Here is a 57671-nt window from a genome sequence, read left to right on the forward strand (position 1 = left end):
AAGATCCGGACGCAGCGCCCGGGATCCGCGAGGACCGCGAGGTTGGGCCGGAACGCCGGCCCGTCGGTCTGTCGGAAGAGTTCGACTGCGGCGGCGAGTTCGCGGGCGATGGCTCCCTTGCCGGTCCAGCCGTCGACGAACATTATGTCGTCCGGGCGGTGCCGGGACGCGAGATAGCCGAGGGCGGTCTGGTCGATGCCGAGTCCGCGCACGATGCTGATGGCATAGTGCGGCAGCTTTAGACCGTGGACTTCCCAGGCCCAACGCTTCATCAGGATGCCCACGGGAGTTCCGGCTCGGGCGAGAGAAACCAGCACGGGGGCGTTGCCGCGCAGCTTCAGGACCTGCTCGGTGAGCGTTCCGACGGCGTGCGCGATCCGGACTGCCGTGCTCTCCAGCGCGGCCTGGAACAAGGCGTCGTACTCGGGCGACGGTTTGAACTCCTGCGGCAGCGATTCGGCGTAACTGGCCTTGCCGGATTGGATGGCGGCCTCACGCTCTTCCCTCGGCGCTTCCAGCTGCGCGGAACTCAGGTCCTTCAGTAGCCATTCGACGTCCTCGGGCAGATAGGAGCCGAAGTCGGGGCCGAGCAGCGGCGTTGGGAACGGTGGCTGGGCCGGCAACATGACCAGCCGGACATCGTCGGCGCTGCCGGAGACGGCCTCGGCGATCTTGCCGGGGCCCAGGAGCCCGGACTCCGCTGTACCAGGTTCCGCCATGATGAGCACCGTATCGAAACACCCTTCAGGGTGCATGAAGTTGTAGGCAAACCGCGGCCCGGGCCCGTCCGGGGCGTCGTCGTCGCTGCCAAAGGCGATGGCGGATCTGATCGCGTAATCTGGTTCGTCCAGCGCGGCGATCGGGGAGCGGGTACTGGTGGAATAGCGGATGTCGGTGTCAGGGCGCAGGTCCTGCAGCCGGGCGGCGACCGCGAGGGGAAGCGCCATGAATTCCTCCGTGGCGAGGACCAGCACCCGGCCCCCCGCCTCGCCGCGGCTGCCAAGGGCCGCGGCCAGGGCGCCCGCAATGCGCGCCGCCTGGTCCGAATCGGGACGCCCGGAAACGCCAAAGCGGGCGCTGCGGATTGGTGGCTCGATTCCGTGGAGGTCCAGCAGCTGGATCAGGCCCGGCCTGGGGGCCGCTGCAGGCGGGAGCGGGATGGCGCTAATCAGCTCCGTCGCGTCCGAAGCAAGCGTTTCCGGCAGTTGGATGCTTCCCTGCGCCAGTGCCACCCCGCTGATCCTGGCGTCGAGTTCGTGTGCCAGCGCGTCAAGGCGGTCCCGGTCTACGGGGGAGCGCAGGTCCACCAGGGAGGCGACGACGTAATGGCGGTGCGGTGCGGTGCGGTGCAGTTCGCGGATGGTGTTGATGATCGTGGCGCCGGTGCTCAGCTCGTCATCGACCAGGACCACGGTCTCGGCCTGGTTGAGGGCGGCGCGGCTGGTCGGCAGCAACTGGTGGGAGGTTGCGTGCGAATGCATTTCCTCGAACGCGCCGTAGGGTTCCACCCCGCTGCTGCTCTGTCGGGTGGAGTGGATGTAGTAGGTCCCCAGTTGCCCGGCCACCAGCTGGCCCAGCCCGGTGGCTGTTTCCGCGTAACCGATGGTCGCGACGCCGGGAAGTTCTGTTTGCCATCGGGCGAGCAGTTCGCCCAGGCTGGCCATGTCGGCAATTCTGCTGCGTCGCCTGTCCTCGTTCGGTGCCGTGCCGCCGTCCGGAGCGGTGTCGCCCTCCAGCAGGCGAGCCAGCCTGCCTGCGGCCTCGTCAATGACGGCGGTCAGCGATCCGGCGGTGCGTGAATCGGTGCCCGCATCCGGACCGGCAGCGGCATTGGCGGGGAACTGGAGTTCCCTGCGGACCATGAGCCCCAGAAGCTGCCCCGCCGACGTCGCGATCCCGGGTTCGGTAGGGACGTGCTTGGCAAGCACCCGCGAGACGAGCAGATGGGATCTTTTGGGATTGCGCCGCAGCGCCAGCCCGACCAGGGCGCTTACCGGCAGCAGGCTGCGACTCTGGTCCGAGGCCACGTCGACGCCGAGGGCATCGCGCACGTAACCGCCGCTCCAGGGAGCATCCGTAGAGAGTTGCTTCACCGCATGCTCGCTTCCAGTAGTTCGACAAAACTGACGCCGGGCCTGGCGACCCCGAAGGCCCTGGCACGCAACAGGGTGCGCTCCGCCCATGCACGGTGTGGTTTCAACTCATTCATCTTGTTTCCATAGGACGATGCCTTTACGCCTCCGCCGGCGTTCCCCGCTATGTCCAGGGCATCGAGGTATTCCTCGTGGCTCACGACGCACATGGCGTGCACCACTGGAACGTGGCTGGGGTGGATGACGGTCTTGCCCAGCAGGCCGTTCGCGAGATCCAGTTCGATCTCGCGAATCAGGCCATCCAGATTGTCCATCAGGATGCGCTGTCGGAGTTCGCCCTCGTTGACGGCTTCAAAGGGCGTGGACCGCAACTGCGGCCTCAGGACCCGTTCTGTGTTGACGAAGTGTTCCCACACGGGGCCGGAGATGACCCAGCCGTCATTTGGGCGGCCAAAGATGTTCACGACGTCGCCAATGATGTTCGCGACGACCTTGACGTTGTAGATAGTCAGGTCGCGGGAACGCCGCAGGCCAAAGGCACTGGACATGTCCGTGGCACCGATCCGGACGCACAGGACCAGTTCGCGGAACTCTTCCACCAGGGCCAGGTTGTCTGTCAGCACCCGGACGCGTGACTCCAGATGAGTTGTCGAAAGGTCCTCTATGATCGGCATCGCCCTCAGGGCCTGTCCCTTTGAGTCTCCCGTGCGTCCGGCTTCTTTGTTCAACAGCTCCAGTGCCGCCAGGAAGGCACGCCCGCGCCCTGTCTCGTTCTCGAACTTGGGTAGTACGAAGCCGTAGACGACTCCGAGATCCGCACCTGCCCTGCGTCCGACGTCGAGCAACTGTTCGGGCGTACGGCACCGGATGAAGATCAGCGGGAGTTCGCCCGGATCGTCTTGGGACAGTTCAGCCAGTGCAGCGAGCAGGTTCTCCTCCGCGGCGGGCACCTCCTCGTCAGGAACGGCATCTTCGAGGCAGACGACGATGCTGAGGCACCCCGCTCCGGCTTGTTTCCGGATTCCATATGCCAGCGAGCTTCTCGTGGCGGGCGAGTACAGGGTGGCACCCAGCGCGACGGCCAGCAGGCCGGGGTCCGAGGTGCGGTGAAGGAGTTCGGGGCGCAGGTGGAAAAGCCGATCCTTGACGGATTCGGCCAAGGCTTTGAAGTGCTGCATTGTCCCCTAGTTGTTGCAGTAGTGCGCTGCCGGATCAGCGCAGGAGGACCCGTTGGTCCAGTGGAATGGTCATCGTGAAACCGAAAATAGCCCAGATCGCTGCGTCGGAGGCGTCTGCCGGGACGAATTCTGCGCGAAGCTCCAGAACCGCGCCGATCCGCGCGACGTACAGAACGCTCCGCAACCCGGCATCGTTCCGGGCAGCCACCGCTGCGGCCGCGCCGTCGAAGACTCCGACTGTCAGCGGGGTTTCCCCGGCGATGAAGAGGGCCCGGCGCAGGAGCCGGACATGGCGCAGGGACACGATGCCGGCCCCGTCCTGCACGCCTGCCAGGGGTCGGTTTCCCTGGGTAACGACGGGGGTGCCGGCCTTGTGCCCGTCCGTGTGGTGGGCACCTGTGGTGAACTGCTGGTCTTCCCATGCCACCGAGCGAACCCCGGCCACCAGGAGCGAGCCAATCGCGGATTGCCTGGCGTTCAAGCGCACCACCGGGTTGGCTTCCCCCAACTCGCGGACGCTGCCAAAATCCGGGGCCGGGAACAGCCGCTCCGACAGGGACGGAGCGTGCCGGGGCCCCGGCTTGGAAGCCACTGAGGCCTTCGTGGACGGTATGCGCACCGGGCTGGCATTGAGCGTGAGGCCACCGGAACCCGCCCTGCTTGCGTCGAGGTGCGAGGACGTTGCTGCACTTTGCGCAGTGGGTCGAAGAGGCTCCGGCTGATCCACAGGCTTCCGGCGTCGGCTGAGGTATCCGATGTCGGTCCGCAGCAAGGTTCGGTTCAACGCCATTTTCAGAGCCTCAACTTGAAGTCGGCGGCAACGGCTGCGAGCCCGGCCTCATAGCCCTGGCCGAGGGCACGGAATTTCCAGCCCCCGGCGTGCCGGTAGAGCTCCCCGAGAATCATGGCGTTGATCTTGTCGAGGTTCCCCCGCGGCACCGTGAAACGAAGGAGCTCGCGGTTTTGGTCGGTGGCGACCCGCAGGTAGGCGTTTTTGACGGCACCGAAGGTACCGGGGCCCCGCACGTCCGGATCCACGTAGAGGAGCACTGCGATCTTGTGGACCGACTCGGGCACCCGGTTGAGGTCGACGTCGATCTGTTCCTGGTCTTCCGCTCCCGCGAAGGAAATGCTGCCTTCGGGGCTGGTGATCTGGTTGAAGAAAACCAGATGGTCATCCGAGATGGCGCGGCCATCGGTCCCGCACATGATCACCATGGGCACCAGCTCGGCCTGCGGGCCGCGGCTAGGGACTATGTCCCAGCCGAGTCCCAGCAGCACTTTCTCCAGCCCGGGGTTCTCAGCAGTGAGGGCGGCGTTGCTGCCCGCGACCATTGAAGCCACTAGCGTCCTTCCAGATGAAGACCATCAATATCAAACTTGTCCCTGAGGAACTGGCCGTGGACGGCCAGTTCCGTTATGGCACCCGTGCGGACCTGATTGTCCAGGTTTTGGACGGTGGAGTAGAGCGTGTCGAGCTGTTCCAGCAACACCGCCGTGTCGGCGGATTCGTCTCGCCGCGACGCAGGGGCCAGCATCAGATATGCCCGCAGCGGGGACGGAAGGTAGTCGGTGATGACGGCGTTCAGCAGGACGCCCTGCTCCGTCGATGCACCTGACCGGCCGATGTAGCCGATGAGGGCACGCAGAATGTCGGCCAACTGCAGCACCTGTGACACGACGAGGGGAGGCAGTTCGGCGCCATTGGCGAGCACCGTCCGTCGCAGCTCCTCGAGTGCGTCCCGGGTGACTGTCAGCTCGTCTGCAGCCAAGTCCGCCGGGGCAGGAGATTCGTCACCGGAGAAGGCGGCGGAGCGAGGTACCGCTCCGCCGCCAAACAGCGAGCCTAAGAATTTTGCGACCATAGCCCGTAAGCCTATTGCTCAGGGCTGACGACCACTAATTCCCTTCCTGTTTCCGCACCCTGTCCAGGTAGGGGCGGGCCCGTTCCAGCCCAGTTTCGAGCGCGTGAACGGTGCCTTCCATGCTCTTGTTGGCCTGGGAGCGGAAGGTGTCGATCGCATCCATGGTCTGGAAGACATTGTCGAACGCCTTCTGCAGCGTTTCCACGCTGACGCCGGAACTGGCCGCCTGCTGGTGGATCCGAGCGGTCTGATCCTTGAGCATCTCGCTGGTCTTCAGAATCATGTTGTTCGTCGTCGTGTTGATGGCATCGATCTGGTCGAGCACCATCTTCTGGTTGGCCAGTGCCTGAGCAACGATGACGGCCGTGCGAAGTGCGGAGATCGTGGTCGTGCGGGCCCGTTCAACGCCCTTGATCAGCTCGGTATTGTTCTTGCGGATCAAGTCGATAGCCAGATAGCCCTGCACCGAGACAGCCAGCTGGGTCAGAATGTCCTGGTGGCGCTGGCGGATCGGATACAGCACGTCAGAGTCGAGTTTGCCCGCCTCTTCGATCTGGCCCTGCATCTTCATCTCATCGATCCGGTTGGCTGTCGCCGTGTCCAGGGCCTTGGCGAATACCGCGTATTCGCTCAGCCCCTGCATCGTCTCCCACAGCTGGGTCTTTTCCTGCGCCAGGGAGGCGTTGTCCTTGAGCAGCGCGTCCTGGCCCGCCATCAGGGACTTGATGATCTTGTCGAGCTGGGTCTGGGCACTCTCATATCTCTGGAAATACTTAGCTAGCTTGTTGCCGCCCGGAATGATTCCAAGGATCTTCCGGCCGACGCCCAGGTCAGCGTTGTTGGGCGTGAGGTCCTCCACGGTGGAACGAAGCTCACCGAGCGTTGAGGCGACCTGCACTTGGGCGCTGCTGCCAGACTTCTTCGCGCCGGCCAGCGACGTGGACGACCGCTCCAGGAGCCGGCTCGAGGTGTTGGCGGATGCCACGAGCTGCTGGCCGCCAAGCCGGTTGATGCCATCGATCTTGCTGGAGTATTCGGGGCTGAACGGACTCATGGCCGACACTTCGGTGATGAAGGCACGCGCCTGGGCGTTGATCTCCTGCTGGCGTTCCGCCGGAACCGGGACCATGCCCGGGGCGTCGTCTTCCTTGACGATGCCCGGAGCCTCCGGAGCGTTCAGGACGAGGGGAATCGATGATGACGTCTCTGGCGGAGTGAGTTGCATGCTCATAATTGCGTCTCTCTTTCTGTGGTCTCGGGGCTTAGCTGAGCTGGACGCCGAAGTCCGCGGCGATGCCAGCGAGGCCCGTCGCGTACCCTTGGCCGACGGCCTTGAACTTCCACTCGCCGTTATGCCGGTAGAGCTCCGAGAAAATCATGCAGGTTTCCGGCGCCGCATCCTCGCTCAGGTCGTAGCGGACCACTTCCGCGTCGCTATCCTGGTTGACGACGCGGCAGTATGCGGAGCGTACCTGGCCAAAGTTCTGCCGGCGGGTGTCCGCCTGGTCAATCGAGACCACGAAGACGATTCGCTCAACATCTGCGCCCACGGCCGAGAGTTCGACCGCGACCACTTCGTCGTCGCCGTCACCCTCACCGGATCGGTTGTCGCCTTTGTGGACTACCGAGCCGTCGGCTGCGGCCGGCTGGTTGTAGAAGATGAAGTCCGCAGAACTGCGGACCTTGCCGTCGGCGCCGAGAAGCAACGCCGAGGCGTCCAGATCGAAGGCGTCACCGGTGGTCGTGCGAGGATCCCAGCCCAGCCCGACGAGAACCTTGTTCAGCCCCGGATCGGTCTTGGTGAGCGAGAGGTTACTGCCTTTGGTAAGCGTCAAGCCAGCCATGGTTGTTCTCCTTGTTCAGTCTGTCGGGTGTTGGAGGGATGGCCCGAGTTGCCCGGGCCATCCGGCTTTTAGTCCAGCGCTATGCCGAAGTCCGTGGCTACGCCACGGAGGCCCGAGGCATAGCCTTGGCCCACGGCACGGAACTTCCACTCGCCGCCATTTCGATAGATCTCGGCAAAGATCATGCACGTTTCCGCTGCGGCATCTTCTGTCAGGTCGTAGCGGACAACCTCGTTGTCTGTGTCCTGGTTCACAACTCTGCAGAATGCATCGCGGACCTGGCCGAAGTTCTGACGGCGCGCCTCTGCTTGGTCAATCGACACGACAATGACGATCTTTGCGATGTCTGCTGCGACCGAGTCGAGATCGATCAGGATCTGCTCGTCGTCGCCTTCGCCCTCACCCGTGCGGTTATCGCCCTGATGCACAATAGAGCCGTCCGGCGAGGACAGTTGGTTGTAGAAGATGAAGTCATCGTTAGAGCGGACCTTGCCGTCGGCGCGGACCAGGAGAGCCGAGGCGTCGAGGTCGAACTGTTCGCCGGCGGTGGTCCGCGGATCCCAGCCGAGGCCGATCATGGCCTTGCGGAGCCCGGGGTCGGCTTTGGTCAGTGACAGGTTGCTGCCCTTGCTCAGAGTCAGGCTAGACAAGAGGTACTCCTTCAGTTTGGTGATGTACGTTCGAGAGAGCTAACGACCTAGAGGGCGGATGCCGCGGCGCCGCGGACATCGCCGGGCGTGCGTCCGTTAGCCGGCGCGCCGATGGCCTGGAAGTTCCAGACGTTGCCGTTCCGCGAAAGCTTGGACATGACCATCGCCGTGTATGGTCCCGATTCGGTGAGGTCGTAGCGGGCGACTTCGGGGCTGCCTGGAGCCGCGTCGTCGATGACGCGGCAGAACGCGTTCTGGACCATGTCGAAGGTCTGCTGGCTGTAGCTGGTGATAACAAACACGATGTGCGCGACGGCCGGGGACACATTCGGCAGATTCACCATGAGGGTCTCGTCGTCGCCGTCCCCTTCGCCCGTCAGGTTGTCCCCTGTGTGGCGGATGGAACCGTCTTTGCTGGTCAGCTGGTTGAAGAAGACAGTGTCGAGGTGCTGGCCCTGCGCGTCAAACAGGATGGCCGACGCGTCCAGGTCGATTTCCACCGTTTTAGTTCCGCCGAAGAATCCTTTTTTTGCGGGGACAGCAGAGTCCCAGCCGAGGCCCAGACGGACGTTCGTCATCGAATCGCCGTTCTGCTTCGTCAGTGACAGCGTCTGGCCTTTTTGCAAACTCAAACCCATTTAACTGCTCGCTTTCTTAGTGGTGGCTGTTGCCTTGATAAGTGATGTAGAGCTAGCTGTTTGCGTCCGCCGACTCGCGCGTTTGAGGCTGCTCAGCGACACGATTCCTCTTATTGCGTTGCACCGATCCGATAAATGCCGCACCGATAAACACGACGCCGATGAGGCCGGTAACGATCTCGTTGACGGGAACCACGATCGTAACCAGCAGGATTACTGCCAAGGCGCCGATGGCCCAGTGTGCGCCGTGGTCCAGGTACTCGAATTCGTCCAGCGTCCCCTGCCGGACCAGGAACACGGTCAGGGAGCGGACGAACATGGCTCCGATGAAGCCCAGTCCGAGCGCGATGATGATCGGGTCCGCGGTAATGGCGAAGGCTCCGATGACGCCGTCGAAGGAGAAGGATGCATCAATGACTTCCAGGTACAGGAACAGCATGAGGGCGGCCTTGCCGGCGAGTTGAGCCGTACCGGAAGGGCCTGAGTGCACGACGAGGTCCGCATCCGCGGCATCAACGTCGCCGTCTTCATCGACGTCGAAGAGATTTCCGAGGCCGTTCACGAGGAAATAGGTGATCATGCCAAGCAGGCCCGCGAGAAGGACGATGCCCTGTTTCTCGCCGGATACAGCCCCGGCGATGGCCAGAGCGGCCAGGCCGATGATCAACGATGCGCCTTCGAGTTTGCCCAGCCGGGCGAGCGGGATCTCCAGGAACTTGATCCATCTAATATCCCGGTGGGCCAGAATGAAGTCCAGGAACAGCATCAGAAGGAACATTCCACCGAAGGCCGCGATCTGCGGGTGGGCCTCGTGCAGCAGGTATCCGTAACTGCCCGGGGTGTGCGGGTCACCCTTTTCCATTGCGAGGCTGACAGCTTCCACCGGGTTCAGGCCAGCGGTGACTCCCACGATCAGCAGGGGGAAGAGGATGCGCATACCGAACACGGCGATAATAATGCCCACACTGAGGAACATTTTCTGCCAGAACGGGTTCATCCGCTCAAGGATTCGCGCGTTGACCACAGCATTATCGAAGCTCAGGCTGATTTCAAGAATGCCCAAGATGAGGCAGAGAATCAGTGCCTGAGGGCCGCCATAAAGAAAAGCGACCACCAATGCGATGAGGGTGACCGCGAACGACCAACCGAAAGTCTTGAGAAACACGCTGGAACAACTCCTGGAAACGACAGGTCCTGTCCAGTCAACGACGGCAGGACGGCGAAAATCGTCCCGGAAGTTATCCCCCAAGACTTCGTGCCAACATCATATGCGGCGGGTGCGACGCTTTGTCCTGCGACGCCCCAGTGTTTCTGGATTGTGATCGTACTCGTCCCGCCATAGCCCTGGTCCGGCTGCGAGGGAGGCTTTCCCGCGCACTAGCCGGACCAAGAGCGGGCGATAATTGTTACTCGCAGGCGACGCCGTCGCCATCACGGTCGAGCTTGCTGCTGTACCCGGGCTGGCCTGCATAGATCGGCGCGGCCCCTGCTTGTCTCGCCGCGGTGCAGTTGGCGTAATACGCTGCCGCCGGTGCCGGTGCCGGTGCCGGTGCCGGTGCGGGCGCCGGCGGTACATAGGGTGCGGGCGCCGGTGCCGGTGGAACATACGGCGCCGGAGCGGGCGCGACGTAAGCGGGCGCCGGAACGTACGGATCGGGCGCGGGTGCCACCGGTGCCGGAACAACCACAGCCACGTTTGCCGAGGGTTCCGGCTCCGTTGTAGCTTCGGCGGAGGCTACCACTGTCACTTCCTTCTCACTGGTCGGAACCAACTGGTCGATGCAGTCTGCTAGTACGCGGGCCATCGCGTCGTGCTCGGCCTGCGTCACCCACAGCTCGTACGTCGCCTTAACGGAAATCTGCCGTGCAACGTACGCGCACTGGAAACTCTTGTTCGGCGGTAGCCACGCCGCAGCATCACCATCCCCCTTCTGAACGTCGGTCGGCCCGTCTGTGGCCTGAAGGTTCAGGGGATCGTTGGCAAACGCCATGCGCTGCGCTCCCGTTAACTGCTGGGCGCCCGTAAGCCATGCGTCACCCAAGGCAACCACATGGTCAATCTGTACAGCACTGCTGGTGCCAGGGCCGCGTTGGAAGTGGATCGTTGTTGCCGTGTAGGGGTCCGCGAGGGTCCCGCTTTCTACTCTGCAATGCCCATCATCTGCGAACGTGACTTCCGAAAGATCCCGCTTGAGAATATCGTTCCGGGTGTCGCAACCGTTCCTGTCAGTGTCGGCCCATGCTTGGCCGAACATGGCGCGGTCATCGTAGCCGGGCGTCGGCGCCGTTGCCTTGACGGGGAGACTAGCGAGGAGGTCGAGCGCCTTCGTTGCGTACGCCGGCTGGGATTTAGGAGCTGTATAGCTGACGCCCCTGGCGAGTTCGGTGACGTTCTCAGGGTCCATCGGCTCCCCGGTATCCGTCGGGGACGGGGAAGGGGAGGGTGAGGAAGCCTGTGACGAAGCGGCGGAAGCGCGGGCCGCTTCTTCTGCTGCTCGCTTTTCGTTCGCGGAAGCCGCCTCGGCAGCGATGCTTTCTGCAGACCGAGGCGGGACGGTCAGCCCACCGACGACGAAGAGCACCAGAGAGGCTGCAAGGACGACACCCCCGGCTTTTCGGCTGCCGGGCAGCCGTGCCCACGAGCGGCGGCCCGTGATCACAACGTAGAGGCCGGTAAGTGCGGCAAATATGGCGAGGAAAATCAGTGCCCCACCGAGCCCGCTGGTTGCAGCCCCCATCGCCATGAATGCCAGCGTGATCGCTCCGACCACGAATGTTGAAACTTTCGGCTTCCGCGGCGGTTTCGGCGTACTAACGGATGGCTCACGCGCTCCCAAGAGCGATTCGTAGTTATTCAATTTCTAATCCCCATGTTTTCGGCACCTCAGGATTTCGCTGGGTGTCAGGCCTCGGCGCTATCGTGCGTCAAATGGGATTGTATGGCCTTGCAAACAGATATTAGGATTCCCGTCACATTGTTTCGAGGATCCACGCGTGGCTGTTCCTCCACATGGTCCAGGTCAAAATCGACGCGCCGCCAAATGAACTCGGGACACGTCAGCTATATGGTTGGCATAACCCAACGAAAAGGAACCGATATGGCACTTTCCCTCGAAAAGATCAGTGAACAGGCCCCAGGCCTCCTCTCGCTGGCCAAAACCGCATCGCACGCAGTCGATCTCTCAGGGCTCAACGGCCAGAAAGCCAAGGTCGCCGTCGCCCTGGACTTCTCCGGCTCCATGAGTCGGGCCTACAAGTCAGGGTCTATGCAGCGCCTTGTCGAAAAAGCGCTGGCCCTGGCAACTCAGTTCGACGACGACGGAAACATCGACTTCTTCATCTTCGACTCCAAAGCCGCGTACTTGGGCGAAATCAGTATCGATGACTTCGCCGGCTCCGTGGACCGCCTGACCAACGGCCGGCGAATGGGCAGCACAAACTACGCCGATGCCTTCCTGACCATCCGTGACCACTTTGGGTTCGCCCCGCCCGCACCGCAGGCCCCGCCCGCCCCGCCGAAAAGGGGGTTCTTCGGACTTGGCAAGGCACAGCCAGCGCCGATCGCTCCGGCCACACCGGCGCCGACCACCCCCGCAGACATTCCTGTGTACGTACTGTTCTTGACCGACGGCGCCCCGGACAACCAGTCCAAGGCCGTCCAGGCTCTGACTGAGGTGTCGACGGCGCCGATCTTCTGGAAATTCCTCTCCATCGGCAAACAATCGATGGTATTCCTTGAAAAGCTGGATACGCTCACAGAACGGTTCGTGGACAACGCCAATTACGAGCCGATCGGCGATGTGGACGCGATCAGCGACGCCGTCCTGTTCGAGAAGATGCTGAGGGAGTTCCCCGACTGGCTCAAGGAAGCCCGCACCAAGGACCTCATCCAGTAATACCTCCATTGGGGGCACAGTAGGTTCAAGCTCGCGAGCGGACACGCAAGGGGCCGTCGACGCTCCCTCGGGAACGTCGACGGCGCCGGGGAGTCCGAGCAATGCCACGAGGGCTGCCCGGGCCCGGAGGCGGCCTAGTTCGCTGCCGCCGAAGCGCGAGACGGAGCGGACGATGTCGCGGTTTTCAAGCGCCCACGTCGGGGCGGCGTAGGTCGTGGACGACTAATGCATGTGGGGCGACGTGGGGATCCGAAGCCACTGGAAAGTATCTGAGATAAGGGAAGCCGAGCCGACGTCGGAGTGGTGACGAGTCGATATTCAAATCTTCTCAACTTCCCTCGCTGTCATGTTTCTGGGCGTTGCCTGAGTGGCGGGTGGGAGAGATGTATGCTTCCGATGTTGGGGGACGCTTCTGCTGCGCCACCAACATCACTCGCGTACAGAAGGAACGACCTCAATGAAGAAGAACTTTGCGCTTATTGCGCTTATCGCAGTGCCCCTGCTCGCCGGTTGCGGCGCCTCCTCCGGCGCCAGCGCCCCGGCGTCATCGGGCGCCGCTGCAGCAGCTCCGGTCGCTGAAGCACCGAAGGCCGCCGAGCCGACCGTCGGCACCCCGTTCACCGCCGACATGGGCAGCGGCAACGTCGCCAAGATCACCATCGTCTCCGCCAAGTTCGTCGACGCAATCAGCACCCAGTCGTTCGCCCCGAAGCCGAAGACCGGCAAGTTCCTCCAGATGGACGTCCTGTGGGAGACCGAGAAGGGTACGACCAGCGCCAACTTCATGTACTTCAACGCCAAGGACGCCGACGGCCGCAAAGCCGACATGGCACTCTTCGGCGAAGGCCCCCTGGGATCCGGTGAAGTCGTTGCCGGCGACAAGATGCGCGGCTTCGTGAGCTTCGACGTGGCCCCCGGACCGATCACGGTCACCGTAACCAACCCGGGCCTGCAAACGGTAGCGACCATCAAGATCGCCCCGTAAACCACCCGCGCCATCGGCAGTCCCGGACCTCCGCAGGTCCGGGACTGTTTTGCGTCTGACCTGCGCGCCCGGAAAGATGACCTCCGTGACCGTGACCGTGACCGTGACCGTGACCGTGACCGTGACCGTGACCGTGACCCCGGCCGCGGACAGAACAGCTAGGTCGCCGGAACCCGGCCCAAGGACGGCACGGTGCAGTTCAGCGAAGGCTCTTCGTATTCACTGTTTCCACGCCGGAATCAGTTTGGGGTTCGGCGGCACTCTCGCTTCGAAGGCGCCCAGGTCAATGGTGAGCCACAGGAGTTGCTGTCATGGGCGCCGCGTGCGCGGCCTAGGGCATCCGGATCCCCGACACATATAAGGAGGTCGGCGGTAGAAGCCTGCTAAAGGCCAGCCATGCAGGGTATGTTCTTGCCGGGGACGATCGACGGCCGACAAGTGCGGTATGTGCGGGAAGCCCCGCCCGTATCCGGCACCCAGAAAGGTCATCCATGTCCTACCCGCAAGGCCCCGACCCGCAGCAGCCCTATCAGTACCCGAATTACCCGAACGTGCAGCAGAACAACTCCCTAGAGTTCTTTCACGGCTCCAAGTTCAAGGAAAAGTCGGTCATCTTCGGCGTCATCGGCTTCTTCTTCCTTGGCATCGTCTTCGGCCCGCTCGCAATCTCCAACGCCAACAAGGCAGAGGCGCTGCACCACTCGGCCACCATCGGCAAGGTCCTCGGATGGATCGACACGATCGCAGGTATCTTCTGGATACTGATCTTCATGCTGATATTCATCGGCGCCGCGAACTCGGGCACTCGCTAGAATCACGCGAAGGGGCCGGTCCGCATCGGCCCTTTTGTTCTACCGGTCGGCCGGTCGCTCCCGGTCCATATGCCTCAGGTGCCGGAATCGGGTCAGCTGTGGAGTGCGTGCATGGCTTTGGCCGCGATCTGAATGCTCGTCCACCCGCGCCGGCCTGCGGCGGCGGTCCGCGCGTCGAGTCCGGCGCCGTTGTTTTGCAAGATCGCGACCAGGGTGGCATCGACGATGTCATTGCGGATCTCGGTCAGCCAAGCTGCCCGGATATTCGGCATGACCGGCACCCTCGCGTGGACGGTGATGGGGTGCCCACCCATCAACGCCAGCGCAATGCAGCCGATGCCGACGAGGATGAGTTTGAGCAGGTCCTCGCGACTGGTCGCGACGATGTAGGTAGGCAGGGCGATGAGGCCGCTCATGAGGATGGCACGAAGCGCAGAGACCTCACGGGCAGTTCCGGAGGACCGACGCCTGTGCATTGTCGTTGCCAGGCGCTTGTTTCGCACGGCCTCTGCCTTCAGCAGCCATTGCCGCTGGGTGCCCAGGTGCAGTTTCACGAGGGCGCGGGCGGCCGTCAGCTCTTCCGGGTGGGTCTTGCGCATTGCCACGACGAGGTAGTTGTCTGTGTCGGCCCAGGAGCTGGTCAGCCGGCGGTCGATGGCCGCTGCCATCTCATCGAGTCCGAGGCGGGCAGCTACTTCGGCGGCTTCCTCCGCGCGCACTGCCGCGGCCGGCGTCGCCTCGTGAGGTGTGTAGCTGTTGGAGCGGGATCCGTAGCGTTGCGTCCCGTCGTCGAGCCGGTATTCGTTGCTCATGTTTCGTCCCCCAAATGATGGTCGGGCCGCGGGTCGTTCGGTAAGCGCGCCGGGCCGGGCCGGCAGCCTCGGGCTGCCCGAAAACTATTGTGCGCTGCACGGGCTCGCATGACGTTTTCGGCCCCGTTTATTTCGGCAGTCAGGCGGCTTATTTCGGTACTCGCCGGCGCAGGCTCGGTCGGGGCGTCCGTCGCTCTTTCGTCTGGCAGATCGCTCAGTTGCGAGCGCCCGGGCGGCGTTGTTCGGCTGTAGTCGGTCGTCCTCCGCCAACACGGCCGCCAGTTGCGCGGTCACGGCAGACAACTGCGCCTCCCTTCAGCAGTACAGCACTGCCGTTGCCGGATACCAAATAGGCCGCTCCCATCCGGGGGCGGCCTATTTGCTGGTCCGGGTTATCGTTTGGCTTTGTCCATCACGATTACAAGGATGGCGAGTATCAGCGTGGCAATAGCCACCAGGACGGTGATTAAGATGAAGCCTGGAAAGCTGGCTCGTGGGGAAGCCAACATGCCGAGGCAGGCGATTACGACCAGCAGAGCGAACGAGCCAACGAGCCACGGAGTCGCCCCGCCGCGCCTGCGCTGTTTGGCAATGATGACGATGCCCGTGACGACGCATCCGATGGAGCCGACTATGAGGAAGAAGTTCATCCATCCGTTGAACGGCGAGCCGGGGCCCAATCCCTTGCTGAAGAGCAGAGCGGCTGCGAAAGGGAGTCCCACGACAGGGAGCACCAATGCCACGACTCCAGTGGCAATACGCAACGGCGACGCCGGTACGACAGCCTGCCGGTTCGCGGGGCCCCGGTGCGGAGCGGTGGGGTAGTCAACGGTCTCCGTGGTGGTCGGCTGGCCGATGGGTCGTTCGACGTTCAATTGTTCTCCTCTGATACGTGGATGGTCGACGGGCATGCCGCCGCCATCAGACCAGACAGAAGTACCCCCCGTTGCAGTCAGCTTACGTGGGTCCGCGAGTTTGCCCGGAAGCCGTCTACGCATGTCCATACCAATGAGAAATATGACATAACGAACAGGCAACTCATCGCCCGCATCAACATGCAGGGCAACCGGCAATGGGCATCCGCCTCAATGAAATCCTTCGGCTCAAGGAACGGTCCTACTCGTTCATCGACGATGACGAGAGGAACGAATGGGATCAGCCGGCGAGCCCGGGTGGAGGCCGGTCAGTCCTAAAGGGAAATAAGGAAGGCACCTGCCGCTTTCAGCCTCAGTCGCGCAGCACCCAGGCCGCGTTGTTCGGCTGTAGCCAGCCGTCCTCTGCCAACGGTGCGGCGCTGAACAGTACGGTGCCGGCGGGAAGTTTGACCGGTTCGGTTCCCATCGCCACGGCAACGAGGAAGTCCTCGCTCCGTTCGCAGATCAGGAGGTTGCCCGCTTCAACCCGCCACTTGCCGCCGTCGTCCGCGGTGAAGACCTCGTTCTTCCACAACTGCCGGCGCAGTTCCAAAGCGGCCTTAGTGAGGTTTAGTGCAGAGTCGGCGTCCTGTTCCTGAAGCTCGACGGCGTGGGTGCCCCAGTCCGCAGGGACCGGGAGCCACGGCTCGCCCGCGGGCTCAGCGAGCGAGAAGCCATGGTTCAGTCCCGCGGCGTCGGTCCAGGGCAGCGGGACGCGGGCGCCGTCGCGGCAGACGCCGCGGGCCCACATCGGATCCACCCGCGCCTCCACCGGGACGTCGACCTCGGGCAGGCCGAGCTCCTGGCCCTGGTAGAGGTACGCGGCGCCGGGCAGTCCGAGCAAAGCCACCAAGGCCGCCCGCGCGCGAAGAGCACCGAGCTCGCCGCCGCCGAACCGCGTGACGGTGCGGACGATATCGTGGTTTTCCAGCGCCCAGGTGGGGGCGGCTCCGTGGAGCTGCCGGGCGGCTTCGAGCTCGTTGCCGACGGCGGCCCACGCCTCCGGATCCCAGCCGAGTTTCACGAAGGCGAACGCGAAGGCCTGCTGCATTTCGTCCGCCCGGGTGTAGCGGGCGGCGCGGGCCGGTTCCAGGTTGACCTCGCCCACCAGCAGCCGGTGCGGCTCATAGTTTTCGGCGAGCGTGCGCCAGCGGCGGTAGACCTCGTGGACGTCCTCCTGGTCCGAGACCTTCGGGTTGGACCGCAGCCCGTCCACCACGCCGCCCGTGGAGGGCGAATCGGGCAGGCCGTCGGCCTTGAACAGCGCATGCGCGACGTCGATGCGCAGCCCGTCCACGCCCTTGTCGAACCAGAACCGCAGCACGCCGTCAAAGTAGTCGCCGACGGCGGGATTGCGCCAGTTCCAGTCCGGCTGCCCGGCCGAGAACAGGTGCAGGTACCAGTCCGTGTCCGTGTCGGAGCCCGGGTTGGCGCGGCTCCAGGCCCGGCCGCCGAACACGCTCTGCCAGTTGTTCGGCGGCACCTCGCTGTTTGAAGCGCCGGCGGCTGACCCGCCCAAGGCGGCGTCAGACGCAGAGGCGGCGCCGCCGTCGTCGGACATGTCCACCGGTCCCTGCACAAAGTGGAACATGTCCCGCTCCGGCGAGCCCGGCCCGGCCGCGAGGGCTTCCTGGAACAGCGGGTGCTCCGAGGAGCAGTGGTTGGGGACCACGTCGAGCAGGATCCGCAGGCCACGCGCGTGGGCCTTCGCCAGGAGCGATTCGAACTGTTCCATGGTGCCGAACAGCGGGTCCACGCCGCAGTAGTCGGTGACGTCGTAGCCCTGGTCCACCTGCGGGGAGGGCTGGAACGGGGTCATCCAGATGCCGTCGACGCCGAGGGCGGCGATGTACGGCAGCCGGGCGATGAGCCCGGCGAGGTCGCCCACGCCGTCGCCGTCGCCGTCGGCGAAGGACCGCGGGTAGACCTCGTAGATGACGGCGGACTGCCACCAGTCAGGGGCCGGCGTGAGGGCAGTTTCCTCGACGGGGCCCACAGGGCTCACATCAGAGACAGCACTCATTTGCTCGCGCCCGCGGTGAGGCCTTCGACGATCCGCCGCTGGAAGATCAGCACCATAATGACCAACGGTACGGTGACGATCACGCCGGCGGCCATCTGCTCGCCGAAGGGCGCCTGGAATTCGGTGGCGCCGGTGAACTTGGAGTCCACTCTTCCCCCTGAGGTCGTCGGCTTCATCCCCGACCGAGTTACAAGAATTTCTAAGACCCTAAGACTCTTTGTAAGTCTCCAGGGTCCTCCCGTCTGTCTGTCGGCGGGCCTACAGTGCATCCATAACTCCCGACGAGATGCCTCCGGCCCCCACATCGACGACAAGCCGCGCGGCCACGCGGCGCTGCCCGGTCTGCGACCACGAGGCATGGCCGACTGCCTACGGGATGATCACGCCGTCAATGCGCGAATCCATGCCGAAGTCTGAGTTCGCCGGCTGCGTCATCGACATGGCGGTTCGTGACAACCCCGCCACCGGCAGGGAGGAGATCGGCACACCCAAGTGGGCTTGCCAGAACCCGGAATGCCGGCATCGGTGGTGGTGAATCACGCCGTTTGACGTCCCCTCACCGAGCGGCCGCAGCTGTTGGCATCCAAGCCTCCGCCCGGGCGAGTGCTGCTTTGAGTTCCCGCCAGCCAGCCTCTTCCAATAAAGCAGAGTCGCCAACCACCACCAGCAGGCTCCGGGCGCGGGACAGCCCAACATAGAGCTGCTCCGCAGCGCGGCTGAGGTCCTTGAAGCCGTTGACGCAAAGCACCACCGCGGATCGTTCGAGGCCCTTGAACCCCAGGACATGGCCGTAGAAGACGTCGTTGTTCGCATGGAAATCGAGCCAATACTCGGCAATGGAATCGTTGTCGAAACGCTCCTGATGCACCGGGTGCCGTGACTTGGTGGTCAGGAGAGCTATCTGGTTATTGGACCAGCCTTCGTCCATGAGCGCTTCGACACATTCGTCGGCGGCGTCGAGGGCGTCATCCGTCAGGCATTCGACCCGTCGCACGGGCAGCCCGGTGCCCCCACGGGGAGTGAAGTGCTCGCCCGCGAAGGACCTAAACGTCTCGGCGATCTTCCTCGTATTGCGGAGGTTCTCGTCGATATGGATGGGCACGAGGTCCGCCGTCGGATGCTTGCCGCCGGCGAGAGCCCCGCCCCACCTTCGGTAAACGTCCTGCCGGTCATCCATGAACGCGTAAACCTCACCGGCGTCGGCGTCAGTGGTGCAGGCGAGCAGCGATTCCCACCACAGCGGGGCAAAGTCCTGGGCTTCGTCGACGACGACGGCGTCCAGACGCTCGTGGGGTTCCATGCGGCCTGCCAGTTCCATGAGAAGGTGGGGCATTTCCTCCTCGAAATAGTCCTGCCCGGAACCGTCGGGGACACCGAGCGCCCGAACGTACTCATGAAATTCGCCCGTAAATATGGGTTTGGCCTGCCGCCAGCCGGACACCTGCTGCTGCAGGTACTGACTCAGCCCCTTGTTGTAGCAGAAGAAGCCCACGCGTTTGCCTTCCCTGCACAGCAGCCGGGCCTTTTCCACGGCCAGCCAGGTCTTGCCGCTGCCGGCCCCTCCGGTGAACCTGATCCGGGGGAGCGACCGGGTTGCCCGCAACAACACGGATTGACGTTCCGTTAGGTGATCCTGGGCGTCCTCGGCTTCTCTAGGATCCTGAATCCGCGATTCGTCTTCTCCCAGCTTTCCACTGAGTATGCGGACGATTCGATCCATGAACGCCGGTGCCATTGGGGTTGAGCCGCCGCCTTCCTGTTCGATGGCCGCGCGGACCAGGTCGGCGGCGGATTCAGTGTCTGCCTGGTCCAAGACCAGTTCCCTGGGGCAGCCAGCCATCTCCCAATCGTGCCGGACGTTCGTGTAGGGGAAGCTCACCATGTAAGCGAAACGGCTGGTCAGGCGACTGCCGAGCTGAGCCTCGATCCAGTTCTTGAAGGCGTGAGCGGATCCTTGGGACTGCACCACTGGGCTTTTGAGAGGGCGTTTCCCGGAGCGGTCTGACTGGTACCACTGTCCGTCCGCGACGCTGACTTTGCCGCCTTTGACCTCGACGGCGGCCATACCGACGCCGGGCCACAGGACGAGAATATCGATTTCGTGTTCTGCACGCCCGTCCCGGACTTGGACTGAGTGGGCCAGTACGACGTCGTCCGGAAGGCTTTTCTTCAACGCATCCCAAACGACTTTCTCGGCCAATTGGCCATCGCCGAAGTCTGGTTCGTCCGGAATGCATTTCACCGCTGCCCCCTGCAATTCTGATCTGAATCAGTGGAATCCATTTCGCCTAGCCTAGGGTGCCGTTTGAACATTCTTTAGCAACCCCAGAAACAATCGGTTCGGATTCGCCCCAGGCAGCACCCGGCACACATCCTCGAGCGCCTCCAACGGCGAAACCCCAGCAACCCGCGCTCCATAGAGCGCTGCCACCGTGGGAGTCCTGGACTCGGCCCGGACGCAGTGCACCAGCACGGTTTTCCCCTCCGCCCGGAAACGTTCAACGGCGGATGCCGCGTCCCGCAGCACAAACGCGGCGTCGGCGTTGTCATCCTCGTCAGGGGAGTCGACGAGCCAGAACGTGGCATGGTCTTCCGGAGCAACGGACGGCACATCCAACGTCCCCAGCCGGCACAGCGAGACCACGGCGTCGATCCCTAGCTCTGCCACGCGCCCCAGCGAACCGACGCCGCCCAGCCAGACGCCGTCGTCGTGCGGGTGCTGGACCAGCGCGTCGGTGCGGCTCCACATGCTGTAGTCCTGGTGCCCGGCGCGGGGCCAAGAACCCAAACGGCGGCCCTCGCCGCGGCCCAGCTCCATGCCGAGCATCATGAGGTCGCGGGCGCGGAGTCCGGGCCAGCCGTGCAGGCGGCGCCGCCATTCGAACGGCACCGCCGTGTAGCCGTAGGCGGCACCGAGCAGCCCGCCGGCGATGGCGGCGACGGTGTCGGTGTCCCGGCCGCCGCGGACCGCTTCCTCCAGCGCGGCCCGCAGATGCGCCGGGTCGGAGGCGGTCAGGCCGGCGAAGTGGATGGCGCTCCAGGCGCCCTGGAAGGCCTCGACCACCCAGCCGTTGCGGTTGAATTCCCGCGGCCGGGACCGCTCGGCAACCTCGATCCGCTGCAGCCACAAGGCCGCCCGCTCGGCGGACAGCAGGGGCAGCCCTGCCCGGACGTCGAGCCGCCCGGTCAGGACCGCCTCCCGGATGGCCACGCACCAGAGGCCGCAGGCTTCCTGCGCGTCCGGGTCGGCGTGGGTCAGGGCGCTGAGCACCCCGGCCTGGACCATGAGCTCGGCCGGGTCCCGGTCCAAGTAGGCAAGCGCCATCGGTGCGGTGCGCATCAGCGAGCCGTTGCCGGCGCTGCGGCCGGTGCGGGCGTGGAAGTCTGCAGCCGCGGCGCTGAAGTCGGCGGCGTGGACTTTGCTCCGGCCGGCAGCCGCGGCGAGCCGGCGAGCGGCCGCGATGACAGCGCTGGTTTGGGCGCCCACGTCCTTGGCCTCGGCGGCCCACGCCGCCCAGGCCCGGACGATCATGGTGAGCGCCGCGGGGGAGGAAGATTCGGCGTCGGATGCTGACTCCAGCAACGCCTGGGCGATCGGGATGGCCATGGACGTGTCGTCGGTCCACTCGGCCGGCGCGAACCCGAACGGTCCGCCGCCCTTCATGGTCACCTCGGCGCCGTCCGGCAGCGGGGCGCCGAACTCGTAGCCGGCTCCGAGGGCGTCGCCGGCGGCCAGTGCGACGAGGACTCCGGCCGCGCGGTCATTCTGCAAGGGGGTCAGTTTCATGCCATCTCCATCAGGGGGTGTTTGGTGTTCCAGCCGGTCAGGTGGGCCAGCTGGGGGCGGCGCTTGGGGAGCTCGACGGCGATGCCGGCGGCGGAAACGGTTCCGGCGGCGCGGGAGACGTTGCGGCTCCGGAGGGCGCCGTGGTTCCGGACCTCGACAGCCGCGGCGCCGTCGTCGAACGTTCCGAAGTCCATCGCCTGGACGTGGGCGGCGAAGTCGCGTGCCCGCTGGCCCGGCATGGGGCCGGACGCCAGTGCCTGGGGTGAGAGGAGTTCCAGATCCAGCAGCGCGGAATCGATCAGCTGGCGGTAGTGGCGGCGGAAGAGCGTGTTGGTGCCGAAGACCTCCAGGAGCAGCGGCTGCTGGCCGAGTCCGATCACGACGCCGCGCTGGCCTTCCAGCGCGGCCGGTGCGTCCGCAGCGTCGAAGCGGTTGCGCGCGTCCTCCTTGAACCGGTCCATGTGGTCGAGCAGGGAACTGGTCACCGAGGCTCCCCGCGCGGACTCGAAGCGGCTGACCCGCTCCCAGATCCGCCCCTGCCGGTCGCCGCCGCGGCGGCCGTCGAGGCTGTTGGCCAGTTCGGACCAGACGTTCAGTGGTGCGCGCCGTGCCTGCCGGCGGTGGCTGGACTGGCCGGCTTCCCAGCGGCCGGCCTCGACGCAGAAGGTGTCGATGTCGCGGGTTTCGCCGGGGCCCAGGACGACGTCGCGGGCGCAGGTCCGGTGCTGCTGGCCGCCTTCGAGCAGCTCGCCTTCCAGCAGCAGCGCCGGGTGCGGGCCGTTGTTGGTGACGGTGAGCCGGGCGACCTGGGCGCCGCTGGCGAGTTCGGTCACGGCGACATCGGCGTGGGCGCCGGTGCTGAGGCCCAGGTTGCCGGAGCCGGAGGTCCAGACGGGGAAGATGCTGAGTGGGCCGAGCCTGCTGCCGGCGCCGACGTGGAGCTGTGGAATCTTCATTGTGGACCTCCAGTTGATTTAATGCATTTTTGCGCTAATTGATTTCAGTATGCACTGCTTGCATCTTTAGCGCAAGACTGCGTTAAATATTCGTGTGAAGGATTCCAAGAACAGCCCTGGTGCGTCCCTGCTCGACTATCCGCGTCCCTCGGTGGCGGTGGATACGGCGGTGCTGACGGTGGCGGACGGCAGCGTGTGCGTCCTGCTGGTGCGGCGCGAAGAGGATCATCAGCACGGAAAGTGGGCGCTGCCTGGTACGTTCCTGCGCGAACGCGAGACCCTCGCGGATGCGGTGCTGCGCTGCCTGCGGGACAAGGCGGGCATCTCCGGGCGGGTGCCGCGCCAGCTACAGGTCTTCGACGAGCCCGGGCGCGATGACCGCGGCTGGGTGCTGTCGGTGGCGCACGTGGATATGGTGCCGCTGACGGATCTTGAGGAGGCGTTGAAGTCCAACGGCGTACGGCTGGCTTCGACGACGGGGGAGCCGGAGCTGATCGTGGGACTGCCCTATGGGCACGCGGACATTGTGGCGAAGGCGGTGGAGTGGCTGCGGGCCGCCTATGCGGAGGCGCCGGATCCTGGTGCGCTGCTGGATGAGCCGTTCACGCTGAGGGACCTGCGGGAACTGCACGAAGCTGTGGCGGGCGCGCCTTTGATGCGTGACACGTTCCGGCGGTTCATGGAGCCGAAACTGGCGGGAACGGGCCAGATGTCCGACGGAACGCGGGGGAGGCCTTCGCGGTTGTGGGTGCGGGGTTAGGGGTACGCGGCGGCGGCGCCAGGGCTTTTCTGGCCGGCTCTGCGAATTGCCGAGGGCCGACTAGGTCCTGTTGTCCCAGCCAAGCCCCGAGGGGGCCAGGTAGATGTCTTAATATTGGACGACCGCTCTAGGGAATCCAAAGCAGAAATGAGCCTAGAAGCGGGAATCAGACAGTCTCAGTTGAAGCAACATCGAGATCGGAATCTGGTTCGCCAAAAGCGCGCTGCGTCGCCTTGACGAGGGCTTGTCCGATTACAAAGTTCAGTCCGCCTCCTATGATGGCGCCGACGTGCTTTCGTGCAAGAGAATCCAGACGAGTGCAGCTACAGTAGGGCAATCTGCGCTGGTCCCCGCCGGTCGCGTTCATTGGCAAGTTTTGCGAAGTCGGCCAAACTCATCAGCCACTGTTGCTGCTGGGGCTTGAAAGGTTGGTGCAGCGGGCGGGGTATTACGAGTTGGATCCGGTGATCGCGCATTTCGTCAGTTTGAGCCACGCTGATCGGACTCTCCAATGTCAGTAGGTGCTTGTCGGGGACACGACTGGCCTCACTGAGGACTTGCCGCCACCGATCTTTACAGCTCGTCTTGACGCCCAACATCGTCAGATCGCCATCCGGAAATGTCGGGTTGCGGTACTCGTCAATGCTGGGGAATATGAAGTCCGGACGTATGCGTTGCTCCGTCACCGGGTTGAACGTGTGGCGCAGGTGTAACGCGGCGAAGAGAGCTATGAGATGGTTTTCCAAGCCTCGGCCCGCTCTACTCTTGCGGCGGTTGTGCAGGGAGAGGGAGACCTCGATGAAACGGTCCAAGTCCACTCGCCCCTCGCTGTAGAGGCTTTCCAAGGTGTCGGCGGCGAGGTGGCGTTCCAGCGTCCGGAATAGGAGTTCTTCACGTTCCATCCAAGCCATGAGCACCGAATCTGGGTCATCGGCCGGGTGCAATCCGGGGAGCGTGGAACGAGCAAAGGCTCCGAACTCGGCCGATGTTGGGAACCTCGGACCGAACCGTTCCAGTACGCGATCCAGCCAGTCGTCGTTGGACGGTTCTACGGAAATGCCGAGCGTGTCGAGCAGGTACATGGCCGTCAGGGGAAGGCTGTCGTTCTCCAATGCGGACCGAACGGAGAAACCTGAGTGCTCCAGGACGGCTGTCCCGAAGAGCCAGTCGAGCTGGGCGGCAACGGTAGAACCCGCTGGCGCAACGATGAAGAGCGCGCCGCCGTCTTTGCGCTTGGCTATAAAGACGATGTCGCCGGCTTCGGCTGTCCTCATTACATCAACTGACGCCGGGTAGTAGAGCCGATACTCGGAACGATTCGGAGTATTGATTCTGGCGTCGTAATAAGTCAGAGTGCCGTCTTCTGACGTGGGCTCGTCGGTCTCGTCGCTGACACGGAGGAATCGGGTGGGGATTGTCAGCTTCGCTGACGGTCTTCCAAAAAGTGCCTGAAGCACCTTCACGCCGTCAAGCTCGTGCTGGTTGGAACTTCTGCCGACAGTTTCCACCGTACTGAGAACCTTGGCAGCGACACCGTCAAAGTGATCAGCCAGATTTCCGAAATCCACGCACTTGCCCCCAAAAAAGAGTCGATGTTCGCATGCCGCAGACAACAATGTAGCGTGGCGCCGACGGAAGCCGCCGCCACGACACAGTGTGATCGCGTTAGGCAGACATGCTCTGGTCTGCCTTCGAAGCCCCTAGGATTTGGTGCACGTGCGGTGCCATGATTCGGGCGACCTCGCGCATGACTGGTGTCACGACGCTGTTTCCGAACTGCTTGTATGCCTGGGTATCACTGACCGGAATTCGGAAAGTATCTTCGTAGCCCATGAGGCGGGCGCATTCTCGAGGGGTCAGTCGGCGCGGCCGGTTTCCCTCCTGTGACACGAGAATTTCGGATCCATCTTTGTAGTACCTGGCTGACAGAGTTCGAGTTGTGCCTGAGGGGTGGACGAGCCCGTAGCCGAATCCGTTTCCAGCGGCTTTGTGCTTCGCCGCATAGGCCTGCAGGTAGGCCCAGAGTTTTGGAGTGAGTGTGAACTTCGGTTGAACCTCGCGGTTGTCATGATCGAAGTATCGGTCGCCGTCCCACTCGAGAAGCGGCTCCGAACCGTCCGTCCGGTGCAAAATCGTGTGCAATTTCGGGCCCACCGGAGGCAGTTCCAGATCATCCCAGCTGAAATCAGTGGGCTCGCGGAAGCCCACAATTATGATGCGTTCCCGGTGCTGTGGCGTGAAACCTATACCGTCAATAACCTTGAAGTGGATCTCGTATCCGAGTTCCTCCTGCAGTGTCTCCATGATGACGGCAAAGGTTCGTCCCTTGTCATGCGACCGAAGATTCTTGACATTCTCCAGCATGAACGCGGCGGGACGCTTTTCGTTGATGATCCTAGCGACGTCGAAGAAGAGGGTTCCTTGCGTTGCGTCTTCGAATCCATGGAGCCTGCCCAGCGAGTTCTTCTTGCTGACGCCAGCGATGGAGAACGGCTGGCAAGGAAAACCGCCAAGAAGGACGTCGTGGTCGGGTATTTCGCTTGCAGGAAATGGCTGGATGTCACCAACAAAGGTGTGGACATCCTCCTGGTCATCCGGGAAGTTAGCCAGATAGGTCTTCTGGGCGTAGCTGTTCCATTCGCTGGTGAGGACACAGCGCCCGCCGTGGGCCTCGAATCCCTTGCGTATCCCACCAATACCCGCGAAGAGATCAATAAACGTGAAGTCTTGATTGGCAGCGGCCGTCCTGATCCCGAGCAGCTCCTTCAGGGCAGGCGCCAGCATTGTGGGACAAGGCGTTTCACCATTCTCCCAGCGGGCCACAGTCCGCTGGGAAACGTTCAGTTGCTCCGCGAGCTGTCGCTGGGTGTAGCGAGCGCGGGCTTGGGAGAGGAGGGTCGTTGCGGTGTCCATAATGTCCTAACTGGGTTGTTCACCCGACATTCTGTCGTATAAATGACCCGGCAGAAGACTCGCCACGCCGATACCGGCTAATTCGGCGATCTGGCGACTTGCGCGGTTCGTTGGGTCTGAGCTGGACCTAGATTGCCATGCACCTCCGACAAGCAAGTCACTCCCAACGCTATGCGCGACCACGAGTCTGATCGCCACAAGTAGGTGTGAAGACCGACTTCCCTGGGTATGGCGTAAGCAAGCTGCGACGTTGCCGCGATTCCGGCTGCGTCAGGACGGGCGAAGCGCTCGAAGCGTGGCCGCCGCGGCTCAGGTCGGTCCTTGCCTAGCCTCACGACGGGCAGGTTCGTCGGGCTCGAAGGGACTCCCGTGCTAGATTCAGCCTCGAATCAATCGATAGACAGGGCAAAGGTTATGGGGTTTCTAGCACGGCGCGTGGTCCCGCGGAGTGTGCGACGGGCAGCCCACCCGATCCGGGATGCCCAGAATAGGATAACGCCGCGTTCCGTGAAAAAGGTTATCCGGATCACCCGGACGGGCGCCAACCCAGGCCGCCCTGCCGGTATTGCGGCCGAAAGGGGGGTCTTCGAGTCACAAAGGAACCACCGGACGCTGACCGCGTCTGACAAGTTCCCGGGACTCCACTACGCCTCGTGCAATATCCAACACCGCAGCCCCGCAAAAGCAGCGAAATGCCAGCACTGCCGTGGAGGCCGCCCCGCCCCGAACTCTGGGAACAGGGTTGACGGCATCAGCCAGGAGTTCGGTTCCGTCCTGCTTGGAATTCTGATCGCTGTCTGCACCGTATGGATCCCCAACGTCGGATGGGTCGTCGCCCTCGCCTGGCTATTCATCGGTATCGCATTTGCTGTCGATACTGAAAAGGCGAACGGGATGGCTGTATTGATATTTCTCGGTCTGCTGTTGTGGTTCATCCCCGTCATAGGGGGCTTCCTGGCGCTGGCGCTGGTACTTCTCGGAGCATGCGCAATATGCTCGCCGACGAAACCCGCTACTGCGCAGCACCCAGTAAATCAAGCAACGTTCACGGGATTACCTCGCGAGAAGGCAGTCGACCGGAGGGACCAGACCACTCCACGCGCCCCGAGCCGCTCAGCGGCTGGACCACGCAACCTCACTTTTACGGCAGCCCCAGAGGATTCGGCTACAGTGCGGTCCGCACGCGGCTACGTTGAGTGTCGGGTTCAGCACAGCACCGAGGCCAGCGTGGTGGCCTGCGTTTTTCACAACCGCCCCGAGAATACGCCGCAGTGGCTAAGGGAACAGCGTTTCGCAGCAGCAACATGGAACCGGCGCCCCGCCGTCACCGGCTCATCAGCCGACAAACCGCGATTGTCCCTTACGAAGCCTCCGCCAGGCTCGGACTAGGACAGACGGACAAATGGCGCCGTCACCACAAGGATCAGGATCCGCGAATCACGGACAACCGGGCTTGCTGGACACTCAGGCTTTGCGCAGCCCGCCGCCGACTTCAGCGAGAGAGCCGAGCCGCTTACCGGCGTCGAACGCGGATTTTCAACAGGTACTTGGCAGTCGAACCAGTGAACCCAGCGCTCACAGTCATTGAAGCTGGGCCCGGAGGTAGTGATGTGGGTTGGGCCCATGGAAGCAATCATCTCCATGGGCCCAACTTGGCTAGTCGAGGACGATGCCGAAATCGGAGGCGATACCGCGAAGTCCGGTTGCGTAGCCCTGGCCTACGGCACGGAACTTCCACTCGCCGTTGTGGCGGTAAATTTCAGCGAAAATCATGCAAGTTTCGGCTGCCGCATCTTCGGTCAAGTCGTAGCGGACAATTTCGCTATCCGTGTCTTCGTTGACAACTCTGCAGAACGCGTCCCTGACCTGGCCGAAGTTCTGACGACGAGCTTCTGCCTGATCGATGGAAACGACAATGACGATCTTTTCGATTTCCGCGGAGACAGCTGAGAGATCGATAAGGATCTGCTCGTCGTCTCCTTCACCTTCACCAGTCCTGTTGTCGCCCTGGTGAACGATCGAGCCATCGGTCGACGCCAGCTGGTTGTAGAAGATGAAGTCGTCATTTGATCGCACTTTGCCTGCTGCCGTCAGCAACAACGCTGATGCGTCAAGGTCGAACTGTTCCCCGGCCGTCGTCCGCGGATCCCATCCGAGGCCGATCATCGCCTTGCGAAGTTGCGGGTCGGCCTTGCTCAGGGACAGGTTGCTTCCCTTGCTGAGGGTCAAGCTTGCCAAAGTTGTCTCCTTTTAGTTGTTGTCGTTTGGTGTTAGAGGGCGGCCGCTGCGGCGTGCACGACGTCGTGCGGAGTCTTACCGTGGGCCGGTATGCCGAGCGCTTGGAAGCTCCACGCGCTGCCGACGCGGAAGAGCTTGGCCATGACCATCGCCGTGTACGGTCCCGACTCGGTCAGTTGATAATTCGCCACTTCTGGACTGGTTGAGACAGAATCATCGATTACTCGACAAAATGCGTTCTCGACTGAGTCGAACGACTGCTGACTGTAGCTGGTGATGACGAAGACGATGTGCGCGACTGCCGGTGAGACCGAAGCGAGGTTGACCTCAATGGTCTCGTCGTCACCGTCACCATCACCAGTGAGGTTGTCACCAGTGTGCCGGATGGACGCGTCTTTGCTCTTTAACTGGTTGTAAAAGACGATTTCCAAGGGCTGCCGATTGACATCGAAAAGTATCGCCGATGCGTCGAGATCAATGTCGATCGCCGTAGTCTTCGTCTTGCCAAAAAAGCCCCGTGTGGTGGGGACTACAGCGTCCCAGCCCAGACCCAGACGGATCTGGGTCAGCGACTTACCGTCCTGTTTGACGAGGGACAGCGCCTGTCCCTTTTTTAGGCTCAAGCCCATTGGTGTGCTCCTGTCTTGATTGTTAGTTATTGACCGCTGAAATCGGTTGACGCTCTTCCGGCTGCGCGGCAGCGGCGGCTTTCCTGTTCCGGGCCACCGATCCGGCGAATGCAGCGCCGATGAAGACGACCCCGATCAGTCCCGTTACGACTTCATTGACGGGCACAGTGATGGTGACCAGCAAAATTACCGCGAGGGAGCCGATTGCCCAGTGGGCGCCATGGTCGAGGTATTCAAATTCGTCGAGTGTGCCCTGACGTACGAGGTACACCGTCAACGAGCGGACGAACATCGCCCCGATGAGCCCAAGGCCCAGGGCGATGATGATCGGATCCGAAGTGATGGCGAACGCACCGATTACACCGTCGAAGGAGAAGGACGCGTCGATGACTTCGAGATAGAGGAAGAGCATGAACGCAGCTTTGCCCGCGAGCTTGGCAGCGCCGCTGGGTCCAGTGTGAAGAGCCGTAGAGGCATCGTCATAGTCGACGTCGCCGTCCTGATCCACGTCGAACAGGTTGCCGAGTCCATTGACCAAAAGATAAGTCACCATACCCATGAGGCCAGACAACAGAACAATGCCCTGCTTTTCCCCTGAGAGGAACCCTGCGGCTGCCAGAGCGGCCAAACCCGTCACCATCGAAGCACCCTCAAGTTTGCCCATCCTTGCGAGAGGAACTTCGAGAGCCTTGATCCACTTAATGTCCCGATCTTCGAAAATGAAGTCCAGGAAGAGCATTAGAAGGAAGATGCCGCCGAAGGCTGCAATTTGAGGGTGGGCTTCGTGGAGCAGGTATCCATAGGTTCCCGGAGTGTCCGGGTCTCCCTTCTGGAGCGCCAGATTGACGGCTTCGACGGGGTTCAGCTTGGCAGTAACGCCCACAATCAAGAGCGGGAAGAGGACGCGCATTCCGAACACAGCAATTATCACGCCGACTGAGAGGAACATCTTCTGCCAGAAAGGGTTCATTCGCTCCAGGATGCGTGCGTTGACCACTGCGTTGTCGAAGCTGAGACTGATTTCAAGAATGCCTAGGATGAGGCAGAGGATCAGCGCCTGAGGGCCGCCGTAGACAAGGGCGAGCGCCAACGCGATCGCGGTGACCCCGAAAGACCACCCGAATGTTTTGAGGAACACTGTTTTTCGAACTCCTGATGAATCGTGTCCCCCAGGTCGGGCAGACAACGGGTTTCTACCGGGAGTACGTCTCCCCCCCGACTTGATTTGATGATCTTAGCCACAGCCCTACCCGGCGCTGCGGTAGTGAGCGCGTGTCTTATTGGTCTTCTGCGGTCGAACGCCCGCGGGCGTTATGTATATTGTCGGTGGGCAACGTCAGAATCGGGGCTGCCCGTGCACGCAGGACCGACGATGGGGAATGAACGATGGAGTGGACCGAGAAGCATGAAGCGTGCTTGAAGCAGCTAACGATGATCGTCGCAGCGGGCAGCTCGGTCCATGACGCGAAGGACACCTTGGCAGTGATGGGGCTAGACGCACTGTTGCTGGATCAGGTGGAAAACCGGTACTTCGAAATTCTTCGTGATGTCCTCAAGACGGATCAAGAACTGGTTCTCGAGCCGACGAACCTTGCCCCTTGGTATTTTGGACCTCAGGCTCAGGACAAGTTCTGGCCGAAGCTTAGGGATGAGCTGCTGGGCCAAGCAAAATGGAAAGATGCAGTGCCGTCCTTGGATGAGACGTCCACGGCGGTTGTGGCAAGGCTCGGCAACCCCGCCGACCGTCTGTTCGCCAAGCGCGGCCTCGTGCTCGGGTACGTGCAGTCCGGCAAGACCGCGAACTTCACGGCGACGATTGCCAAGGCCGCCGACGCCGGATACAGGCTCTTCATCGTTCTGTCGGGTGTCCATAACTCTCTCCGGCGTCAAACCCAACTTCGCCTGGAGCAGCAGATCGTCGATATCAACCCGATCAACTGGGTTGGACTGACTACCGAAGAAGCCGACTTCGGCAACCCGGTGATGGCGCTGCCGCTGGTGGCTGGGAGCGAGCTCAAACTTCTTGCTGTGGTGAAGAAGAATGTGTCCCGACTTACCAACCTCGTTAACTGGCTGGAGACAGCGCAAGAGCATGGAGCTCTGAACAACTGCCCCATCCTGATCATCGACGATGAAGCAGATCAGGCCAGCATCAACACAGCCAACACAACGAAGCCTGGTTCGGAACTCGATACTTCGGCTATACACGCGAAGCTGAAGGCACTTCTCAATTTCCCCAAAGTGACTTATCTGGGTTACACCGCGACGCCCTTCGCAAATGTCCTCGCCAACCCGAAGGACTCTGACGGGATTTACCCCCGCGACTTCATTTATCCACTCCCGAAGCCGAAGGACTATTTCGGTGCCGAGGAGCTCTTCGGAGCTCCCGTCTCCGAAGATGAAGAAGTGCCCACGGCGGCAGGGCACGACATGATCCGCTTCGTGCCTGAAGCCGAAGCCAAAGGGTATGTCGTCACAGCTAAGAAATCTTCGCCGGCCAAAATATCGCCCGCTCTCGGTGATGCCATCAGGTGGTTCATTATGGCCACGGCTGCAAGACGAGTCCGTGCCTGCGAGGATGAACACTCCAGCATGCTTGTGCACACCACGATGAGAGTTCAGCCGCAGCTGGACTTCGTTCCCGTCATCAGAAAACACCTGAAGGTACTTTCCCAAGAGTGGTCTGCTGGTGCTGTGGACGTGTGGCGCCAACAGTGGGAATTTGAAACGCTGGCCGAGCCAGCGGAGCGGCATGAGTTGCCTGCGGTTAGTTTCCAGAAGATGTCGGAAGCTGTGCCATCCGTGCTGGAGAAGATTGAAGTGCTAGCGGACAACAGTTTCTCCGACGACCGTCTCATCTATACTGACGAGCCGGCTACGGTCATCGCTGTTGGAGGAAATACTTTGTCCCGCGGGCTGACTCTGGAAGGACTGGTCTCATCCTTCTTCCTGCGAAGCTCCACGATGTACGATTCGGCACTTCAAATGGGCCGTTGGTTTGGCTATCGGACCGGTTACGCGGACCTTCCGCGCGTGTGGACTACCGCGTCGTTGGCCAAGGATTTTCGTTTCCTGTCAGAGATTGAATCGTCCATACGAGAAGATATAGCGCGATATGCCCAGGACGGGTTGACCCCTGGTGAGTTGGCGGTGAGGCTTTTGCTGCATCCCAAGATGCAGATCACGTCCAAGCTGAAAATGCAGTATGCCATCCCGGTTACGGCGTCGTTTAGTTCTGCACGGCCGCAGACAATCATGTTCGATCACAAAGCCGAGAGCGTCGTTGAAGGGAACTGGGAGGCGGCCACGAGACTGATATCGGATAATGCTGGGAAGGCCACTCTGGACACCATGCATCCGGGCTCGCTTCTGCTCAAGGATGTCACGGCCGAGAACGTGTTGACTTTCTTGAGCAAATACTCGTTCCACTCCTCTTCGGAAATGGGTGGAAACCTGCTGGCCGATTACGTCCGACGCCAGGTCGAATGCGGGAAGCTGGTCTCTTGGAATGTTGCGGTGATCTCCAGGGAAACGCCGCATCCCGACTACGAGGACGTCAGCATGGGACTTGACCAGCCCTTCCACCCGATCGGACGCTCACGTGTCGTTGTCGGTGCGCGGGAGGACTGGGAGGACGGTTCTGCCTACCTCAAGGCGATCACTTCGACGTCGGACTTTACTATGGACTTGGATCGTCATCCGTCGTCCACTTCGGCCATCGTAAAAGCGCGAAACGAGTCCGGCACCCCCCTACTGCTGATCTACCCGATCGCGCCGAACTCGAAGCCGGCCTTAATGTCCGAGGGCGCTAATCCAGAAACGAACGCAAAGGGCGAAAAGAGAGTTCAGCTGGACGCGGTTGGTCCGCTCGTCGGCTTGGCGATGAGCCTCCCCGCGGCGGCTCCGAGCTCTGAACCCAAAGACATGATGCACGTTGACTTGGGCACGTTGGACAGCAGCACCATCACAGCGATGGCCGACGAGGACGCTGATGAAGATGTATACGTTGATACCGAGAGCACCCTGAACCAGGTGTCTCTTGACGGCTAACCAGTATTCCTTTGAATCAATCTGGAACGTGGTCCACTCTCTTGCCGTTCAAGGCTTGGCCGAGCTCTATATGCACACGTTGGGGCCAACTATCGAAGCTGGCCCCCTCATGGCCGCAGCTAACCCGGCGGGCGAGTTTACAGTGCTCGTTCCGCTGCTCGGTGATGAGGGATTCGCGGATCAGCTGGGCGGCGCCGCCATTCGTCTGGAGCGCACTCTCGTCGAGGGTAGATCGTATGCATCTGTCACATGCGTTGATTCGGACCTAAACGACGTCTTCATCATTTTTGTTCGCGACTTGGTCCGACGCCTGCCGTCCTCAGGACCATGTGCTGGGGTTTTGACCGATCATGTCGATCATTGGCGAGAGCTCTTTGCGCAGACAAAGTCGTCCGGTTTCCTCACCCTTCCCCAGGTCGCTGGGCTGCTTGCGGAATTGCTGACGTTGGAGCGCATCCTGTCGCGTGACCCCGCGCGAGGATTGGCCGTCTGGTCCGGGCCCTTCAAGTCACAACACGATTTCAGGGTCAGTGGGCACGCCTTGGAAGTCAAGGCTTCGCTCGCACGCGAGGGAAATCGAACCAAAATCAGTGGTGTGGAACAGCTCAAGGAGCCAGAGGATGGCACTCTCCACCTCAGCCTGTTCAAGTTCTTGCTCGCCCCGGAGGGTGACTCGCTGCCGAAGGCAATTCGTCGGATCAAGGCACTCAATATCGATCCGCTTGAATTTGAACTGCTTCTGCTGAGGGCAGGGTACCGGGCCGGCTTCGAAGACGTTTACGGGGCATACGCGCTCAGCATCTCAACTGAACACACATTTGACGTGACGGAACCAGCGTTCCCGCGGATAGTTCCTGGGAAGTTTGTCCAGGCTCAGGTCCCTGACGGAGTGGAGCAGATCAGCTACGTCATCGACTTGGCGGGGCAGTTAAACGCCTCGCTTTCGCAACCCCAGCTCGATGCTGTCTACATGTGCCTGGCGGAAGGAACGCCTCATGCTTGAATGGATCCCCGAGCGCCTCCCCGCAAGCGGTGGCCTGTCGGCAGAGGGCTTCTACAAGCTGTTGGGCCGACCTTCCTTGGACCCTTTGACGGTGCTGGTGCGAGAGACGGCCCAGAATAGTTGGGATGCACGCCCCCAGGGTGCCCGAACGGTCCGTTTTGATTTGGACCTTCGAAAGGCAACAGATGGACTCAAACAGGTCTTGCGCACGGAAGTTTTCAAGAGCGCCGCTGAGGTCCATGGAACCCGGCTGAACCGGGTGCTCGAAGACCGGGAGCTGCACGTGCTGATAGTGTCTGATCGCGGCACTCGAGGCTTGGATGGACCGGCAACCGCCGATGAGGTATCTACCGACGGCAAACAGAACTGGGCGAATTTTGTCCTGAACGCCGGCAAATCGAAGACGGAAGGCAATACGGGGGGAACATACGGATTTGGCAAAACGATTGCTTACGTCGTGTCGCAAGCCAATTCGGTGATTATCCACAGCCGGACAACCCACCGCGGCGAAACAATCACCCGCGTAATTGCAGCTGCAATCGGCAACCGCTTCGTTCGAGGCGGCAAGAACTTCACGGGCCGCCATTGGTGGGGAGTCAACGGTGACGGTGCGCCGCTGCCCGTCGAAGGCGCAGCTGCCGAGGCGCTGGCCGCACGCCTCGGCATGCCGGAGTTCAAGGATGGGGAACTGGGGACCAACGTCATGATCATCGCCCCTGACCTCGGGCAACGGACGCCTGGGCAAGCAACTACCTTCCTTACTGAATCGATTCTTTGGCACCTCTGGCCCAAACTCGTTCCTCGCGAAGATGAGGTGGCGCCTCTCCAATGTTCCGTTCGACACGACGGTGTTCAAGTCCCTATTCCCGCTTTCACCAGCCGTCCGCCGCTAGCCAGGTTTGTCGAGGCCTATCAAGACCTGGTCATGGGGGAGGAGGCCTCTCTCACTTTCCAGAAACGTCCAATCGAGCGAATCACACCCAAGAAGATGACTTTGGGTCATCTCGGTACGGTCCCGTTCGCCCGGGAACAGAGAGCAGTTGTGGACGACGGACACGATCCGGACGACGACGAGTCTCCGCCCCCAGCGTCCCCCTTCACGAACTCGGCTGCGCACCATGTTGCGCTGCTCCGCGGCCCTGAGCTCGTTATTGAATACTTGGCGGGTCCGATTGCGCCGGACCCTGCCATTGAGTGGGCTGGGGTTTTCCGTGCTGCAGATGAATTCGATGGAATTTTTGCCCGCGCTGAGCCGCCCACTCACGATGCATGGAATCCGGACACGGTGGACGACAGGATGGAGAAGAACATTCTCCGGAAAGTGCTGCGAGACATCCAAAGAGCGGTAACAGACCGCTGGGGAACAATTGCTCCGCCCCCCACGAAGGGCGCTGTCAGCACCGCAGGCGTGGCGGACGCCTTGGGCCATTTGGTCCTTGGCAAGGCGGGTCAAGGCAAAGGTCGGAAGGCCAGACCGGTTCCCACTCCAAGCCCCTCGGCGGCTCGTCCGACACTCGCGTTGGTCGGCTCAACCGTTGAGATCGTGGACGGACTGCATGTCTCTCGAGCGATCATTGACGTTGCCCCGGCCGCCGGCAGTGCAGCGACTGCGCTGAAGATCAGCGTGGGTATAGCTCTGGACGGAGCCAGTCTTGACGCGTCTCTCGACAAGACCCTGCATCTACGAAAAGTGAGCGCCAATGGCATTGACTTCGATGTGCATGGCATCGACTCCGAGATCACTCTCGAAGGCACACACAAGCAGAGAGTCGTCCTGGAAGCGGCCAATTCCGGACGCATGAGTGTCATGTGGGATGTAGATGCGACTCCTGGTCCAGGAGCTCTGAATTGAAAGTCAAAGTACCGCCATTCCTAGTTCCACCGTCGGAGAGCATAACTTTCGACGGCTGGTACCAACAGCTCGGTGATGAGAACATCGCCCTCCCCGAAGAGCTTGAGCACTGGGACTATCAAACCCGGCTAATTCTGTCTGCCTTCATAACGCTCGATGAAGCGCAAATCTTGTCCGAATCTCACTTGGGCCCGGGGAGCAGACTCGGTGTCTTGGTGACAGCCTCCTCTGAAGCTACGAGCACGGAAAGCGTCCTCAAGCTGGTTGATATTCCATCTGGCTGGAACGACGCCCGAGCCCTGACCGTGGAGGTACCCGGTCAGCACTTTGCGCGGCGTCTCACGGTCACAACGCAGGTTGTCGTGACGAACGCCGAGCCCTTGGACGGACTGGCTCCTTCGAAACAGGGCGCGATTCTGTGGTCAGTGACTCAGAAGACCTATCTTCAGGGTATTGGAGCCCAGTTCCCTACATACGCGGAAGACTTCAACATCACCAGGCCGAAACTGAGTCATGCGGGATGGTTTATTCACATCGATGCCACGGACCCGCACGCGTTGTTCCTGTCCAATATCAAGGTTGTATTGAACTCGGGGCGCCCTGAGATTCAAAAGCTCCTCAGCGGCGCGAAAGATGCGTCTACCGCTCAAATCCAAAGAATGATTGACGTTGATGTATCGAGGCGAATAGCTTCGGCAGGGCTGGGTATGCCTGAAGTGCTGGACAGTGACACGGATTTCGACGACCTGAGCGTCGCCGGCGGGCTTCGAGCAAGCTTGGCTCTTCTGTGGCCGGACGTTCCAGTCGAACATCTGGCTCACGAGTTCGCAAACGACACTGGTGCCTTCGAAGCCCGAATTCAGCAGAACCGAGGACTATTCAATTGAGCGCCAATGACTTCGTCTTCCTGTATCCCAGGCTGGATGCACACCGTGCTGCTTTACTTGTCGAGGAGCATGAGCACCTCACTGTGGAAGAACTCAAAGATCGTGGAGCGCTACACCACGCCGACGCCGCGTGTTCACCCACAGGTGGCCTCCCCGTATCCGACCAACAGCTTGTTGACTTGCAGGCGACACTGCGTAGCCTATGCGAAGAATTTGGCTTCCCAGAGCCACTCAAAACGTCAAAGCTGGGAGAGTTCGACCGAATCTGCGGTACGATTCTTCGCCGCGATATGGGTATTGTTCCAGCGGACGCCGCCGAGGAAGGCGTGTGGTCCTTCATCGCCTTGGTCTTGGTTCCCGAACTGGCACCATGGCGGTTCCCTACCAGGCATGTTGATCGACTCTTGGGGAAGCCGCGCAACGCACTACGCAGACTGTGGTGGAGGGCGCACGTCCTGGGACCCGATCTCACTTGGGTTCCGCCCGGGTGCTCGCCGTTGAACGAAGACGAGTTCGTTCAAATCATGGAGCGCCCGACGATTGCTAAGAATGCACGGCTCGCACAGCAGTTGAAACAGGTTCTGTGGAGGACGGAAATGAAGGGATTCAAGGGAAACCGCGCTGAACTCCTTCGCGACGCGATCAAGCTGGTTCGAGCTGAGCGGTCTCATATTGCTATGGACGCCATGCATAACAGCGTTCTCGCCGATTACCTAGATGGGGTCGTGGGGGAGTGCAGCTGAGCCTAACGCCGGCCTTCGCGCGAGGGCGTGGCCTGGCAATAGAAGGCTGTTTCTCGGGTTGTCTTTTGATAGACAGGCCGAACAGGACTCACGAATTCTTGGGGGTATGAGATGTCGGAAATAAGCAGGGCCGCTCAAGAGTTGGCCACCGCGATTCGGCGGAAAGCACGCAATTCTGCAGTGATTAACGGCGCCATTTTCGTTGCCGGTCTAGTCGTTAGTCTGGGGACACTGTCGTCAGCACCAAAATCGGGTGGCGTCTACTTTGTTTTCTGGGGTGCGATCGTCTTCGGCCTCTACAGGTGTGTCGGGGCGATCATCCGTTATGCGCGAGCGGACGGCGAGGCAGCCTCGCTCGTGGCCGCGCATGTTCGACTCAACACCCGGTAACCGAATAGACCGCTAACGAGTCCTTCGTACGCGCGGCCGCGGACCCAGAACGGGGATGCGACCAACAGGAGGGGCTGGTCTGCGCCTTCGTGATGTGGACAGTCACAGGTGATCGGACCGGACCTTGGGCAACCCGAGGGACCTGGTGACAAACGCAGGCCCGCCGGCCAGTGCCCGGGGCATACGGGCGTGTCGACGTCGAGTCCGTTGCAAGTCGACGACAGCGCCGAGGTTTTCGACGCGCGCGGCCCTGGGCGGAATTGGAACAAATCAGCCATATGGCTGGCACTACTCAACCAAAGGAATAGACATGGCACTTTCCCTCGAGAGAAATGCTCCGGGAGTTCCTAACCGCCCGCGAGGGCGTAACTGAGAAGATCCTCATCGGGGAAGAAAACCAGAGCTATTAGGCAACCGCGATCATTCATTCGTCTCCTGATGCCGGGCAGAATGGCCTCATATGCGGGAGATATGTGATGTCCAAAGCCACGGGAGACCTTCTGAGCCACTTTGCGCCGCTGCCGACGGCCGCCGTGCGCCGGAGTGTCCCAACAGGAATCCCGGGCGAACCAGCGCACCGGGTCGGCCGCCACGGCCCAGATCCGGCCCTCATGCCGGACGGCCAGGGGAGTGCCGGCCGCGGTGAACTGGACGTCCACGGCAACTTCCAGGGCTATTTGCGGCGGAGGCCTATGACGAAGAGCCCGTGTCACTGGACTGCGCGTCGTCCCATGACGCGGCCGCTGGGTCAAGGATCTTCTTCGCGGTCATGATCACGAAGCACCCGGACAGGTGGTATCCGCCTGCGCCAATGCCGACACCGATGACATGGGGGAGGATCTGTTCGAGGACGATCTTGCCTTGCACCGTGCCCCGCTTGGTCGTGAACCGGGGTCCGAGGGGTCTGTTGGCCCTGTTGATCGCTGACATCGGAATCGAGTCCAGAATCTTCTTCGACAAATGGGGCACGGTGCGGCTCATCACAGGCTCCGAGGTGGTGGCACGGGAGAGAACGTTACCTGTGAGGACAAATTCCAGCAGTTGGGTTCGCCGCTCAAAGTCTTCGGGGTGCAAGCGGTGGAGCTCGGCAACGGTGAGCACATAGAGGGCCGAGGCCTGCTGGAACTCACGCGGATCGCCGGGTGCCCTTTGGCCAGTCCCCGCCAAGCCAGCGGCCGCACCAATTCGTCTGACTTCACGTAGATAGGACCGGTTGCGGTAAGCGGAAAGCTCTGCGGGGGATTTGTCGGGGTTAACCCGTCGCAGACGCGCAACCTCCTCGACCGCCAGCGGTTGCTGACTCGCCAGCATCTTTTCGACGCGTGCCTTGGTAACCTGCTTCAAAATCTGAATCGATGATTCATTAAATACATCATCCCAACAAAGCCACAGGTCAGAGGCGCTTTCTTCTGTTTTGACCCTGCCGAAGCGGACCGCCGCGCCACGACTGCGAGTGGGAGAAACCCTTGAATGCCGCCCCACAGGAGCTCTTCGGAAGCGTGGCGCAGAACTCCGCGGGAGAGGGCCTGCGTGATTCATCGGATGAGATATGCAGGGTACTACTAGACATATATCCGATGTCGGCCCGCAGGCAGCGACTCACAGACTCCGGTAGTGACAGACTTCCGAATCAGCGGTCAACCCAAGGGCTGATCAACGACGGCCAGAGTTTCGAGTACGAGGCCGCCCGAGTGCCATTTGATGGCCTGGGCGACGCCGTCAGCGGTCCGGTGGAGGGACGCAGCAATGCTGGAGGGGAGACCCGATAGGGCGTTTTTCTGCCGCATGACAATGGTGTAAATCTCAGACCAGGTTATCCATGCGACACAGAAGGGAATTGAGGCCAGCAACGCCTCATAGTCTTCAGCAGTCATTCCCGCGCGGGTGCACAGGGATTCAAGACCCACGGCAACACCGGCGTCGACCTCGTGGCGGCCGCTGCCGGCGAGCCTGATGGGTGGGGGAGTGGTCAGGACCAGCAGGAGCAAGGGTGTGCGGTTGCCGCTGTGCGCCTGCAGGCAGAGCAGCTCGCGGGGAAGCTGCTCGACATTGAACGTGGCGCCTTTCCTGAAGCCTTTGGCCTCCACTAAAAGTTGGACCGAGGGGCCGGTCACCCACACGTCCGGCTGGACATCGATCCTGAGGTCAGGCAGCAGGAGACTGCCCGGCAGCACATCGAGGTCAGCAAGTTCAGCCTCGTCGGCGGCCGCAAGTCGCGTTTGGTCGGCGCCATGGGCGCAACGCAGGACTTCCCCGAGGAACAGGTCTCGCGGGAGGTTAGACAGACCCTGAAAAACCTCTGCAGTCAGCGGGTTTTCCATGCCGCGGCCGCCGTCCCGGTAACGCTTCACGTTGCTGCCCTCCCACGACACCTCGTCCAGTAGCCGGCTGATAACTGAGGGCTTGTGATCAGGTTCCATACCCACACGGTAATGCCCACCATCAGCCATCGTCCGCTTGTAAGAAAGCTGACATATCGCCCGTCGCCCTCCGCGCGGGAGAGAGGCGCCAATGACTGGCTGTTAGTGCTGTCAACGGGCTATGTCGTCATAGAGCTCAAGATGGGTAAGCTTCAACCCGAATACGCCGGCAAGGTCAACTTCTACGTCCCGCTCGTCGATGACGGGCTTCGGCGCCAGCACCATAGCGAGACCATCGGAATCCTCATCTGCGGTATCAAAAACGTCCGCAGTGTCCGGTACAGCCTGGGACGCTCCACCCCACCCATGGGCGTCGCCTCCTACACCTACGACAAAATCCCCCAGACAGAACTACAGGCACTCCCCAGCGAAGGACACCTTGTCGCAGCCCTGAAATGGGCCGAACCTGATGCTGATGCCGATGCCTTCGCGGGAGAAGTCCAGGGCGCCTGAGGCAGCGTTCTGCAGTGCTTCGGTACGTTGCTTGGCATTAGGGAGCTGCCGAGCATTAGTGTCCCGCCTGATGGGGTCTCGGCGGGACATACCCAAGGTGCCGACCGAATGTGAAAACTTTTCAGGGAAATGCATGCTTGTTGGCATGACCGCCCCGGGCCTTGGGCTGTAGCGCCAAGTCAACGGCTGGGCTCGCGTGCCGTAGGAAAGGTTTGCCAAATCTTTGCCAATGAGTCCGTCCCAGGCAAAGCAAAAGGCCCTGCTTCCCTTTGTTTACAAGGGAAGCAGGGCCTTTCTCATTCGCGGTGACGGGGGGATTTGAACCCACGTTGGGTCCGGTTCCCCCAAGGGCGGGACAATGGAAGTCCCGACCACGAAAGCGGGCCACCTTGTTTAGTCTCCAGCGGGATGCCGATGGCTTCATTTTTGTTCGCTCGGCTGACCCCATGGGACTGAACCGCGCAGGCGGCCCCGGCCATCTCGATCCGCTGCTGTATCCGTGGGACCCGCCCGTGGCCTCGGGTGTCATGGACGGCAATGCATTCCGAACCCTTGAGCTTTCAGCCGGACTGGATGAAGCCCTCGCGCAAGCCGGCGCGGCTCCGCTGGACGCCCGTTCCCTGGTGGTCTCCATCGGCTCGAATTCGAGCGCCGACGTGATGCGGCGGAAATTCGCCAACTACTGCCAGCCGGTCAGCGCGGTCCTGCCGCTGGTCCGGGGCCAGCTGCACAACATCGCCGTTGGCCACTCCGCCCACGTGAGCAGGGCCGGCTACATCGCCGCCGCCCCGTATCCGCTGCTGGGGGAGTGCACAGCGGTCTGGCTTTCGTGGCTGGACGATGTCCAGCTGATGGCCCTCGACGAAACGGAGCCCAACTACCGGCGGATCCAGCTCGGCGCCGAGGCCTGCCCGCTCGTGGCGGACCACGGGGAACGTCCGGAGGCGTTTTCGCTGTTCACCTCGCGCTGGGGCGTGCTGACCGACGGCGACGGCGGGAAGCTTCCCTTCCTCGACCAGCCTGCCCTCTTCGGGCTCCTCGCCGGCAGCGGCAGCGGGGACCTCCTGGAGGAGGGGAAGGCCGTGTTCGGCGGGCCGCCGGAGCTTGTTGCCGAGCAACTCGCGATGCCCTCGGTCCAGGCTTGGACCAGGGACTGGTTCAGCTCGGCCGGCCTCGCCGCGCCAGTGGACTTCGACGGGCCTTGACCGGGTGGTCACACCTCTGGAACGCCGGCTTCACCGGGCGGCGATGTTCTGTGCATTGTTCTCAGCGATGTGCTGCGCAATGTATTCGGCATCGCGGCCCACGCCCGCGACGATGGACGAGCCGTGCCCGGTCAGCCACGGCAACCCGACGGCGTACAGGCCCGGGTGTTCGGTGACGCCGCGCTGGTGCCGTGGGTAGTTCCATTCGTCCAGCACCGGGATGTCCAGGATGCTGAAGTCCAGCCGGTAGCCCGTGGCCCAGAGGACGGACGTGACGTTGGCGGCTTCGAGGTTCAGCCGCGCCGGCTCCGAAGGAAGCCAGTCGTCCCTGCGCGGCGGGTCCGGCTCCGGTGCGGACATGCCGGTGGCGGCAATATAACTGTCGAACATCGGCTTCATCCGCTGGTAGAACGCCGCCTCCACCAGGCCCAGGCGTTCCGGAAGGTCATCACTGAAGACGAGATCGCCGTCGTCGACCGCTTCCAAATGGCCGTGCAGCCGGACGCCGCGCCGGCCGAGGTCCCGCAGGTGGATGTCGTGGCCGCCGTCGGCGCCGGACACCAGCGGGTTGCAGGCGAACCTCGCCGCGGGGGAGGGCAACTGCCCCACGGTGAGGCCGTTCAGTCCGTAGTCGGGGCCGAATTGTGCCAGCTGCATCATCCAATAGAGGAGGTCCTGGCCGCGGTACCGGCGCGGCGCTTCCGGGCACGTGGACACCGCCAGATGAATTTCACGGCCGGCGGCGAGCAGTTCCTCGGCGATCTGGCCGCCGGACTGGCCGGTGCCAACGATGAGCACGGCTCCCTCCGGCAGTTGGCCCGGGTTGCGGTAGCTGTCGGTGTGAAGTTGCAGGATGTGGCCGGGTAGTTGCGCCGACAGTGCGGGGATTTTCGGCTTCTGGTAGCCGCCGGTAGCGAGCACCACGTTCCGGGCCCGCCAGCTGCCCCGGGTTGTGGCCACGTTGAAGCCGCCGCCCTCCGCGGGCGCGATACGCGTGACATCCTCACCCGTGCGGACAGGAGCGCCGATGCGCTCCGCATAGGTCCGGAAGTGCTCGATGAGGTCATCTCGCAGCATGAACGCTTCCGGGGCGGGGCCGTCATACGGCATGCCCGGCAGCGCGAGCGAGAAGTTCGGCGTGTTCAGGCAAAACGCGTCCCACCGGTCCTGCCACGCCCCGCCCAGCGTTTCGCGCCGTTCCAGCAACTGATGTTCGACGCCGGCCCGGCTGAGCCAGTAGCTCGTGGCCAGGCCAGCCTGCCCGGCACCGATGATAAGGGTGTTGACGCTTTGCGGTGCCGCATGTCGGGCGGCCGTCGGGGTCTCCATGGTTCTTCTCCCGTAGCCATATGTGCAGAGCTGGCTTTGTTGGCAGGATATGCCCGCATCGTCGCCGCGTACAGCAGCTTCCCGGGGAGGCTTCTTTACACCTCCAGCCGGAACACCCAGAGAAGCACATCCTCGCCGGGCACGTACCAATCGCCGGCCGGAACCCTCTGGAAGCCCAGGGATTCGTAGAGACCATGGGCCCGTTCCATGAACGTCGCACTCGTGATGCTGATTCCGCTGATATCCGGCAATGACTGCGCATGGTCGAGGATCCGGCGGACAACGGCGCGTCCCACCCCGTTGCCTTGAACAGCCGGATCAACAGCGAGCATCCGGAACTCCAGCTCATTGTCGCGGGCGATCTCGCTGTAGGGCTGCCCCGCGAAGGTCAGCGTCACCGCCGCGATCACCGCGCCCGAGGCTTCGGCCACCCACGCCTCGGCATGCTCCGCCCGGTGTTCCACGTTCTCCAGCACGCTCATGTACGGGTGCCCGCCGGAGAAATGACCGGGGCGGAGGTACGCGTCCCGGGTGATCCTCCGGACCTCCGGATAGTGGGCGCGCCGGGCAGGTCTGAAAACCAAATTCACCGGCAAGCAACACCAACTTCAGTGACCCGGGCAGCGTACTCCTCCAGGCGGGCCAGGGCCGGCTGGGAAGAGGGATCGCCCACCGCATCGGCACCCACGGCGTTAGCCACCGCAAGCGAGCGGCCGTAGGGAAGCCCCGCCCGGATCGCCAGGACCAGAGCCGCGCAAAACGCGTCGCCGGCACCGATGGTGTTCGCCACCGTCACGGCCGAAGCGGGAGCCTCCGCCACCCGTCGCCCGTGCTCGAACATCGCCGACCCGTCCTTCCCGTAGGTCACAGCGACAAGCTTTGCCCCTGCCAGGGCCGGAATCAGCTCGTACTCGGTCTCGTTGACGATCACCAGGTCGCACCGCTCCAGCAGCTCCGCCGGCAGGTCCATGGCCGGGGCCGCGTTCAGCACGAAGAAGCCGGAGGAACGGCGGGCGGCTTCCAGCACCACGGGCAGGGCCACTTCGAGCTGGCAGAGCACTGTCTCTTCCGGGCCGAAGGCCATACCCGCCAGCGAGAACCCGGCGTTCGCCCCCGGGCAGACCACGATCTGGTTTTCGCCGTCACGGTCCACCACGATCAGCGCCGTACCGGTCGCGCCGCCGTCGAGCACTGCCACATCAGTGGTGTCCACTCCCGCGCCGGACAGAGACTCGACCATCAGGCGGCCCTGGGCGTCGCTGCCCACAGCGCCGATCATCCGGGCGCTCCCGCCCAGCCGGGCGGCGGCCACGGCCTGGTTGGCGCCCTTGCCGCCGGGCTGCTGCTGAAGAACACCGCCACCGATGGTCTCGCCGGCGGTGGGAAGCCGTTCCGTGGTGGCGATGATGTCGAGGTTGATGCTGCCGACGACGGTGAGGGCAGGAAGTCGAGTGCTCATGAAGAAGTCCTATCAGGTCAAGCCAAAGGCGGCTGGATTAGGAAATAGTGTACGGCATGGTTGTACTTGCGTGTCAGACATGGTTGTATAACAACTCACATCCTAAAGGCAGGGCCCACCTGCAGAACAAAGGAGTTTGATGTGAACACACCAGCAACAGTTGCCACTTCGCCGCCGGCCGCCGTCGGAAACCAGACGGGGGAGGATGCCACAAAACTCGGCGGCCGCCGCGCCGCCCTCCTGATCTCCACCCTGCTGCTCGGCGTCCTGTCCTTCCAGCTCAACGCCAGCATGGTCACACCGGCGCTGCCGCAGATCGCGGCATCCTTCGGCCAAGGCCCCGACAGCGCAGCCCCTGTCCAGTCCATGTTCTTCCTCGCCGGCGCCATCGCCGGGCCCGTCATCGGACGCTGGAGCGACTTCATCGGACGCCGCAACGCCCTGCTCCTGGTACTCGGCATCATGGGCGCGGGAACCATCCTCTGCATCGCCGCCCCCACCCTGCCGCTGCTCATCGCCGGCCGGTTCCTCCAGGGAGTCTCCAGCGCGGTCTTCGCGCTGGCCTACATCGTCCTGAGCGAAAACCTGCAGGCCCGCGTCTTCGGCACCTCCGTGGGCATCATCGCCGCCATCAACGGAGGCGTCGGCGGCGCGGACGGCTACGTCGGCGGCCTCATGGCCGAAACCCTCGGCTTCCGGTCCATCTTCGTCGTCGTCCTCGTCCTGACGGCCATCGCCGCCGCCTGCATCATCAAAACCGTCCCGAGCGGACGGCCCCAGGGAGTGCGCGGCGCCATGGACTGGTGGGGCGCGGGATCGCTGTCCGTCTTCCTGGTCTTCATCACCTACTTCGTCTCCGGCGGCTCAGCCGCCGGCTGGACCGCCCCCAGCACTCTGGCGCTGCTCGCCGGCACCATCGCGTCCTTCGCCGCCTTCTGGATGATCGAGAAGAAGCGGAACCACCCGCTCATCGCCGTCCGCCACCTGCGCTCCCGCCAGGTCTGGCCCGTCATCGCCACCACCGTCCTGACCCTCGCCGGCATCTTCGCCATCATTAACTTCACGGTGGTGCTGCTCAGCCAGGACATCCACCACGGCTTCGGGCTCAGCGCCTCCCTGTCGGCTCTGCTGTTCCTGACCCCCGCCGCGCTGATCGGCGTCTTCGCCGCACCCCTGGCCGGCTGGCTCGCCGACCGGCGCGGCTGGATCAAAACCCTCCGCGCCGGAACCGGGCTGAGCCTGGCCTGCGCCATCGCCGCGGCCACGTTCTCCGACGACCAGATCGCCGTCCTGATCGCCATCGCGGCCCTCGGCATCTTCTACAACGGCCTCTTCCTCACCGCCATCAACGGACTCTCCGTCCTGCTCTCACCCAAGGAAGCACCCGCCGCCCTGCCCGGCATCAACGGCGCCTCCTTCGGCATCGGAGCGAGCCTCGGCGTCGTGCTCGTGGCACCGTTCGCCGCCCAGGCGACGTCTGCCGGGTATGCCACCGCCTTGTGGATTTCGGTGGCCATCACCGCGGCCGCCTTCCTCGTCAGCCTCTTCGTCGCCGCCCCAAAGGGCGAAAAGCTCTAATACTCCGCACCAGCACCACTGAAAGAAGAACCACTCCCATGACCAGTCACCCGTTCTACCTCGACTGCGACACCGGCATCGACGACGCCCTCGCCCTGGCCTACCTACTCGCCTCCCCGCACGCGGACCTCCGGGGAATCGGCACCGTCAGCGGCAACGTCAGTGCCGCCGTCGGCGCCCGGAACACCCTGGACCTGCTCGAGCTCGCCGGGCACGCGCACGTCCCCGTCGCGCTCGGGGCGCACGATCCCCAGGCCGGTTCATTCGGCGGGGGAGCTCCGTGGGTGCACGGCGCCAACGGGATCGGCGAGGTCACGCTGTCGACGGCGGCTGCCGGGCTGGCGGCCGGGACCGCGGCGGAGATGCTGGTCCGGCTTGCCCACGAACACCCCGGCCAGCTGCGGATCCTGGCCGTCGGGCCGCTCACCAATATTGCCGCAGCGCTGCGCCTGGATCCGGAGCTGCCCGCGCTGGTGCAGGACATCACCATCATGGGCGGCGCCGCGTTCGCGCCCGGGAACGTCACCGCCGTGGCCGAGGCCAACATCGCCAACGACCCCGAGGCCGCCGCGGAGGTGTTCGCCGCCGGCTGGGACGTCACCATGGTGCCGCTGGACGTCACCATGTCCAATGTGCTCGAGGAAAGCCATCGGCAGGAACTGCTCGCCTCGTCCGGTCCTGTGCCGCGGGCGCTGGGGGAGATGCTGGGCTACTACTTCCGCTTCTACGAGAGCCAGTTCGGCCGGGCCTGCTCGGCGATGCACGACCCCCTCGCCGCGGCCCTCGCGGTGGGCGGCGTCAGTGCCGCGGTGGCCCCGGTGGTGACGGTCGACGTCGACACCACGTCCGGGCCCGGCCGCGGGCAGACCATCTGCGACCTCCGCGGGCGGTACATGGACTACCCGGAGCAGCCCGGCGCCCGCTGCCGGGTGGTGCTGTCCCTCGAGGACGACTTCGCGCCGCACCTGGTGGAGGTACTGCTGTCGGTTTCTGAAAGTACGACGGCGGCGGCCGCCTCCGCGGTCATGTCACCGGCCTGAACTCCTGGCCTGAACGACCGGCCGCCGCGTGCTTTTGGACAGGGGCCGCCCTTGGCACGATCCAAGGGCGGCATCTGTCCCAATGACCCGCAGGAGTAATCTTCCGAAGAACCCTTCCTGACCGGTGCAGATTCAGGCCAAGATGCTCGGTATGGAAAAACTTGTTATGGCCAGTTTCGCAGCAGTGGTCCTCGCTCTTGGTGCGCTTACCGTCGCTGTCCCGGGCAACGCGGCAACGGAGCCGCAGCAGGTCACAGGTCAGATTCTTGTCAAGTTCCGCGATAACGGGGCGGCAGCCGACGTCCTACGCCAGCACGGCCTGAGTGAAGGCCCAGGTGTCGGTAGCACCGGCGCTCACGTGGTCAATGTCCCGGCCGGCAAGGAATCCCAACTCATCGACGCTCTGAGCCGGAACCCGGCGGTCGAATACGCCGAGCCGGACGAGACGGTCACCGCCGCAACGGACGACCAGTACTTCCCCCGCCAGTACGCCCTGCAGAACACCGGCCAGTCGTTTACTAACACTGCCGGCACCCTGACCGTGGCCGGATCCACCCCTGACGCCGATGTGGACGCCGTCGAAGCCTGGACTGTCGCCACCGGGAGCGGCATCAAAGTTGCTGTCCTCGATTCAGGTGTTGCGACCGACAACCCCGACATCAACCCGAAGGTCGCACTGCGGGCCAACTTCAGCACAGCGGCAACCAACGAAGACAACTACGGCCACGGCACCCACGTGGCCGGCATCGTCGGCGCCAGCGCCAACAACACGATTGGCGTCGCCGGGGTGTGCCCGGGCTGCACGGTGCTGGCCGGCAAGGTGCTCAACGACAGCGGCATCGGATCCAGCTCGAGCCTTGCCAACGGCATCGACTGGGCTGTCACGAACGGTGCGAAGGTGATCAACATGAGTCTGGGAGTGCGGGCGTCACGCACCCTCGAGACGGCCGTCAACAACGCCTGGAGCAAGGGTGTGGTGCTCGTCGCCGCGGCAGGCAACGGGGGCAACCAGAGCAAGATCTACCCGGGTGCATACCCCAACGTCATTGCCGTCGCCGCCACCGACAACGCCGACGCCAAAGCATCGTTCTCAACCTACGGGGCCAGCTGGGTGGACATCGCGGCGCCTGGCGTCAACGTCTACTCAACCTTCCCCAACCACCCCTTTGTCCTCGCGACACAGAACAACCGCTCCTTCGGCTACGACGTCGGCAACGGGACCTCCATGTCCTCAGCCATCGTCGCTGCAACGGCCGCGCTTGCCTGGAGCTCCCACCCCGGGGCCACCAACACGTCAGTGCGTGCAAACGTCGAATCGACCGCCGACAAGATTTCCGGCACCGGCACGTTCTGGGCGAACGGCCGGGTGAACGCGGATAAAGCCGTTCGCTAAGTCTGGAGCGACTGCATCACCGAGAGGTGTCCGGCCCGGTCCGCGATGAGGCACTTGGCCAGGTAGAAGGGCCGGTTCGCGTGCTTGACGTACTGCGTCAGCACGAGGACCGGGTCCGAGGCCCGCAGGTCCAGCAACTTCGCGCGGCTCGGGCCCACCTGGCTCAGGCTAATCTGGCACTCGCCCGGGCCGAGGCCCCGGCCCGCCGCCTTGGTGAGGGCGGCAAGCAGGGTGGTGCCGCCCTCGTCGTTAATTTCCAACGGCGCGGCGGGACCGCCGGCGAACCGGACGGGGAGGGCGGAGATGTTTTCCTGCAGCTGGGCGATGGGCTCGCCGTCCCGGAGCAGGACGGACTCCCACAGCCAGCAGTCCTCGCCGGGGTCGACGCCGATGCCGGGGGCTGCGAATTCGGAGGCCGGTTGCCGCACGACCTGGATGCGTTTGACTTCCACCTGCCGGCCGGGGCCGCCGAGGACCTCCTCGAAAGGGCGGATGCGTTCGATGCCGATGCGGGGGAGGGTGTCGGCGACGAACCGGCCGACGCCGCGGCGGGCCCGGATTAGGCCGTCCTCCTCGAGCAGCATCAGGGCCTCGCGGACCACGGTGCGGCTGACCTTCATGTCGGTGCCGAGTTCGGTCTCGGTGGGGAGCATGGAGCCGGGCTGCAGCAGATTGTTGCGGATGGCTTCGGCGATTCGGGAGTAGACGGCAACCCGGAGGGGCGAGCCGGGCTGGGCCTCCACCGGCTGGGACAGGAACCGGACGGCGTCCTCGTGCACGTTATGCCTCGCTTTGTTCTGGGAATCTCAGCGTACCGCGGGTATGACGTGTTTGTTGGACAAGCGGGATCCTGTCCGGCACCCCTTCGTAGACCTCCGTTGTCAACGTTCGAAGCCTGCCCGCGTCGAAGTTCTCGTCGCTCGTGGCCGGGCTACCGTCCCTCAGGCGTGGCGATCCCCTGCTCCTGCCATTGACCGTAAGTAAGTCCGGTCTTCGGATCGCGCCAGGCTGCCCTGCCGTTAGTGTTCCTGCCTGTAACGACGGCGCCGGCTGCACTAGGGCTCTTGAACACGTGGGTTTTGCTGAACCGCGCTAGTGCCCCATCCGTGACGAGGACGCCCGCTGCAAAGAGCTTTTGATGAAGTTTGTCGTAGGCATGATTCGTTCCCACCCATGCAGGCCGTGCTGCCGAACCCTCCAACACGGCGAACTCGCCGTCTGTCTCTTGGGCGTGCGCAGTAATTCCAAAATTTTGCAGGGTCATCTCAAACACCGGAGAAGAAGTGGCTGGGTTGCTAGCCGAAGGTTCGGCGTCTTCGGCCGGAGAGGGCAGACTACGTAAAGCGTCGACACCGAGAACCGGCAAAATAATCTTTGCCTGATCTATGAAATACTCCATGTCCGACTTGTCCGCTTCAGGGAGAGGAAGCGGTGGAGGTGCCGTCCCGTTGGTCACGGTCGTTCGACCGGCGGCCTTGGCAATACTAATGAAGCGGCTTTCGAGATACCTGGCGTGTGCTTTTGTAAGATTTGCGTCCTTGCTAGTCAGCACGATGGCCCGGTTCCAAAAGTCCTTGCCGCCCTTGTCCTCTGACCGGTGATGTATCTTCAGGCGCTCGCCGACGTTGTCGCCTTCCCCGATGTAAATGAGCGTTTCATCCGGATCATCAATGCCGTATCCAAGCAGCAGGTAGATGCCTGTCCGCTGAACCTCCTCGCGGCGAAGAAATTCCGCCAAATCCGACCTACTCGCGGCAATGACGTGCCCGGTCCAGTTCATTATCTCGGCCGTCAGCATCCCGCCGGGCGTTCCATCGACCAGGAACAACCGAACTTGCTTGCCAATTGCCATGAGTTGTCCTTTGAAGCTCCCGTTGAGGCTCGACCGGCGACGAGCCTCAATGAGTTTATGGGCGCTTACGCATTCGCATGTTCTGCAACACGCTCTAAGTAGCTCCGGGGATAGCCCATCTGGCGACGGCGATGTTGAGGCTAATGGGTCAACGCGTTTGGCGGTCCAGCCCGTCGCCTGAACGCAATTTTGGAGTGAACTAACCGAGCGATGTGGATCTTACGATGAGCAGCGGCGCATTGTCGCACTCGGTGTCGGAATCAAAATTATGGTAGACAGGACGACGCCTTGGACTCATGCGCGGCACTGCTGCCGTACAGGCTCACTAAGACAACGCCATGTAGTCTCGTTCCGTTAACGTAACGTCAGGGAGGCATGTGTGGTTCGGGCGGAGAACGGGACGCTTGCGGGCGTTCTCGAAGGCAAGAAGCAATACCAGGTTCCGCTTTACCAGCGCGTGTACTCGTGGGGCAAGAAGCAGCTCGACCAGCTGTGGTCGGATGTCGTCGAGTTAGAGCGCGCTCTTGCCGACGATCCGAAGGCCTCGCACTTCATCGGCTCCCTTGTTCTGGCGAGCAGTCCTGACTTCGGTGCCATCGGCGTCAACAAGTTCCTGGTGGTCGACGGCCAACAGCGTCTGACCACCTTAACTCTCCTTCTGGCTGCGCTCCGCGACCATTTGATCGAGATCGGGGATACCGACCGGGCGAGCGGTATTGACGCACAGTACCTAATCAACGTCTTCGACGGCGGCAAGCCGCTGAAGGTCATGCCGACCCAGACAGATCGGCCTGCCTACATGGCGGTGCTCAATCGTGCGCCCCAGGCTGGCGGGGAAGATGCCGTTGGCGGCGCGTACCGGTACTTTCGCTCGAAGATCGCCGCAGCAGGGGACCCGGACGACCCACATGACTTGGAACTGCTCGAAGCCGCCGTCGTACGCGGTCTCGCGCTCGTCGTCGTCACGGCGGAGCCCTCAGACAACGCACACCGCATCTTCGAGTCGCTGAACAACACGGGCCTCCGGCTGACGCAAAGTGACCTGCTCAAGAACTACCTGTTTATGCGGCTCGGTGACCGCGCAGACTTGGTCTATGAGAACGTTTGGCTTCCACTGGAGAAGAAGCTCGACTCTGAAAATCTCGAGTTGTTGTTCTGGCTGGACCTCGCGCAGCGCGACGAAAGAGCTAAGCAGTCGGACACCTACGTCGGACAGCAACGGCGACTGGAGAAGCTGAAGACTGTCGACGAGATCGAGGCCGAGGTGATCCGCATCGCCAAGCTCGGCGACGTGCTCGCGACGATTCTCAAGCCTGCGGGGGAGAAGCACGCCGAGATTCAACGCCGACTCACCAGGATCAAGTCCTGGGGCTCGACGACCGCGTATCCGGTGGTGATGCAGATCCTTGCCCGACGTGCTGCCGGCACAGCGGCTGACGATGAAGTAGTGCGGGCGCTGACGTATCTGGAGTCCTACTTCGTGCGGCGCATCGTGATTGGGCGTGCCACCGCGAATCTGAACCGAACGTTGCTCCAGGCTGTGGGTGCTATCAGCGAGGCGGACAACATCGACGTCGCGCTGCGCGAATACCTGTCCCGCGGCCGCAAGCACTTCGCGACCGACCTGCAGGTTCGTGAGGCTGCAGGGACCGTTGCGTTTTACTGGCAGGGCCGTGGGACGCAAAAAAAGCTCATCCTGCAGTGGCTCGAAGAGGCGTACCGCCCGAAGGAGATTGTCGACCTCGACCCTAGGCACCTAACAATTGAGCATGTGTTGCCACAGACTATGACTGATTCCGTGCGCACGACGTTCGCGGAGGGTCTCAGCGCTGACGCAGACATCGACTACGAACACGAGCGGGTCGTGCATACGCTCGGCAACCTCACTCTAAGCGGCTACAACAGCGAACTCAGCAACAAGCCGTTCGAAGAGAAGCGCGAGATGCTGGCCAGGAGCGGCGTATCGATGAACCAGGCGATTGCTGCGCGCGCTACATGGGGCCTCGACGAGATCAACGCCCGCAGCGCTGAACTGGCAGAGAAGATCATCGAACTCTGGCCGGGTCCGGACGAGAGTGTCGTCGCTGTGGACGACGAGCCGTCAGCCCTGCGTAGCCGGGTTGCTGCCATCATCGCCGAGATCCCTGCAGGGCGCTGGACTTCCTATGGCGACGTCGCGATTGTTGCCGGCACCTGGGCTCAGCCGCTGGCTGCGATGATCGCGAACTACCCAATGGCCAACGCTTGGCGGGTCCTGCAGAGCAGCGGGACGATCTCATCTGGTTTCCGTTGGACCGATCCCGCCCGCGTCGATGACCCGCGGGTGGTGCTTGAGAAGGAGGGGCTCCGGTTCGATGAACAAGGCCACGCGGATCCCGAGCAGTTCATCGGTGCAGGAGAGCTCGCGGAAGCTTCCGGCTTTGATGTCGACGAGGAGGCGATGACCACCCGCCGCAAAAAGATGAGCGGTCACACTGGGACCGGAAGCCGAGTGTCAGTGAAGGACGCCCAGCTTGCGTTCTTCGAGCGGGTACGCGACTACGGCCTGGTGAAAGCGACCCACATCAGTGCCTGGCGCAAGCCCGCCCCTCAGAACTGGTACGACGTCGGCATCGGAGATTCCCGTGCGGTGATCTCCCTCCAGGCCAACGCGCAGAAGAAGCTCGTCACAACGATCTTCTGGATCAACTACGACAAGGACCTCTACGCGAAGCTGTTGGCGCAGCGCGAGGCCATCGAAGCCGACCTTGGTTTCGTCCTCGAGTGGGACGACAAACCCGACCGCAAGGCATCCAAGCTGGTCATCAGCCGTCCCGGCGACTTCTTAGACGGGGCTCAGACCCAGGAGCTCGTCGAGTGGCTCGTGGCTACCGGGGACACATTCGCACGAGTCTTGAAGAAGTACCTGTGAAGGCTTCCGCACTCCTCTAATAAAGACGTCGGTCGGATCCCCTTGGGCTTGCGGCCGGAGGGGTCGCTTCGGTCGGAGGTGACCTCGCCGCCTACGGACGGGTTGGGCGGGTCATTGAGAAGGACCGTCTTGTTGAAGCGGCAGTGGAGTCCGGATTAGTGCTCAGAAGCCCAGACTCGCGCTCATCGTTCAGCTCGGGCGCTGGAGTCTGAGCCGCTCCATCGCCCAATCCCAGCGGATCAGCTCTTGTTCCAGGCGGACGGCCGGTCCGTAGGTGTCGTTGCCCAGTGCTTCGTAGAGGACCGCTTCTTCAGCCGTCAGCCTGGTCAGCGTAGCCCGCGACGGTGACGGCTCCGTTCCCCATGCCTCCCGGTGCGCGAGCAGGGTTTCATCGTCCATCAGCACGCTCTCCACGTGCGGGTGGACCGCGCGGAGCTGGTCGAGGATCCGGAAGCCGTGGGTATCGACGTCGCCCCAGTACAGGATCTCGCACTCGCGGAGCCAGGCCGCATCCTGCAGGGACGAAAAGCCGTACCCGCCACCGTAGAGCGCCAGTGCGCCCGGCCGATCGGGAAGAGCGAGGAAGTTGACCTGGTTCTCGGTCGCAATCACCGTGTGTACAGGCAACTGCAGGGTACTGAACGCCTCGGCCGTCACCGTGATGTCCCGGGCGCCGCCCAGGGCAGGAATGGCAGGGTCAAGGATGTGGAAGCGGACGAGCTCCGGCGGATGCAGGAACCCGTGCCTGCGGGCGAAGCGTGCTGCCGCCGTGCGGCCGGCGCCGTCGTCCAGGGCAACATCCGGCTCGGCCGCCTCGACGGCAGGTTCCGGGAGAGCGTCCGCGGACACCTCGCCGTCGACCTCCTCATCAACGTCGGAACCAGGCGTAACGGCGGCAAGCATCTGATCGATAACCTGCCGGTTCCGCTCGATGAATTTCGTGTGTACGCCGGGCAGTGCCAGCTGCCGGACGTAGATTCCCGGCGCGGGGTTGTCCCGCAGCCACAGCGCCGCCCGCGCCGCGGTCAGGGAGTCGGAGCCCAATTCGAGCAGCTTCAGCGGCCGCCGTGCCGCCCAGCCCAGCAGCAGCGGATCCCGTTCACCCAGACCCGCCGCCAGTTCCCGGAACCGCGCGGCCTCCCGGGACTTGCCGACAAACGCGATCTCGTCCTCCGCGGCGGCGAACACTGCCGCGGCCGGAATCCGGTTGGAGCCGACCGTGCGGCGACCGACCTCCACCGTTTCCAGCGTGTAATGGCCAGCTCCGGCGAACAGCTCAGCCGCCCACCGCTGGGCTGCAGCGTACTCGCTTAGCAGGGCTGCCGCCGTCGGACGCTTCAGGGAACGGCGGCGGGGATAGGCGCCGGTGGGTTCCTGCAGCTCGCGCAGCAGCGCACCGCTGTTCCATGCCTTCAGTGACAGTGCCCGCAGCCCCGCAACCGTGGTCCAGGACTCAGCCGGCACGCCGGTCCCGTTCGTCCCGGTATTCCTGGATGGTCATGTTGCGCAGCTGCGAGTCGTCGCCGGTGGTATTGGCCACGAATCCCACATGCGAGACGAAGGGCTCGATCACGTGGATCTTCTGCAGCGGGGTGACGATCAGCAGCTGAAGCTTCATCCGCTGGAACAGCTGCAGCCCGTACCGCGCGGACTCATCCGACCCACGCCCGAACGCTTCGTCGATCACCACAAACCGGAAACTCCGGCCGCTGCCTGCATTCTTGTTGGCGCCTCCAGCCCCGTTCCCGGCCCCCGACCCCAGCCCAAACTGGAATGCCAGCGCGGCCGCGAGGATGGTGTACGCCAGCTTCTCCTTCTGACCGCCGGACTTGCCGCCGGAATCCGTGAAGTGCTCGAACTCCTCGCCGGTCTCGGTCCACTTCTCCGAGGCCGAGAACGTGAACCAGTTCCGCACGTCCGTGACCTTGGTGGTCCACCGCTCATCGAGCGTCGTCAGGCCCTCCCGGCCGCGGAAGCGCTCAATCAGACGCTCCACCTGCAGATACTTCTGTTCCGAGTACTGGTCCTCGTCACCGATGGTCCCCTCCGAGCATGCCCGCAAGTCCGACATGAACTCGCGCACGTCCTGGTCCGAAGTGTTCTGGTGCTCCAGCTGGATGTGCCGGCCCGGGTTGTACTCGATCCCGGCCAGCGATCGGTTGATCTCGCCGATCCGGGTCACGATGTCCTGCCGCCGGCTGTCCAGGAACGCGTTGAACGCCACCACCTCGTGGATGGTGTTCTGGTTCAGGGACTCCTTGAAGTGCGCCTCGAACCGGGGGAGGTCGTTGCTGACCAGCTGTTCCAGCAGCCGGTTGTAGTCCGCGGCGGCCTCGAGGGCGGCGTCGATGTCCGTGGTCTCGTTCGGGTACTTATTGCGGAAGTCCGCCATCAGCAGGACGGTGCTTTCGGCCGCCCTTGCGATCCGCTTGGACAGCGCGTCGATGGTGTCCGTCAGCCCGGATCGGACAGTACTTTCCGCCGTGCCCGTGTTTTTGTACGTCAGCGCCTTGTCCCCGAGCGCTGCGGCCGCGAGCTGTTCGACGGCAGCCAGCACGCCGCCGTCGTCCGTCAGGGGAGTTTCCGCGAGAATGCCGCGGCATTCCTCGATCGCCTCCGCGATGTCCTTGGCGTCTTTCTCGTTGGAACCGATCCGCTGCTGCAGCTTGCCGGCCTTGTCTTCGAGCCGCTCCAGCTCGGCGGTCACCGCGGATTCCGTGGCCGTCAGTTGCTTCAGCACGTCGCTGGCGGTCTCCAACTCGATCTTCTCAGCCTTGAGCTCCTCGATCCTTCGGGCCGTCAGCTGCCAGCTGATCTCGCCAAAGTCGGCCACGCCGCGCACGATGCCGAGTTGCTGGTTCTGTCGGCCCAGATCGCCCAGGGACGCGTTGACCTTAGTCAGCTGGGTTTCCGTGACCCGGAGCTGGCCCTTGACCTCGTCCTGTTCGGCGAGGAAGCGTCCGATCTTGTCGTGGTTGTCCCAGCCCAGCACATAGTTGCGCCGGTCCGTGAGCTCCCGCCGGTCGTCCTTTTCGTGCCTGCCCCGGCCGCCCTTGAGCTGGCCGTTGACGGTGAGCGCTCTGGGGTAGCGGCGGAAATCCTCGAGGGTGTCGCAGCAGACGTGGTCGAACCGGGTGGCGAGCTCGTCCAGCAGGAAGTTGCGGAAGGAGGTGCCCGGCTTGATGCCGATCTTGGCAGCGAGCGTGCCCGCTTCGGCAGCCCGCGCGGCGGGGGATTCCCCGATCCGCAGGTAGACCAGCCGGCCGCGCAGGTTGTTGGCGTCCACCCAGTTGCTCACAGCTGCGTAGTGTTCTGCCGGCACCAGCAAGGACAACGCGAAGCCGTGCAGCGTGCGCTCGGCCGCCCCCTCCCAGGCGCCCTCGCCGTCGCGGACCCGCATCAGTTCGCCGGCGTACGGCAGCGCCGCTTCCGCGATGTCCGTGCCGTCGCACAGCCGACGGCGGAGCTCCAGCTGGGGGAGCGGGAGCAAGTTGGGGCGCGACTGCAGGCTGCGCAGTTCCGCGCCGATCTCGGCCAGACGCGCGTTGTGCTCGGTAAGGGTGATGGTCAGTTTTGTCCGGTCGTCCTGCAGCTCATCGGACTGGGCGCCGAGCTGCGCTTCGACTTCGCCAAGCCCGGCACGGTTGGCGTCGAAGAACACCTTGTCCTCGGGCGGGCGGAGCCCCAAGTCCTTCGCCGCCGCGGCGTAGGTATCGAAGCGCTGCCGCTGGATCCGCGACTCGACAGCGTGCCGAGCGATGTCAGCGTCTATGGCGGCGAGCCGGCCGCCGCCGTTGGTGCGGATGTCCTCCTGCACGGCCTGCATCTCATGCCGCAGCCCGGTGATGTCCGTACGCAGCTTGGAGCTGTCATCCTGCAGCCGCTTGCCGGTGCGTTCGAGTTCTGTCTGGTGCTCCAGGCTCAGCTGCAGTTTCCGGTCGGTGAACCAGGGGTGCAGCTGGTCGCGCTGGCGGCGGGCCGACTCGTCTTCGCGGCTGAGCTTCGCGTGCTGGGCGGCGCCGTCCTTGATGGGCGTCAGCAACGCGATCTGGTCCTTGGCCCGGAGTACGGCGTCGTGGGCCTTCTTGAGGTCGTCGAAGTGGTGGATGAGGT

At 63.1% G+C, this 57671-nt stretch carries 46 protein-coding genes and 1 pseudogene (2 of these 47 running past the window's edge); 15 read left to right on the forward strand and 32 right to left on the reverse strand.

Features of this window, described 5'->3' with window-relative positions:
• From ABD243_RS09070 to ABD243_RS09120, 11 genes are all read right to left on the reverse strand, one after another.
• On the reverse strand, nt 1-2093 hold the 5' portion of the coding sequence (locus tag ABD243_RS09070; RefSeq protein WP_344364545.1) for a phosphoribosyltransferase domain-containing protein. The gene continues 559 nt to the left of window position 1, outside the view; only the first 2093 of its 2652 coding nucleotides appear in the window; it begins with the start codon at nt 2091-2093; its stop codon lies off the left edge, out of view.
• Nucleotides 2090-3271 carry an HpcH/HpaI aldolase/citrate lyase family protein gene (locus tag ABD243_RS09075; protein ID WP_344364548.1) on the reverse strand — a complete coding sequence of 394 codons (1182 nt, stop codon included), beginning with the start codon at nt 3269-3271 and terminating at the stop codon, nt 2090-2092. The genes ABD243_RS09070 and ABD243_RS09075 overlap by 4 nt, the downstream gene beginning before the upstream one ends.
• A gap of 34 nt (nt 3272-3305) precedes the next feature.
• Entirely contained in the window at nt 3306-4061 is a 756-nt protein-coding gene (locus tag ABD243_RS09080) for a hypothetical protein (RefSeq protein ID WP_344364551.1), read from the reverse strand.
• A 2-nt stretch (nt 4062-4063) separates the two neighbouring features.
• Nucleotides 4064-4606, reverse strand: coding sequence for a TerD family protein (locus ABD243_RS09085; RefSeq protein ID WP_344364713.1), 543 nt, complete (start codon nt 4604-4606; stop codon nt 4064-4066).
• Between the two features lie 8 nt (nt 4607-4614).
• Nucleotides 4615-5136, reverse strand: coding sequence for a hypothetical protein (locus tag ABD243_RS09090; RefSeq protein WP_344364553.1), 522 nt, complete (start codon nt 5134-5136; stop codon nt 4615-4617).
• 34 nt (nt 5137-5170) lie between these two features.
• Nucleotides 5171-6367, reverse strand: coding sequence for a toxic anion resistance protein (locus ABD243_RS09095; protein WP_344364555.1), 1197 nt, complete (start codon nt 6365-6367; stop codon nt 5171-5173).
• Nucleotides 6368-6398: 31 nt separating this feature from the next.
• The gene (locus tag ABD243_RS09100) at nt 6399-6980 is read right to left on the reverse strand and encodes a TerD family protein (RefSeq protein WP_344364558.1); all 582 of its coding nucleotides are present in this window, start codon (nt 6978-6980) and stop codon (nt 6399-6401) included.
• A gap of 68 nt (nt 6981-7048) precedes the next feature.
• Nucleotides 7049-7630, reverse strand: a complete 582-nt coding sequence (locus ABD243_RS09105) for a TerD family protein (RefSeq protein ID WP_344364561.1) — start codon at nt 7628-7630, stop codon at nt 7049-7051.
• A gap of 47 nt (nt 7631-7677) precedes the next feature.
• Nucleotides 7678-8268 (reverse strand): TerD family protein, encoded by a 591-nt coding sequence (locus tag ABD243_RS09110; RefSeq protein WP_344364563.1) that lies wholly within the window; start codon nt 8266-8268, stop codon nt 7678-7680.
• Nucleotides 8269-8320: 52 nt separating this feature from the next.
• Complete coding sequence (locus ABD243_RS09115; protein WP_344364566.1) at nt 8321-9433, reverse strand: DUF475 domain-containing protein; 1113 nt, start codon at nt 9431-9433, stop codon at nt 8321-8323.
• Nucleotides 9434-9674: 241 nt separating this feature from the next.
• The gene (locus ABD243_RS09120; protein ID WP_344364568.1) at nt 9675-11039 is read right to left on the reverse strand and encodes an excalibur calcium-binding domain-containing protein; all 1365 of its coding nucleotides are present in this window, start codon (nt 11037-11039) and stop codon (nt 9675-9677) included.
• A 327-nt stretch (nt 11040-11366) separates the two neighbouring features.
• Here ABD243_RS09120 and ABD243_RS09125 point away from each other — a divergent pair, with 327 nt between their 5' ends.
• The 3 genes from ABD243_RS09125 to ABD243_RS09135 all read left to right on the forward strand — a co-directional run bounded on the left by ABD243_RS09125 (nt 11367) and on the right by ABD243_RS09135 (nt 13961).
• On the forward strand, nt 11367-12164 hold the full coding sequence (locus ABD243_RS09125) for a VWA domain-containing protein (RefSeq protein ID WP_344364571.1): 798 nt from the start codon (nt 11367-11369) through the stop codon (nt 12162-12164).
• A 457-nt stretch (nt 12165-12621) separates the two neighbouring features.
• Nucleotides 12622-13149, forward strand: a complete 528-nt coding sequence (locus tag ABD243_RS09130) for a DUF4352 domain-containing protein (protein WP_344364574.1) — start codon at nt 12622-12624, stop codon at nt 13147-13149.
• 491 nt (nt 13150-13640) lie between these two features.
• Nucleotides 13641-13961, forward strand: a complete 321-nt coding sequence (locus ABD243_RS09135) for a hypothetical protein (protein WP_344364576.1) — start codon at nt 13641-13643, stop codon at nt 13959-13961.
• A gap of 92 nt (nt 13962-14053) precedes the next feature.
• Here the strand turns inward: ABD243_RS09135 and ABD243_RS09140 are convergent, their stop codons facing one another.
• The 7 genes and pseudogenes from ABD243_RS09140 to ABD243_RS09170 all read right to left on the reverse strand — a co-directional run bounded on the left by ABD243_RS09140 (nt 14054) and on the right by ABD243_RS09170 (nt 22453).
• Complete coding sequence (locus ABD243_RS09140) at nt 14054-14773, reverse strand: hypothetical protein (RefSeq protein WP_344364578.1); 720 nt, start codon at nt 14771-14773, stop codon at nt 14054-14056.
• Between the two features lie 392 nt (nt 14774-15165).
• Nucleotides 15166-15648 carry a hypothetical protein gene (locus tag ABD243_RS09145; RefSeq protein WP_344364580.1) on the reverse strand — a complete coding sequence of 161 codons (483 nt, stop codon included), beginning with the start codon at nt 15646-15648 and terminating at the stop codon, nt 15166-15168.
• Nucleotides 15649-16000: 352 nt separating this feature from the next.
• Nucleotides 16001-17710: an alpha-amylase family glycosyl hydrolase gene (locus ABD243_RS09150; RefSeq protein ID WP_344364582.1), complete on the reverse strand. Its 1710-nt coding sequence runs from the start codon at nt 17708-17710 to the stop codon at nt 16001-16003.
• A pseudogene (locus ABD243_RS09155) lies at nt 17707-17853 on the reverse strand (carbohydrate ABC transporter permease); the annotation flags it as partial. The pseudogene ABD243_RS09155 and the gene ABD243_RS09150, both read right to left, overlap by 4 nt.
• Before the next feature lie 413 nt (nt 17854-18266).
• Nucleotides 18267-19952, reverse strand: coding sequence for a nuclease-related domain-containing DEAD/DEAH box helicase (locus tag ABD243_RS09160; RefSeq protein WP_344364584.1), 1686 nt, complete (start codon nt 19950-19952; stop codon nt 18267-18269).
• Nucleotides 19953-20003: 51 nt separating this feature from the next.
• Nucleotides 20004-21497 (reverse strand): ADP-ribosylglycohydrolase family protein, encoded by a 1494-nt coding sequence (locus ABD243_RS09165; protein ID WP_344364586.1) that lies wholly within the window; start codon nt 21495-21497, stop codon nt 20004-20006.
• Nucleotides 21494-22453, reverse strand: a complete 960-nt coding sequence (locus ABD243_RS09170; protein WP_344364589.1) for an ARPP-1 family domain-containing protein — start codon at nt 22451-22453, stop codon at nt 21494-21496. Before ABD243_RS09170 ends, ABD243_RS09165 begins: the two co-directional genes overlap by 4 nt.
• Before the next feature lie 94 nt (nt 22454-22547).
• On the opposite strand from ABD243_RS09170, the gene ABD243_RS09175 reads away from it, so the two are divergent.
• Nucleotides 22548-23213, forward strand: a complete 666-nt coding sequence (locus ABD243_RS09175; protein WP_344364591.1) for an NUDIX hydrolase — start codon at nt 22548-22550, stop codon at nt 23211-23213.
• Between the two features lie 323 nt (nt 23214-23536).
• Here ABD243_RS09175 and ABD243_RS09180 read toward each other — a convergent pair whose 3' ends face one another.
• The 5 genes from ABD243_RS09180 to ABD243_RS09200 form a co-directional block, all read right to left on the reverse strand.
• The gene (locus ABD243_RS09180) at nt 23537-24781 is read right to left on the reverse strand and encodes a type II restriction endonuclease (protein WP_344364593.1); all 1245 of its coding nucleotides are present in this window, start codon (nt 24779-24781) and stop codon (nt 23537-23539) included.
• 97 nt (nt 24782-24878) lie between these two features.
• Nucleotides 24879-26126: a DNA (cytosine-5-)-methyltransferase gene (gene dcm / locus ABD243_RS09185; RefSeq protein WP_344364596.1), complete on the reverse strand. Its 1248-nt coding sequence runs from the start codon at nt 26124-26126 to the stop codon at nt 24879-24881.
• A 1656-nt stretch (nt 26127-27782) separates the two neighbouring features.
• Nucleotides 27783-28364, reverse strand: coding sequence for a TerD family protein (locus tag ABD243_RS09190; RefSeq protein ID WP_344364598.1), 582 nt, complete (start codon nt 28362-28364; stop codon nt 27783-27785).
• 32 nt (nt 28365-28396) lie between these two features.
• On the reverse strand, nt 28397-28993 hold the full coding sequence (locus tag ABD243_RS09195; protein ID WP_344364600.1) for a TerD family protein: 597 nt from the start codon (nt 28991-28993) through the stop codon (nt 28397-28399).
• Between the two features lie 22 nt (nt 28994-29015).
• Nucleotides 29016-30131: a DUF475 domain-containing protein gene (locus ABD243_RS09200; RefSeq protein ID WP_344364602.1), complete on the reverse strand. Its 1116-nt coding sequence runs from the start codon at nt 30129-30131 to the stop codon at nt 29016-29018.
• 248 nt (nt 30132-30379) lie between these two features.
• Between ABD243_RS09200 and ABD243_RS09205 the strand changes: the two genes are divergently transcribed.
• From ABD243_RS09205 to ABD243_RS09225, 5 genes are read left to right on the forward strand one after another with little or no spacing between them, the layout of a single operon-like run.
• The gene (locus ABD243_RS09205) at nt 30380-33043 is read left to right on the forward strand and encodes a Z1 domain-containing protein (RefSeq protein WP_344364605.1); all 2664 of its coding nucleotides are present in this window, start codon (nt 30380-30382) and stop codon (nt 33041-33043) included.
• Entirely contained in the window at nt 33033-34046 is a 1014-nt protein-coding gene (locus ABD243_RS09210; RefSeq protein ID WP_344364607.1) for a PD-(D/E)XK motif protein, read from the forward strand. The genes ABD243_RS09205 and ABD243_RS09210 overlap by 11 nt, the downstream gene beginning before the upstream one ends.
• On the forward strand, nt 34039-35898 hold the full coding sequence (locus ABD243_RS09215) for a hypothetical protein (RefSeq protein WP_344364610.1): 1860 nt from the start codon (nt 34039-34041) through the stop codon (nt 35896-35898). The genes ABD243_RS09210 and ABD243_RS09215 overlap by 8 nt, the downstream gene beginning before the upstream one ends.
• Nucleotides 35895-36785 carry a hypothetical protein gene (locus ABD243_RS09220; RefSeq protein ID WP_344364612.1) on the forward strand — a complete coding sequence of 297 codons (891 nt, stop codon included), beginning with the start codon at nt 35895-35897 and terminating at the stop codon, nt 36783-36785. The genes ABD243_RS09215 and ABD243_RS09220 overlap by 4 nt, the downstream gene beginning before the upstream one ends.
• Entirely contained in the window at nt 36782-37528 is a 747-nt protein-coding gene (locus tag ABD243_RS09225; protein WP_344364614.1) for a DUF6339 family protein, read from the forward strand. The genes ABD243_RS09220 and ABD243_RS09225 overlap by 4 nt, the downstream gene beginning before the upstream one ends.
• Before the next feature lie 1080 nt (nt 37529-38608).
• Here the strand turns inward: ABD243_RS09225 and ABD243_RS09230 are convergent.
• Both ABD243_RS09230 and ABD243_RS09235 read right to left on the reverse strand, forming a co-directional pair.
• Nucleotides 38609-39262, reverse strand: a complete 654-nt coding sequence (locus tag ABD243_RS09230; protein ID WP_344364617.1) for a hypothetical protein — start codon at nt 39260-39262, stop codon at nt 38609-38611.
• A gap of 293 nt (nt 39263-39555) precedes the next feature.
• Nucleotides 39556-40368 (reverse strand): hypothetical protein, encoded by an 813-nt coding sequence (locus ABD243_RS09235; protein WP_344364716.1) that lies wholly within the window; start codon nt 40366-40368, stop codon nt 39556-39558.
• On the opposite strand from ABD243_RS09235, the gene ABD243_RS09240 reads away from it, so the two are divergent.
• Both ABD243_RS09240 and ABD243_RS09245 read left to right on the forward strand, forming a co-directional pair.
• Nucleotides 40351-40791: a PDDEXK nuclease domain-containing protein gene (locus ABD243_RS09240; RefSeq protein WP_344364619.1), complete on the forward strand. Its 441-nt coding sequence runs from the start codon at nt 40351-40353 to the stop codon at nt 40789-40791. The genes ABD243_RS09235 and ABD243_RS09240 overlap by 18 nt on opposite strands.
• Before the next feature lie 446 nt (nt 40792-41237).
• Entirely contained in the window at nt 41238-41996 is a 759-nt protein-coding gene (locus ABD243_RS09245) for a hypothetical protein (protein WP_344364622.1), read from the forward strand.
• Between the two features lie 30 nt (nt 41997-42026).
• Here the strand turns inward: ABD243_RS09245 and ABD243_RS09250 are convergent, their stop codons facing one another.
• The 3 genes from ABD243_RS09250 to ABD243_RS09260 form a co-directional block, all read right to left on the reverse strand.
• Nucleotides 42027-43325 carry a flavin-containing monooxygenase gene (locus ABD243_RS09250; RefSeq protein ID WP_344364624.1) on the reverse strand — a complete coding sequence of 433 codons (1299 nt, stop codon included), beginning with the start codon at nt 43323-43325 and terminating at the stop codon, nt 42027-42029.
• Nucleotides 43326-43420: 95 nt separating this feature from the next.
• Nucleotides 43421-43915: a GNAT family N-acetyltransferase gene (locus ABD243_RS09255; RefSeq protein ID WP_344364627.1), complete on the reverse strand. Its 495-nt coding sequence runs from the start codon at nt 43913-43915 to the stop codon at nt 43421-43423.
• Nucleotides 43912-44784, reverse strand: coding sequence for a ribokinase (locus ABD243_RS09260; protein ID WP_344364629.1), 873 nt, complete (start codon nt 44782-44784; stop codon nt 43912-43914). The genes ABD243_RS09255 and ABD243_RS09260 overlap by 4 nt, the downstream gene beginning before the upstream one ends.
• A 141-nt stretch (nt 44785-44925) precedes the next feature.
• Between ABD243_RS09260 and ABD243_RS09265 the strand changes: the two genes are divergently transcribed.
• The 3 genes from ABD243_RS09265 to ABD243_RS09275 all read left to right on the forward strand — a co-directional run bounded on the left by ABD243_RS09265 (nt 44926) and on the right by ABD243_RS09275 (nt 48795).
• On the forward strand, nt 44926-46362 hold the full coding sequence (locus ABD243_RS09265; protein ID WP_344364631.1) for an MFS transporter: 1437 nt from the start codon (nt 44926-44928) through the stop codon (nt 46360-46362).
• Nucleotides 46363-46400: 38 nt separating this feature from the next.
• Nucleotides 46401-47402 carry a nucleoside hydrolase gene (locus tag ABD243_RS09270; protein ID WP_344364634.1) on the forward strand — a complete coding sequence of 334 codons (1002 nt, stop codon included), beginning with the start codon at nt 46401-46403 and terminating at the stop codon, nt 47400-47402.
• Nucleotides 47403-47553: 151 nt separating this feature from the next.
• On the forward strand, nt 47554-48795 hold the full coding sequence (locus ABD243_RS09275; protein ID WP_344364637.1) for a S8 family serine peptidase: 1242 nt from the start codon (nt 47554-47556) through the stop codon (nt 48793-48795).
• Here the strand turns inward: ABD243_RS09275 and ABD243_RS09280 are convergent.
• Both ABD243_RS09280 and ABD243_RS09285 read right to left on the reverse strand, forming a co-directional pair.
• Nucleotides 48792-49574 carry a GntR family transcriptional regulator gene (locus ABD243_RS09280; RefSeq protein ID WP_344364639.1) on the reverse strand — a complete coding sequence of 261 codons (783 nt, stop codon included), beginning with the start codon at nt 49572-49574 and terminating at the stop codon, nt 48792-48794. The two genes, ABD243_RS09275 and ABD243_RS09280, sit on opposite strands and share 4 nt — an antisense overlap.
• A gap of 152 nt (nt 49575-49726) precedes the next feature.
• The gene (locus tag ABD243_RS09285; protein WP_344364642.1) at nt 49727-50647 is read right to left on the reverse strand and encodes a GIY-YIG nuclease family protein; all 921 of its coding nucleotides are present in this window, start codon (nt 50645-50647) and stop codon (nt 49727-49729) included.
• A gap of 379 nt (nt 50648-51026) precedes the next feature.
• On the opposite strand from ABD243_RS09285, the gene ABD243_RS09290 reads away from it, so the two are divergent.
• Nucleotides 51027-53558 (forward strand): DUF4268 domain-containing protein, encoded by a 2532-nt coding sequence (locus tag ABD243_RS09290; protein WP_344364644.1) that lies wholly within the window; start codon nt 51027-51029, stop codon nt 53556-53558.
• Nucleotides 53559-53747: 189 nt separating this feature from the next.
• Here ABD243_RS09290 and ABD243_RS09295 read toward each other — a convergent pair whose 3' ends face one another.
• Nucleotides 53748-55022 (reverse strand): Wadjet anti-phage system protein JetD domain-containing protein, encoded by a 1275-nt coding sequence (locus ABD243_RS09295; protein WP_344364647.1) that lies wholly within the window; start codon nt 55020-55022, stop codon nt 53748-53750.
• On the reverse strand, nt 55012-57671 hold the 3' portion of the coding sequence (locus ABD243_RS09300; protein WP_344364649.1) for an ATP-binding protein. It continues 751 nt past the right edge of the window; 2660 of the gene's 3411 nt are visible here — the last part of the coding sequence; its start codon lies off the right edge, out of view; the stop codon is at nt 55012-55014. Before ABD243_RS09300 ends, ABD243_RS09295 begins: the two co-directional genes overlap by 11 nt.

The sequence above is a fragment of the Arthrobacter humicola genome (genome assembly GCF_039531445.1).
In the GTDB taxonomy this organism is placed as follows: Bacteria; Actinomycetota; Actinomycetes; order Actinomycetales; family Micrococcaceae; genus Arthrobacter; species Arthrobacter humicola.

Coding starts and splice junctions, on each gene's coding strand:
- ABD243_RS09140 (WP_344364578.1), bottom strand. CDS start 14,773: ATGAGCAACGAATACCGGCTCGACGACGGGACGCAACGCTACGGATCC.
- ABD243_RS09130 (WP_344364574.1), top strand. CDS start 12,622: ATGAAGAAGAACTTTGCGCTTATTGCGCTTATCGCAGTGCCCCTGCTC.
- ABD243_RS09110 (WP_344364563.1), bottom strand. CDS start 8,268: ATGGGTTTGAGTTTGCAAAAAGGCCAGACGCTGTCACTGACGAAGCAG.
- ABD243_RS09235 (WP_344364716.1), bottom strand. CDS start 40,368: ATGGCTGATGGTGGGCATTACCGTGTGGGTATGGAACCTGATCACAAG.
- ABD243_RS09090 (WP_344364553.1), bottom strand. CDS start 5,136: ATGGTCGCAAAATTCTTAGGCTCGCTGTTTGGCGGCGGAGCGGTACCT.
- ABD243_RS09170 (WP_344364589.1), bottom strand. CDS start 22,453: ATGAAGATTCCACAGCTCCACGTCGGCGCCGGCAGCAGGCTCGGCCCA.
- ABD243_RS09205 (WP_344364605.1), top strand. CDS start 30,380: ATGGAGTGGACCGAGAAGCATGAAGCGTGCTTGAAGCAGCTAACGATG.
- ABD243_RS09075 (WP_344364548.1), bottom strand. CDS start 3,271: ATGCAGCACTTCAAAGCCTTGGCCGAATCCGTCAAGGATCGGCTTTTC.
- ABD243_RS09275 (WP_344364637.1), top strand. CDS start 47,554: ATGGAAAAACTTGTTATGGCCAGTTTCGCAGCAGTGGTCCTCGCTCTT.
- ABD243_RS09095 (WP_344364555.1), bottom strand. CDS start 6,367: ATGAGCATGCAACTCACTCCGCCAGAGACGTCATCATCGATTCCCCTC.
- ABD243_RS09165 (WP_344364586.1), bottom strand. CDS start 21,497: ATGAAACTGACCCCCTTGCAGAATGACCGCGCGGCCGGAGTCCTCGTC.
- ABD243_RS09260 (WP_344364629.1), bottom strand. CDS start 44,784: ATGAGCACTCGACTTCCTGCCCTCACCGTCGTCGGCAGCATCAACCTC.
- ABD243_RS09085 (WP_344364713.1), bottom strand. CDS start 4,606: ATGGTCGCGGGCAGCAACGCCGCCCTCACTGCTGAGAACCCCGGGCTG.
- ABD243_RS09215 (WP_344364610.1), top strand. CDS start 34,039: ATGCTTGAATGGATCCCCGAGCGCCTCCCCGCAAGCGGTGGCCTGTCG.
- ABD243_RS09250 (WP_344364624.1), bottom strand. CDS start 43,325: ATGGAGACCCCGACGGCCGCCCGACATGCGGCACCGCAAAGCGTCAAC.
- ABD243_RS09270 (WP_344364634.1), top strand. CDS start 46,401: ATGACCAGTCACCCGTTCTACCTCGACTGCGACACCGGCATCGACGAC.
- ABD243_RS09135 (WP_344364576.1), top strand. CDS start 13,641: ATGTCCTACCCGCAAGGCCCCGACCCGCAGCAGCCCTATCAGTACCCG.
- ABD243_RS09125 (WP_344364571.1), top strand. CDS start 11,367: ATGGCACTTTCCCTCGAAAAGATCAGTGAACAGGCCCCAGGCCTCCTC.
- ABD243_RS09195 (WP_344364600.1), bottom strand. CDS start 28,993: ATGGGCTTGAGCCTAAAAAAGGGACAGGCGCTGTCCCTCGTCAAACAG.
- ABD243_RS09080 (WP_344364551.1), bottom strand. CDS start 4,061: ATGGCGTTGAACCGAACCTTGCTGCGGACCGACATCGGATACCTCAGC.
- ABD243_RS09100 (WP_344364558.1), bottom strand. CDS start 6,980: ATGGCTGGCTTGACGCTTACCAAAGGCAGTAACCTCTCGCTCACCAAG.
- ABD243_RS09240 (WP_344364619.1), top strand. CDS start 40,351: ATGCCCACCATCAGCCATCGTCCGCTTGTAAGAAAGCTGACATATCGC.
- ABD243_RS09150 (WP_344364582.1), bottom strand. CDS start 17,710: ATGAGTGCTGTCTCTGATGTGAGCCCTGTGGGCCCCGTCGAGGAAACT.
- ABD243_RS09285 (WP_344364642.1), bottom strand. CDS start 50,647: ATGGCAATTGGCAAGCAAGTTCGGTTGTTCCTGGTCGATGGAACGCCC.
- ABD243_RS09245 (WP_344364622.1), top strand. CDS start 41,238: ATGGGACTGAACCGCGCAGGCGGCCCCGGCCATCTCGATCCGCTGCTG.
- dcm (WP_344364596.1), bottom strand. CDS start 26,126: ATGGACACCGCAACGACCCTCCTCTCCCAAGCCCGCGCTCGCTACACC.